Annotated in this window: 59 protein-coding genes and 4 tRNA genes (2 of these 63 only partly in view); 38 read left to right on the forward strand and 25 right to left on the reverse strand. The window is 65.3% G+C overall.

Annotation, left to right across the window (positions count from 1 at the left end; translation table 11 throughout):
• Positions 1 to 205: the 3' portion of a DUF4229 domain-containing protein gene (locus ACNEOT_RS07535; RefSeq protein ID WP_415973270.1), read on the forward strand. It extends 149 nt beyond the left edge of the window; 205 of the gene's 354 nt are visible here — the last part of the coding sequence; its start codon lies off the left edge, out of view; the stop codon is at positions 203 to 205.
• Complete coding sequence (locus ACNEOT_RS07540) at positions 202 to 1290, forward strand: PLP-dependent cysteine synthase family protein (RefSeq protein ID WP_415973271.1); 1089 nt, start codon at positions 202 to 204, stop codon at positions 1288 to 1290. Before ACNEOT_RS07535 ends, ACNEOT_RS07540 begins: the two co-directional genes overlap by 4 nt.
• Here ACNEOT_RS07540 and pepN read toward each other — a convergent pair.
• The 3 genes from pepN to ACNEOT_RS07555 all read right to left on the reverse strand — a co-directional run bounded on the left by pepN (position 1282) and on the right by ACNEOT_RS07555 (position 6089).
• A complete protein-coding gene (pepN, locus tag ACNEOT_RS07545) occupies positions 1282 to 3741 on the reverse strand; it encodes an aminopeptidase N (protein ID WP_415973272.1) in 2460 nt (819 codons plus the stop codon). The genes ACNEOT_RS07540 and pepN overlap by 9 nt on opposite strands.
• A gap of 25 nt (positions 3742 to 3766) precedes the next feature.
• Positions 3767 to 5083 carry a DUF222 domain-containing protein gene (locus tag ACNEOT_RS07550; RefSeq protein WP_415973273.1) on the reverse strand — a complete coding sequence of 439 codons (1317 nt, stop codon included), beginning with the start codon at positions 5081 to 5083 and terminating at the stop codon, positions 3767 to 3769.
• 97 nt (positions 5084 to 5180) lie between these two features.
• Positions 5181 to 6089 (reverse strand): NAD(P)/FAD-dependent oxidoreductase, encoded by a 909-nt coding sequence (locus tag ACNEOT_RS07555; RefSeq protein ID WP_415973274.1) that lies wholly within the window; start codon positions 6087 to 6089, stop codon positions 5181 to 5183.
• Between the two features lie 73 nt (positions 6090 to 6162).
• Between ACNEOT_RS07555 and ACNEOT_RS07560 the strand changes: the two genes are divergently transcribed.
• The 5 genes from ACNEOT_RS07560 to ACNEOT_RS07580 all read left to right on the forward strand — a co-directional run bounded on the left by ACNEOT_RS07560 (position 6163) and on the right by ACNEOT_RS07580 (position 8306).
• A complete protein-coding gene (locus ACNEOT_RS07560; RefSeq protein ID WP_415973275.1) occupies positions 6163 to 6678 on the forward strand; it encodes a MarR family winged helix-turn-helix transcriptional regulator in 516 nt (171 codons plus the stop codon).
• 74 nt (positions 6679 to 6752) lie between these two features.
• Positions 6753 to 7094, forward strand: a complete 342-nt coding sequence (locus ACNEOT_RS07565) for a nitroreductase/quinone reductase family protein (RefSeq protein ID WP_415973276.1) — start codon at positions 6753 to 6755, stop codon at positions 7092 to 7094.
• Positions 7095 to 7157: 63 nt separating this feature from the next.
• On the forward strand, positions 7158 to 7373 hold the full coding sequence (locus ACNEOT_RS07570; RefSeq protein ID WP_415973277.1) for a helix-turn-helix domain-containing protein: 216 nt from the start codon (positions 7158 to 7160) through the stop codon (positions 7371 to 7373).
• Positions 7374 to 7379: 6 nt separating this feature from the next.
• Positions 7380 to 7892: a Clp protease N-terminal domain-containing protein gene (locus ACNEOT_RS07575; protein WP_415973278.1), complete on the forward strand. Its 513-nt coding sequence runs from the start codon at positions 7380 to 7382 to the stop codon at positions 7890 to 7892.
• Positions 7893 to 7925: 33 nt separating this feature from the next.
• Entirely contained in the window at positions 7926 to 8306 is a 381-nt protein-coding gene (locus tag ACNEOT_RS07580) for a phage holin family protein (RefSeq protein ID WP_415973279.1), read from the forward strand.
• Here ACNEOT_RS07580 and ACNEOT_RS07585 read toward each other — a convergent pair.
• Both ACNEOT_RS07585 and ACNEOT_RS07590 read right to left on the reverse strand, forming a co-directional pair.
• Positions 8303 to 9172, reverse strand: a complete 870-nt coding sequence (locus tag ACNEOT_RS07585) for a 1,4-dihydroxy-2-naphthoate polyprenyltransferase (protein ID WP_415973280.1) — start codon at positions 9170 to 9172, stop codon at positions 8303 to 8305. The genes ACNEOT_RS07580 and ACNEOT_RS07585 overlap by 4 nt on opposite strands.
• Before the next feature lie 47 nt (positions 9173 to 9219).
• Entirely contained in the window at positions 9220 to 10473 is a 1254-nt protein-coding gene (locus ACNEOT_RS07590) for an Hsp70 family protein (protein ID WP_415973281.1), read from the reverse strand.
• A gap of 159 nt (positions 10474 to 10632) precedes the next feature.
• On the opposite strand from ACNEOT_RS07590, the gene ACNEOT_RS07595 reads away from it, so the two are divergent.
• Positions 10633 to 13887 (forward strand): BTAD domain-containing putative transcriptional regulator, encoded by a 3255-nt coding sequence (locus ACNEOT_RS07595; RefSeq protein WP_415973282.1) that lies wholly within the window; start codon positions 10633 to 10635, stop codon positions 13885 to 13887.
• On the opposite strand, the gene ACNEOT_RS07600 is transcribed toward ACNEOT_RS07595, so the two are convergent.
• The 3 genes from ACNEOT_RS07600 to ACNEOT_RS07610 all read right to left on the reverse strand — a co-directional run bounded on the left by ACNEOT_RS07600 (position 13884) and on the right by ACNEOT_RS07610 (position 16515).
• Entirely contained in the window at positions 13884 to 14717 is an 834-nt protein-coding gene (locus ACNEOT_RS07600) for an ABC transporter permease (protein ID WP_415973283.1), read from the reverse strand. The two genes, ACNEOT_RS07595 and ACNEOT_RS07600, sit on opposite strands and share 4 nt — an antisense overlap.
• Entirely contained in the window at positions 14714 to 15667 is a 954-nt protein-coding gene (locus tag ACNEOT_RS07605) for an ATP-binding cassette domain-containing protein (RefSeq protein ID WP_415973284.1), read from the reverse strand. Before ACNEOT_RS07605 ends, ACNEOT_RS07600 begins: the two co-directional genes overlap by 4 nt.
• 68 nt (positions 15668 to 15735) lie before the next feature.
• On the reverse strand, positions 15736 to 16515 hold the full coding sequence (locus tag ACNEOT_RS07610; protein ID WP_415973285.1) for a PIG-L family deacetylase: 780 nt from the start codon (positions 16513 to 16515) through the stop codon (positions 15736 to 15738).
• A gap of 62 nt (positions 16516 to 16577) precedes the next feature.
• On the opposite strand from ACNEOT_RS07610, the gene ACNEOT_RS07615 reads away from it, so the two are divergent.
• Positions 16578 to 18254: an alpha/beta hydrolase gene (locus ACNEOT_RS07615; protein WP_415973286.1), complete on the forward strand. Its 1677-nt coding sequence runs from the start codon at positions 16578 to 16580 to the stop codon at positions 18252 to 18254.
• Between the two features lie 163 nt (positions 18255 to 18417).
• Entirely contained in the window at positions 18418 to 18792 is a 375-nt protein-coding gene (locus ACNEOT_RS07620) for a DUF4440 domain-containing protein (protein ID WP_415973287.1), read from the forward strand.
• Positions 18793 to 18953: 161 nt separating this feature from the next.
• On the opposite strand, the gene menE is transcribed toward ACNEOT_RS07620, so the two are convergent.
• The 5 genes from menE to ACNEOT_RS07645 are packed head-to-tail and all read right to left on the reverse strand — an operon-like array spanning position 18954 to position 22273.
• Complete coding sequence (gene menE / locus ACNEOT_RS07625) at positions 18954 to 20090, reverse strand: o-succinylbenzoate--CoA ligase (RefSeq protein ID WP_415973288.1); 1137 nt, start codon at positions 20088 to 20090, stop codon at positions 18954 to 18956.
• Positions 20091 to 20100: 10 nt separating this feature from the next.
• The gene (locus ACNEOT_RS07630; RefSeq protein WP_415973289.1) at positions 20101 to 20415 is read right to left on the reverse strand and encodes a DUF3349 domain-containing protein; all 315 of its coding nucleotides are present in this window, start codon (positions 20413 to 20415) and stop codon (positions 20101 to 20103) included.
• A 4-nt stretch (positions 20416 to 20419) separates the two neighbouring features.
• Positions 20420 to 20782: a DUF3349 domain-containing protein gene (locus ACNEOT_RS07635; protein WP_415973290.1), complete on the reverse strand. Its 363-nt coding sequence runs from the start codon at positions 20780 to 20782 to the stop codon at positions 20420 to 20422.
• 23 nt (positions 20783 to 20805) lie between these two features.
• Positions 20806 to 21093: a hypothetical protein gene (locus ACNEOT_RS07640; protein ID WP_415973291.1), complete on the reverse strand. Its 288-nt coding sequence runs from the start codon at positions 21091 to 21093 to the stop codon at positions 20806 to 20808.
• 7 nt (positions 21094 to 21100) lie between these two features.
• Positions 21101 to 22273 (reverse strand): inorganic phosphate transporter, encoded by a 1173-nt coding sequence (locus tag ACNEOT_RS07645; protein WP_415973292.1) that lies wholly within the window; start codon positions 22271 to 22273, stop codon positions 21101 to 21103.
• A 187-nt stretch (positions 22274 to 22460) separates the two neighbouring features.
• Here ACNEOT_RS07645 and ACNEOT_RS07650 point away from each other — a divergent pair, with 187 nt between their 5' ends.
• Together ACNEOT_RS07650 and ACNEOT_RS07655 are read left to right on the forward strand one after the other, a co-directional pair.
• Positions 22461 to 23810 (forward strand): hypothetical protein, encoded by a 1350-nt coding sequence (locus ACNEOT_RS07650; RefSeq protein ID WP_415973293.1) that lies wholly within the window; start codon positions 22461 to 22463, stop codon positions 23808 to 23810.
• A 106-nt stretch (positions 23811 to 23916) separates the two neighbouring features.
• Positions 23917 to 25200 carry an EAL domain-containing protein gene (locus ACNEOT_RS07655; RefSeq protein WP_415973294.1) on the forward strand — a complete coding sequence of 428 codons (1284 nt, stop codon included), beginning with the start codon at positions 23917 to 23919 and terminating at the stop codon, positions 25198 to 25200.
• Here ACNEOT_RS07655 and ACNEOT_RS07660 read toward each other — a convergent pair.
• The 3 genes from ACNEOT_RS07660 to ACNEOT_RS07670 are packed head-to-tail and all read right to left on the reverse strand — an operon-like array spanning position 25197 to position 27626.
• Positions 25197 to 25577, reverse strand: coding sequence for a VOC family protein (locus ACNEOT_RS07660; protein WP_415973295.1), 381 nt, complete (start codon positions 25575 to 25577; stop codon positions 25197 to 25199). The two genes, ACNEOT_RS07655 and ACNEOT_RS07660, sit on opposite strands and share 4 nt — an antisense overlap.
• A 25-nt stretch (positions 25578 to 25602) precedes the next feature.
• Entirely contained in the window at positions 25603 to 26724 is a 1122-nt protein-coding gene (locus tag ACNEOT_RS07665) for a GGDEF domain-containing protein (protein ID WP_415973296.1), read from the reverse strand.
• 8 nt (positions 26725 to 26732) lie between these two features.
• Positions 26733 to 27626: a 1,4-dihydroxy-2-naphthoyl-CoA synthase gene (locus ACNEOT_RS07670; protein WP_415973297.1), complete on the reverse strand. Its 894-nt coding sequence runs from the start codon at positions 27624 to 27626 to the stop codon at positions 26733 to 26735.
• 69 nt (positions 27627 to 27695) lie between these two features.
• On the opposite strand from ACNEOT_RS07670, the gene ACNEOT_RS07675 reads away from it, so the two are divergent.
• Genes ACNEOT_RS07675 through ACNEOT_RS07685 form a run of 3 tightly spaced genes read left to right on the forward strand, consistent with a single transcriptional unit; the run spans position 27696 to position 29805 of the window.
• Entirely contained in the window at positions 27696 to 28340 is a 645-nt protein-coding gene (locus tag ACNEOT_RS07675; protein WP_415973298.1) for a PaaI family thioesterase, read from the forward strand.
• Positions 28340 to 29311, forward strand: coding sequence for an o-succinylbenzoate synthase (locus tag ACNEOT_RS07680; RefSeq protein WP_415973299.1), 972 nt, complete (start codon positions 28340 to 28342; stop codon positions 29309 to 29311). The genes ACNEOT_RS07675 and ACNEOT_RS07680 overlap by 1 nt, the downstream gene beginning before the upstream one ends.
• A gap of 50 nt (positions 29312 to 29361) precedes the next feature.
• On the forward strand, positions 29362 to 29805 hold the full coding sequence (locus ACNEOT_RS07685; RefSeq protein WP_222093810.1) for a DUF6918 family protein: 444 nt from the start codon (positions 29362 to 29364) through the stop codon (positions 29803 to 29805).
• A gap of 42 nt (positions 29806 to 29847) precedes the next feature.
• On the opposite strand, the gene ACNEOT_RS07690 is transcribed toward ACNEOT_RS07685, so the two are convergent.
• The 4 genes from ACNEOT_RS07690 to ACNEOT_RS07705 are packed head-to-tail and all read right to left on the reverse strand — an operon-like array spanning position 29848 to position 33754.
• The gene (locus ACNEOT_RS07690; protein WP_415973300.1) at positions 29848 to 31242 is read right to left on the reverse strand and encodes a DUF2252 domain-containing protein; all 1395 of its coding nucleotides are present in this window, start codon (positions 31240 to 31242) and stop codon (positions 29848 to 29850) included.
• A gap of 22 nt (positions 31243 to 31264) precedes the next feature.
• Entirely contained in the window at positions 31265 to 32098 is an 834-nt protein-coding gene (locus ACNEOT_RS07695; protein ID WP_415973301.1) for a siderophore-interacting protein, read from the reverse strand.
• 16 nt (positions 32099 to 32114) lie between these two features.
• On the reverse strand, positions 32115 to 33170 hold the full coding sequence (locus ACNEOT_RS07700; RefSeq protein WP_415973302.1) for an AbrB family transcriptional regulator: 1056 nt from the start codon (positions 33168 to 33170) through the stop codon (positions 32115 to 32117).
• A complete protein-coding gene (locus tag ACNEOT_RS07705) occupies positions 33167 to 33754 on the reverse strand; it encodes a flavin reductase family protein (RefSeq protein WP_415973303.1) in 588 nt (195 codons plus the stop codon). Before ACNEOT_RS07705 ends, ACNEOT_RS07700 begins: the two co-directional genes overlap by 4 nt.
• Positions 33755 to 33816: 62 nt before the next feature.
• Here ACNEOT_RS07705 and menD point away from each other — a divergent pair, with 62 nt between their 5' ends.
• Positions 33817 to 35427, forward strand: coding sequence for a 2-succinyl-5-enolpyruvyl-6-hydroxy-3-cyclohexene-1-carboxylic-acid synthase (gene menD, locus ACNEOT_RS07710; protein WP_415973304.1), 1611 nt, complete (start codon positions 33817 to 33819; stop codon positions 35425 to 35427).
• 13 nt (positions 35428 to 35440) lie between these two features.
• Here the strand turns inward: menD and ACNEOT_RS07715 are convergent, their stop codons facing one another.
• Positions 35441 to 35944, reverse strand: coding sequence for a DUF2505 domain-containing protein (locus ACNEOT_RS07715; protein ID WP_415973305.1), 504 nt, complete (start codon positions 35942 to 35944; stop codon positions 35441 to 35443).
• A gap of 55 nt (positions 35945 to 35999) precedes the next feature.
• Here ACNEOT_RS07715 and ACNEOT_RS07720 point away from each other — a divergent pair, with 55 nt between their 5' ends.
• From ACNEOT_RS07720 to ACNEOT_RS07735, 4 genes are all read left to right on the forward strand, one after another.
• Entirely contained in the window at positions 36000 to 36458 is a 459-nt protein-coding gene (locus tag ACNEOT_RS07720; protein WP_415973306.1) for a DUF3592 domain-containing protein, read from the forward strand.
• Positions 36451 to 36876, forward strand: coding sequence for a glutaredoxin domain-containing protein (locus ACNEOT_RS07725; protein ID WP_415973307.1), 426 nt, complete (start codon positions 36451 to 36453; stop codon positions 36874 to 36876). Before ACNEOT_RS07720 ends, ACNEOT_RS07725 begins: the two co-directional genes overlap by 8 nt.
• Positions 36877 to 36939: 63 nt before the next feature.
• Positions 36940 to 38079, forward strand: coding sequence for a glycosyltransferase family 4 protein (locus tag ACNEOT_RS07730; protein ID WP_415973308.1), 1140 nt, complete (start codon positions 36940 to 36942; stop codon positions 38077 to 38079).
• A 48-nt stretch (positions 38080 to 38127) separates the two neighbouring features.
• Positions 38128 to 38823, forward strand: coding sequence for a demethylmenaquinone methyltransferase (locus ACNEOT_RS07735; protein ID WP_415973309.1), 696 nt, complete (start codon positions 38128 to 38130; stop codon positions 38821 to 38823).
• Position 38824: 1 nt separating this feature from the next.
• Here ACNEOT_RS07735 and ACNEOT_RS07740 read toward each other — a convergent pair whose 3' ends face one another.
• Positions 38825 to 40072 carry a geranylgeranyl reductase family protein gene (locus ACNEOT_RS07740; RefSeq protein ID WP_415973310.1) on the reverse strand — a complete coding sequence of 416 codons (1248 nt, stop codon included), beginning with the start codon at positions 40070 to 40072 and terminating at the stop codon, positions 38825 to 38827.
• Positions 40073 to 40312: 240 nt separating this feature from the next.
• On the opposite strand from ACNEOT_RS07740, the gene ACNEOT_RS07745 reads away from it, so the two are divergent.
• Together ACNEOT_RS07745 and htpX are read left to right on the forward strand one after the other, a co-directional pair.
• A complete protein-coding gene (locus tag ACNEOT_RS07745) occupies positions 40313 to 41332 on the forward strand; it encodes a polyprenyl synthetase family protein (protein ID WP_415973311.1) in 1020 nt (339 codons plus the stop codon).
• 74 nt (positions 41333 to 41406) lie between these two features.
• The gene (htpX, locus tag ACNEOT_RS07750) at positions 41407 to 42276 is read left to right on the forward strand and encodes a zinc metalloprotease HtpX (RefSeq protein WP_415973312.1); all 870 of its coding nucleotides are present in this window, start codon (positions 41407 to 41409) and stop codon (positions 42274 to 42276) included.
• 71 nt (positions 42277 to 42347) lie between these two features.
• Here htpX and ACNEOT_RS07755 read toward each other — a convergent pair whose 3' ends face one another.
• Entirely contained in the window at positions 42348 to 42848 is a 501-nt protein-coding gene (locus ACNEOT_RS07755; RefSeq protein ID WP_415973313.1) for a YajQ family cyclic di-GMP-binding protein, read from the reverse strand.
• A gap of 176 nt (positions 42849 to 43024) precedes the next feature.
• Here ACNEOT_RS07755 and ACNEOT_RS07760 point away from each other — a divergent pair.
• The 11 genes from ACNEOT_RS07760 (at position 43025) to rplA (ending at position 47769) form a co-directional block, all read left to right on the forward strand.
• Positions 43025 to 43107 (forward strand) — tRNA-Tyr (locus ACNEOT_RS07760).
• Between the two features lie 182 nt (positions 43108 to 43289).
• Positions 43290 to 43362 (forward strand) — tRNA-Thr (locus tag ACNEOT_RS07765).
• 62 nt (positions 43363 to 43424) lie between these two features.
• A tRNA-Met gene (locus ACNEOT_RS07770) sits at positions 43425 to 43497 on the forward strand.
• An 81-nt stretch (positions 43498 to 43578) separates the two neighbouring features.
• A complete protein-coding gene (gene rpmG / locus ACNEOT_RS07775) occupies positions 43579 to 43746 on the forward strand; it encodes a 50S ribosomal protein L33 (protein ID WP_027498281.1) in 168 nt (55 codons plus the stop codon).
• 141 nt (positions 43747 to 43887) lie between these two features.
• Positions 43888 to 44400 (forward strand): (3R)-hydroxyacyl-ACP dehydratase subunit HadA, encoded by a 513-nt coding sequence (gene hadA, locus ACNEOT_RS07780; protein WP_415973696.1) that lies wholly within the window; start codon positions 43888 to 43890, stop codon positions 44398 to 44400.
• Entirely contained in the window at positions 44387 to 44812 is a 426-nt protein-coding gene (gene hadB, locus ACNEOT_RS07785) for a (3R)-hydroxyacyl-ACP dehydratase subunit HadB (protein WP_415973314.1), read from the forward strand. The genes hadA and hadB overlap by 14 nt, the downstream gene beginning before the upstream one ends.
• A gap of 188 nt (positions 44813 to 45000) precedes the next feature.
• A tRNA-Trp gene (locus ACNEOT_RS07790) sits at positions 45001 to 45073 on the forward strand.
• A gap of 30 nt (positions 45074 to 45103) precedes the next feature.
• Positions 45104 to 45571: a preprotein translocase subunit SecE gene (gene secE, locus ACNEOT_RS07795; protein ID WP_415973315.1), complete on the forward strand. Its 468-nt coding sequence runs from the start codon at positions 45104 to 45106 to the stop codon at positions 45569 to 45571.
• Between the two features lie 65 nt (positions 45572 to 45636).
• Entirely contained in the window at positions 45637 to 46461 is an 825-nt protein-coding gene (gene nusG / locus ACNEOT_RS07800; RefSeq protein WP_415973316.1) for a transcription termination/antitermination protein NusG, read from the forward strand.
• Positions 46462 to 46525: 64 nt separating this feature from the next.
• Complete coding sequence (gene rplK, locus ACNEOT_RS07805; protein WP_008713829.1) at positions 46526 to 46960, forward strand: 50S ribosomal protein L11; 435 nt, start codon at positions 46526 to 46528, stop codon at positions 46958 to 46960.
• Between the two features lie 89 nt (positions 46961 to 47049).
• On the forward strand, positions 47050 to 47769 hold the full coding sequence (gene rplA, locus ACNEOT_RS07810; protein ID WP_415973317.1) for a 50S ribosomal protein L1: 720 nt from the start codon (positions 47050 to 47052) through the stop codon (positions 47767 to 47769).
• Between the two features lie 68 nt (positions 47770 to 47837).
• Here rplA and ACNEOT_RS07815 read toward each other — a convergent pair whose 3' ends face one another.
• Entirely contained in the window at positions 47838 to 48749 is a 912-nt protein-coding gene (locus tag ACNEOT_RS07815) for an alpha/beta fold hydrolase (protein WP_415973318.1), read from the reverse strand.
• Between the two features lie 9 nt (positions 48750 to 48758).
• Positions 48759 to 50705 carry a CocE/NonD family hydrolase gene (locus tag ACNEOT_RS07820; RefSeq protein WP_415973319.1) on the reverse strand — a complete coding sequence of 649 codons (1947 nt, stop codon included), beginning with the start codon at positions 50703 to 50705 and terminating at the stop codon, positions 48759 to 48761.
• Positions 50706 to 50942: 237 nt separating this feature from the next.
• On the opposite strand from ACNEOT_RS07820, the gene ACNEOT_RS07825 reads away from it, so the two are divergent.
• The 5 genes in view from ACNEOT_RS07825 to ACNEOT_RS07845 are tightly spaced (at most 3 nt apart) and all read left to right on the forward strand, a layout consistent with a single transcriptional unit that may run on beyond the window.
• Positions 50943 to 52181: an SDR family oxidoreductase gene (locus tag ACNEOT_RS07825; protein ID WP_415973320.1), complete on the forward strand. Its 1239-nt coding sequence runs from the start codon at positions 50943 to 50945 to the stop codon at positions 52179 to 52181.
• 1 nt (position 52182) lies between these two features.
• Complete coding sequence (locus ACNEOT_RS07830) at positions 52183 to 52380, forward strand: hypothetical protein (protein ID WP_027498233.1); 198 nt, start codon at positions 52183 to 52185, stop codon at positions 52378 to 52380.
• A complete protein-coding gene (locus ACNEOT_RS07835; protein ID WP_415973321.1) occupies positions 52380 to 53135 on the forward strand; it encodes a phosphatidylserine decarboxylase in 756 nt (251 codons plus the stop codon). The genes ACNEOT_RS07830 and ACNEOT_RS07835 overlap by 1 nt, the downstream gene beginning before the upstream one ends.
• Entirely contained in the window at positions 53132 to 54286 is a 1155-nt protein-coding gene (locus ACNEOT_RS07840) for a hypothetical protein (protein ID WP_415973322.1), read from the forward strand. The genes ACNEOT_RS07835 and ACNEOT_RS07840 overlap by 4 nt, the downstream gene beginning before the upstream one ends.
• Before the next feature lie 3 nt (positions 54287 to 54289).
• Positions 54290 to 55301, forward strand: partial view of an MMPL family transporter gene (locus ACNEOT_RS07845; protein ID WP_415973323.1) — the beginning only. It continues 1235 nt past the right edge of the window; the window shows 1012 of its 2247 coding nt (coding positions 1-1012); it begins with the start codon at positions 54290 to 54292; its stop codon lies off the right edge, out of view.

The raw sequence follows: 55301 nt of genomic DNA on the forward strand, positions 1-55301 counted from the left end.
CGGAGTCGGTTTACTCTTCGGCGTGGAGGTGCCGGTGCTCGTGGCCGCGATCTTCGCGGTGCTGATCTCACTCCCGCTGTCGCTGCTCCTGTTCAAGAACATGCGCATCCGCGTCAACGAATCCATCGCCGCGGTGGACGAGGACAGGCGCACCGCGCGCGCGGACCTGCAGTCGAAGCTGCGCGGAGAAGACGGCTCGAAGTGACCAGGTCGGTGGACCACTCGGGATCGCGCCGGTGGGTCGACAACGCGGTCCGGCTGATCGAAGCAGATTCCCAGCGCAGTGCCGACACACACCTGCTTCGCTATCCCCTCCCAGCGGCCTGGGGCATCTCGCTGTACCTCAAGGACGAGTCCACGCACATCACCGGCAGCCTGAAGCACCGGCTGGCTCGGTCGCTGTTTCTGTACGCCATCTGCAACGGCTGGATCACCGAACGCACTACGGTGATCGAGGCGTCGTCGGGCTCCACCGCCGTCAGCGAGGCGTATTTCGCCGGACTGCTCGGGCTGAAGTTCGTCGCGGTGATGCCACGGAGCACCAGCCCGGCCAAGGTCGCCCTCATCGAGTCTCACGGCGGACGGTGTCATTTCGTCGACCACCCCGGTGAGATGTACACCGAAGCACATCGACTCGCCGCCGAACCCGACTGCCACTACATGGACCAGTTCACGCACGCCGAGCGAGCCACCGACTGGCGCGGAAACAACAACATCGCCGAGTCCATCTTCGATCAGCTACGGCTCGAGGAATGCCCCGTCCCCGACTGGGTGGTCGTGGGTGCCGGGACCGGAGGAACCAGCGCCACCATCGGTCGCTACATCCGATACCGCAGGCATGCAACGCAATTGGCAGTGGTCGACCCCGAGAATTCTGCCTTCATCGGCGGCTACGAGACCGGCGACGCTGCCTACGAGACAGGCCTGTCCTCCCGCATCGAAGGGATCGGCCGACCGCGCGTGGAACCGTCGTTCGTCGGCCAGGTGATCGATCGCATGATCGCAGTGCCCGACGCTGCCTCCGTCGCGGCCGCGCGATTCACCTCGGAAGCACTCGGAAAACGGGTGGGCGGATCCACGGGAACCAACATCTGGGGTGCCTTCGGGTTGATCGCGGAGATGATCGCCGCGGGCCGCGGTGGGAGCGTCGTGACATTGCTGTGCGACGGGGGCGACCGCTACGCGCACACCTACTTCGACGACACCTGGGTGGCGAACCAGGGCATGGACCTCGCCGCACCGACCGCAGCGCTCGACGGGTTCATCCGTACCGGAGTGCTCTCACCCTAGACGCGCCTGCACCCGCAGACTCCTCGCCAGGTGGTCTCGTTGCTCGATCACCAAGCGCCGCAGGGCCGCCGGTGCCCACTCGTGCTCGGCGAGCCAACTGTCTGCGGCCTCGGTCGAGGACTGCTGCGGAAACAGACGGACGACGATTCGTCGCGCGATCTCGATGCTGCGCGAGGTCCACAACGACGAGATGGACTCGAAGTACCGGTCGTCGTACGGCTGCGTCAGGTCCGGTCGGTGCCCGGCTCCGAAGCCGGTGATGAAAGCGTCGAGAACGTCGTTGGACGCGTCGTCGCGCTCGGTGATGGCGGCCCACGCCCTCGCCTTGACCTCGGCATCCGGTATCGCCGTCGACGCCGCGATGTGTGCGGTGCGTCCCGACGACGTGTTGTCCGCGGCCAGTTCGGCATCGAGTTCGGCCGTCGTCGCGTTTCCGGTGGCGGCCAGGGCCAACCAGAACGACCAACGTTGATCGGGATCGAGACGCAGACCCGGCACGGTGGCCGTGCCGTCGAGCAGAGCGCGGAGGTCGGCTGCACGGGATCCGTCGAGTTGGGACGCGGCCGCGGTGGCCCGCGCCCACACCAACTGGGTATCGCTCCCCGGCACGCTCGAATGCAGTTGCGTCCACGACGCCTCGAGCCACTGCCGAGCGGGTTCGACCCGCCGGTTTTCCGGGAGGTAGTGCTCGAGGGCGTAAGCAACGTTGGCCGTGACTGCCGAGAGCAGTCCGATCTTGGGCTCGTTGGGCGCGAATCTGGTTGCGAGGTCGATGTATTCGAGTGCGGACAGCTCGGCATCGCGGGTGAGGTTCCACAGCGCAGACCACACCAGGCCTCGGGCCAGGGGATCGACGATGCGATCGAGGTGAGCGAGCACAGTGGCGGTGGAGCGCTCGTCGAATCGGATCTTGGCGTACGTCAGGTCGTCGTCGTTGAGCAGAACCAGTGCGGCCTCGGGGAAGTCGACCGGCGTTCGTGCCTCGATGATGTCGAGTTCGTAGCGCCGGGTGCGCGTCAGGTTCCCTGCCTCGTCGAGATCGTAGAGGCCGACGGCAATGCGGTGAGGCCGCGGATCCGTCTGCTCGACGGCGTCGCCGGTGTAGCCGATCGTCGACACGCCGGTGGTTTGCAGCCATGCCTCGGCCCAGGTGTCGAGGTCGCGCCCGCTCGCGGTGGACATCTCACCGAGCAGGTCCGTCAGCGTCGTGTTCCCGAAGGCGTGGGTGCGGAAGTAGTTGCGGGAAGCAGCGAAGAAGGCGTCGGCACCGACGAACGCGCCGAGTTGCTTCAGGACGCTTGCGCCCTTGGCATAGGTGATGCCGTCGAAGTTCAGCTTCGCGGCCTCGAGGTCGGTGATGTCGGCGACGATCGGATGGGTGGTCGGCAGCTGGTCCTGCAGGTAGGCCCATGCTTTTCGACGGTTGGCGAAGCTGACCCAGGCATCGGTGAATCGAGTGACCTCGGCCGACGCGTATGCGCCCATGTAGTCGGCGAACGATTCCTTGAGCCACAGGTCGTCCCACCACTGCATCGTGACGAGGTCGCCGAACCACATGTGCGCCATCTCGTGCAGAATCGTGTTGGCGCGGGCCTCGTACTGGGCTTCGGTTGCGGCAGAACGGAATACATACGATTCGGTGAACGTGACGAGGCCGGGATTCTCCATCGCTCCGAGGTTGTATTCGGGCACGAAGATCTGATCGTACTTCCCGAACGGGTACGGGTAGTCGAACTTGTCGTGGAAGAAGTCCAGGCCCCGCTTCGTGATGTCGAAGATGTCCTCGGCGTCGAAGTACTCGGCGAGCGAAGCCCGGCAATAGGCTCCGAGGGGGACGGTGAGTTCGCCTCGAGTCCAGGACGATCGGACGCGGTGATACGGGCCCGCCGCAACGGCGGTGATGTAGGTCGATATCGGCAGAGTCGACGCGAACGTGGTGACCGTGTCGTCGGTGACTCCCTCGCGGTTGGACAGCACGGTCCACGTCGGTGGAGCCGCCACCGTCAGAGTGAACGGGGCCTTGAGGTCCGGTTGCTCGAAGTTCGCGAACACCCTCCGCGCATCGGCGGGCTCGTACTGCGTGTACAGGTAGACGTTGTCGTCCACAGGATCGACGAACCGGTGCAGCCCTTCACCCGATCGGCTGTATCGGCCTCGCGCGCGTATCCGCACGACGTTGTGCTCGGTGAGCCCGACCAGCTGAATGCGAGCGCCGTCGTAGTCGACCGGTGTGTCGGTGCTGTTGACGATGACCTCGTCGACTGCGGCACCGATGAAGTCCACCCACGTTGCAGCCGTGGTCGCATCGAATTCGATGGTCGTGACGGTCTCGAAGGTGTCGAGGCTCGTGTCCTGCGCACCCAGAAGATCCAGGTGAACGCGATACGTCACCCCGCGGATGTGGCGCGATCGCCTGCGGGTTTCGGTCCGGGTCAGATTCGCGGTGCTCACCGAACCAACCCTATGCGATCGATTTTCACAGGGTCGGTGCAGTGAAGTAGTGGCGTCCGAGTGGATCGACGGTATGCATCACCCCTTCCGGAAGTAGCTCGGTGCGCCACAGTTTGCGCGTCTTGAGATTGTGGTGAAGCCGGCACCGCGGGCCGATGTTGGTCGGAATCGTCCAACCCCCTCGCTCCGGGTTCTGTCGGTCGAATTCGACGATGTGGTCGAGGTCGCACCGGTCCGAAGGCACGTCGCAGCCAGGATGAACGCAGTACGGCTGGTCGGCGCGAACCCTCGCCGCGAGTGCCCTACTCGGCTTGTACGACAGTGCCCCCGGCGGCGGAAGCGTCAAGCCTCCGTGGCCGTCGGGGTGTAGGGCGTGCACGCCGAGGGGATTGCGCTCGACGATGGCACGCCAGCGCTCGATCAACGTCCCGCCACCCGGTCGCGACCGCGTAGGCGTCCCTTCGGGTGGTGCTGTGGCACGATCCTGCGGCGCGGATTCGGTACTGCCGGTTGCTGTCTCGCCGGTTGCTGTCTCGCCGGTTACGGCGGCACTGCCGGCCGAAGGGTCGGCCGAGCGCGATTGCGGTGTCACATCACCTGAGTCCGCGGCTTCACCGCGAGAGGTCGTGCAGGTCGCGCACCGGCACACCAGCGTCTCGCCGCGCATCAAGGCAGTGTGTGCTTCGCCCCGTCGTTGATCGGGAGATCGTGGGTCCTCGGGGTGCAGGCGCGCGACCTCGGCATCGAGTCGTGAAATCTGATCGTCGGCTTCGCCGTCGGTCATCACGGTGGTGAGGCTCGACAGTCCTCGTGCTCGTCGACGAAGCCGAACTCGCTTCTCCGTCCGCGCGGCCCGTGTACGCACTTCACGGTCCCAGTCCGGATCGGCTTCGATGAGCAGTCGATCGATTTCGCGACCCAGGGAACCCGGTGCCATTTCCCTGGCGGCTTTCAGCACCTCGGCTTCGATGTCGTCGACCGTGTCGGGACGGGCCAGAAGCAGATGATCGTGAATCGTCCTGACCCGTTCCATATCAAGCGAACCGTCGACGAACCGATCCTTCACCGAGGGCCGCAATCGGTGCCACATCTGCACCTTGTTGTTGACGGACGCGAAGGTGGACGACAGCGCTGCAGCCAGTTCGCAGATCGCCGAGCCGTAGAGATCCTTCTCGGTCACTCCTGTGTCCCACGGCGAGGCGCATGCCGTTCGGCCACGAACGTAGTCGTCCATGAACGCCAATTCCGATGCGGCGGCTGCGTTGATCGTCCGGCGCGCGCCGAGAACGTCGGCGAGTGCGCAGTGCTCGTCATCCATCCACGTCGACTTGCGTAGCCCCATGTCACCCCCCAGCGACGCTGGATCGAACTTGTATTCGACCCCATTGCCGAAAGTGTAGAACGGAGCACCGACAAGTTCATCGCCGCAGGTCAAAGGCTCAGCGCGCGCCGACGGCCTCGATCACGTCGAGTTCGAGTAGATAGTGGTTGATGTCGATCGCAGCTCTCGATCCTGCCGCCGCCGAGTTGATCAGCTGTGCAGGCGAATCCGAGACGTTGCCCGCTGCCCACAGCCCGTCCATGCTGGTGCGGCCGGTCGGGTCGGCCGCCACCCACCCGTTCTCCAGCCGCGTGCACCCGATTCGGACCAGGAGTTCATCGTTGGGGACGAATGTCGGTCCGACGAAGACGACCGATCGGGGAACGACGGTGCCGTCGACGAGTTCGACGCCGCTCACGACGCCTCCGTTCGCGACGAGTCGCGCGACCGGGACGTCGACGATCGCAACGGACCGGGCGTCGAGTCGAATCCGTTCGTTGTCCGTCAGTTCGATGCCGTTGGTGAAGAAGACGACGTCCCGTGACCATTGGCGAATCAACGAGGCCTGGTGGACCGTGAACGGTCGATTCGATCCGCCCACAACGGCAATGGGCTGATCCCGCACCTCGTGACCGTGGCAGTACGGGCAGTGCAGTACCCCTGAGCCCCAGTGCTCGCGAACGCCGGGGATGTCGGGTAACTCGTCCCGAAGCCCGGTGGCCACCAGGACCGATCGAGAATTCAGTACCGTCCCACTCTCGAGGTGGACGGTGAAACCGTCGTCGACGCGAGTCACGTTGCTCTGCAGTATTTCTGCGCCGTAATGGAGGGCCTCCCGGCGTCCACTGTCGAGCAGCTCGTGCGGGGATGCCCCGTCACGCGAGAGAAAGCCGTGAACGTGATCGGCAGGCGCGTTGCGCGGATTTCCGGCGTCGACCAGTACCACCTGCCGCCGTGCACGGGCCAAAAGTGTTGCGGCGCTGAGTCCTGCGGGACCACCGCCGATCACCACTGTGTCGTACGTCAAGACGCCTCCTCGGGTCTGCGATAGGCTGTGAAGGTAGCAGAATGTCAACTAGTTAACAATAATGGTGGTGACGATGACCGACGCATCGCTGCGGGAGCTGACCTGCGCACGATGGGCCGAGTTCAACCCCGATCTGGACACCTCGCCCATGCAGGTGGTTGCCCAGATCAAGCGCGTCGTAGCGCTGCTCGAGCTGGCCGTCGAGCCGATCTACGCCGACGCCGGCGTGACGGTGGCCGAGGTCGAACTGATGGTGCCGCTGCGCTATGCGGTCGAACCTGTGACGGCGGTACGCCTTGCCGAGATGCTCGGCATGACCCGCGCGGGAGTCAGCAAAGCGCTGGGAAAGCTCGAGCGCCGCGGTTTTCTCGAACGGATGCCGTCCGCCGTGGATCGGAGATCTGCGACGATCACGTTGACCGATACGGGGAAAGATGTTGTGGACGAGATCTTTCCCCGTGAGCTCGCGGCTCACGGTCGGATGTTCGACGCATTGGGCGCGCGACGCGAGAGCATCCTCGACGCCTTGGACGTACTGGCCGTGTCGATGGAAGGCGGCTTGTCGGCGACATCGGAATCGAAGGCCTGAACGGTCGCACTCGATTCGAGGCGAATCGCCGCTACGCTCGCGATGACGTGCAGGGCAACCTCGGAGGCAGTGCAGTGAACACATTCCAGAAGTCGGCGGCAGCGTTCAACAAGGTCTTCACGGTTGTCATGAAGGCCCCGGTGCTCGACAGAGTGCTCGGACGGTCCATGGGCATCCTGACCTACACCGGCCGCAAGTCCGGCAAGAAGTTCTCGTTGCCAGTGGCGTACAGGCGGACGGGCGATCACGTGAAAGTCGGAGTCGCGATGCCGGACAAGAAGAATTGGTGGAGAAACTTCGAGAACGACGGCGGTCGGGTCGATGTCGACCTCGGGGGCGTCCACCACTCCGGCCGTGCGGTGGCCACGCGCGACGACCGTGGGCGAGTGACCGTCGACATCACCTTGGACAGCTGAATGCTCGCAGGCGCGCTGTCAACCGTCATTGACACCCACCGGTTGTCAATCTAAATTGACATCATGACCGAAGCCACCGCACTTGCTGCCGCAGCCGCCAGTCCCGATCCGGGGGAGGGGCTGCGCGCAGTCGCTGCCCTTCGCCGCCTGCTCGAACGATTGGAAGAGGCGCAGGTGCGCAATGCGCGACGCCACGGCTGGGCCTGGCAGGCGATTGCCGACTCGCTGGGAGTCAGCAGGCAGGCAGTCCACAAGAAGCACGCCGGAAGCGGAAGGTAGACAACCATGTTCGAGAGATTCACCAAGTCGGCCAGAGCGGTGGTCGTCGGCGCGCAGGGCCACGCGCGGACGCTGCACTCGCAACGCATCGAGCCCACCCACTTGTTTCTGAGTGCCCTCGAGCATGCCGACGAACCACTGAGGCGGGGGTTGGCCGCGGCCGGATTCACCGTCGACGGGGTACTGGCGGACGCGCAAGCGAGTGACGCGCGTGCGCTGAAGTCTCTCGGGATCGACCTGGACACCGTCGTGTCGACCATCGACTCCACGCTCGGTCCGGGAGCGCTGAACGAGACGCGGGGTACGAGCCGATCCCATCTCCCCTTCACTTCGTCGGCCAAGGAGGTGTTGACGCTGTCCCTGAAAGAGGCCCTCGAACGACGAGACCGCGAGATAGGCGTCGAGCATGTGCTTCTCGGTCTCGTTCGCGGCGCCGATCCGGGGTTCACCGAACTCGTCCGCAGGCAGTGTTCGCTCGAGGAGTTGCGGTCGGCGATCCTGCCCGTTCGGACGCCGTAGCCCTCGGGCGCTCACGGACCCTACGATGGCGCCATGAACTTTCTGATTCGGCTCGTGATCAACGCCGTTGCCATCTGGGTCGCGAAGGAATTCGTGGATGGCATCACCGTCACCAGCTCGGGCCGCGGTGATGGGTGGGACATCGTGGTTCTGCTCGGCATCGCTGCCGTGTTGACGATCGTCAATGCGTTCATCAAGCCGATGGTGAAGTTGCTGTCGCTGCCGTTGCTGATTCTGACGCTCGGCTTGTTCACCCTCGTGATCAATGCGTTGATGCTGCTGCTGACGGGTTGGCTGTCGTCGCAGACCGGCTACGGCCTCGAGATCGTCGGGTTCGCCGCCGCGTTCTGGGGCGCGATCATCATCTCGATCGTGAACTTCCTGCTGGGCGCTTTCGTGCCCGACGAGCGCTAGGCGAACGCCAGCGCGACGCCGGTGCTCGCGCCCCAGACGAGCATGGCCAGTCCCGAATCACGCAGCGCCGGAATCAGTTCGAATCCGTGAGCGCCCTTGCGTACGGGGGAATTCGCGCGAGCGGCGAGGGGGAGCGCGAGCAGGCCAACCAAGGCCCACGGGGTGCGAGCGATCAGAACGACGGTCATCGCGAAGGGCACCACCAGCAGCGCAAGGTGCAGGTAGCGAGTGCGGGTATCGCCCAATCGCACTGCCAGCGTGAGCTTTCCGGATTCGGTATCGGTGGGGATGTCGCGCAGATTGTTGGCCACGAGTACTGCGCTCGAGAACGATCCGACGGCCACCGCTGCTAAAACTCCGGCCCAGTCGATCTGCTCGGCCTGCACGAACTGGGTGCCGAGGACCGCCACGAGACCGAAGAACACGAACACGGCGATCTCGCCGAAACCGCTGTAGCCGTAAGGCTTCGAGCCTCCCGTGTAGTACCAGGCACCGGCGATGCACACCAGTCCCACCGCGACCAGCCACCACGCGCTGGTTGCCGCCAGCACCAAACCGGCCACTGCGCCGACAGCGAAGCACCCGATGGCGGCATTTTTCACTGCGCCTGCGGAGGCCGCCTTCGAGCCGACCAGCCTCAGAGGTCCGACTCGATCGTCGTCGGTACCGCGGATTCCGTCGGAGTAGTCGTTGGCGAAATTGACGCCGACGATCAGGGCCAACGAGACGATCAACGCCAGCAGGGCCTTCCACCACACACCGGCGTCGAGCGACACGGCCGCACCGGTGCCGACGAGCACGGGAGCGATCGCATTCGGGAGTGTGCGCGGTCGCGCACCTTCGATCCATTGCGCAGTGGTGGCCATGAGCGACGATCTTTCCGTATCTGTTCGACGGGTGAGAACGCGGCCGGTCAGAACGGCAGACGCGGCAATACCGGCAACGGTATGACGGGCATCTGGACGCCTGGGATCTGTGGCAGAGGCACCGTGGGCGGCGGCGGTGGAGCCGGCGGGTAGTAGCGCGGCTCGTACTGCACGTACGGCACCGAACCGCCGGCGGCAGCCGGTGCAGGCGCGGTGGTCGTCGGCGGGGGAGGCGGGACGTCGGGGAGTGGGGACGACGTCGTCTTGCTGGTGGCCGCCGCCGGCGTCGTGGTCTGCGGAACTGCCTCGCCGACGCTGGCAGGGGTGCTCAGCGGTTGGCTCTCGTTGCCGGACCCGAGCGCGGTGAACACGCCGATCGCGGCGATGACGCCGGCGATCGGCAGCGCGATCATGCCCAGTCGTGCCAATGCCGGTCGGTGCGAGACTGCGGGTGGCACCTGGGTCGCGTCGACGTGGGTGGCGTGTACCGCGGCCCCACCGGCGACAACCAGCTCGGGCCTGTCCGGAACGATGACCGGCAGCTGCAGGAACCGTTCGAGGGTGGCTCTGACCAGAGGGACGTTGGACGTGCCGCCGATGGCGACGACGGCGTCGGGATAGAACTCGGCCTCGCGTCCCAGTTGCCGTACCGTCTCGGCGGCTTGCTCGGTGGACCGCGCGATGGACAACTCGAAGATGTGCCGCTCGAGGAGGATGTGCTCGCCGTCGGGTGTGCTGGTGGTCAGGTGCGCAGACAGCGCTTCCTTGATTCCGCGACAGAATGCCGTCAACGCACTGTCCTCGTCGTGCGTTTGTGGAGCTCGCACGATGCCCAGGCCGAGAATGTGCTCGCGGACCACAGCGTCGAACGCGGTGCCGCTGATGGCGGTGGTTCGCGTCGAACCGTAGGAGCGGCCGGATTCGACGTCCACGATGTCGACGTTCACGCCGGTTTCTCCCGCGTCGAACAGTGCGATCGTTCGGTGGTGGGCGGGCAGCCCGGGGCGCAGGTACTCCAGTGCCGCGCCGGTTTCGTCGATGAGGTGGACGTCGGAGACGTACTCCTCGGCGAGTGCGCCGGTGATCTCGGTACGTTCCGCGGGGGTGCGATAGGCGACGCCGAGAGATTGGGGTGCGTCCGGACTGTCGACGATGCCGCGGACGACGCGTGCGAGGTCCCGCGCCGTCGGCGAGAGCTGCCAGTCGTCGAACGGGGTGCCGTCGGTCCATGCGCCGTCCTCGGTGGTCCGCGCCGTGCGAATGCCGCACGTGCCCGCGGACACACCCACTGACGAACGCATCTCTGCTCCGGCCTCTCCGATTCGGTGACGGTGTTTGGGTCCATCGAACGCGCCCTCATGACAGGCGACGTGAACACTGTACCGTCTCACGGTTTGGTTAGAGCCCCGAAACATTCCGAAAGTCGAGTCGATGGTTTCGTCTCTGCGGCCTACGATCTGATGGCAGTGCCCATCGACAGCGCGGTTTCGCAAACGAACCACCTCACGACCGACCTTCCGGTGGTGGGGATACTCGGCGTCGTCGCGACGGCGGTCGACGGCAGTCTCGTCCCGGTAGCGGGTGTGCGCGCACAGTCCCTGCTGGTGGCGTTGGCGCTGGCACCGGGCCGTGCGCGGTCGGCGCAGGCGCTCATCGACGAGGTGTGGCCCGGTGAGCCGCCCCGATCGCCCAAGAACGCTCTGCAGACGCAGGTGTCTCGGCTGCGGTCGGTGTTACCGACGGGCGTTCTCGTCAGTGGGCCCGGTGGTTATCGGTTGGTTCTCGGCAGCGACGACACCGATCTCGGGATTGCGCGGGTCCTCGCCCGCGCTGCGGAGGGTCTCCTCGCGTCGGCACAATTTCAGGACGCGCTCGATACGGTGCTCGAGGCCCTGAGCCTGTGGCGCGGGGAGCCGGTCGAGTCCGTTCGAGTGCATTCGGAACAGCTCGAGTTCGCGCTGAGGTCCATGCAGATCACGGCGCTGCTCGGGCTGCGTCGTTTCGGTGACGCCCTGCCGCTCGCCGAGGCCGGGGTGGCCGCCGACCTCGCCGACGAGCGCGCTGCGGCCGATCTCATGCGTGCGTTGCACGGAGCGGGCAGATCGAACGACGCGCTGACGGTGTTCGCGGCCTTGCGAACCGAACTCGCCGAGCGATTGGGGACGGACCCCTCGACCGCTGCGACCGCATTGAACGCCGAGATTCTGAGGCACTCCGCACCGAACACGATGCAGTCGATCGGTCTGCGCGCCGCACCCAACGCGCTCATCGGTAGAGACGTCGACGTCGAGGCGATCGAGGGGCTGCTGCGCAGCTCTCGCGTCACCACGGTCCTCGGCCCCGGCGGCGCGGGCAAGACGCGTATCGCCCACGAGCTCGGCCGCCGCGCTGCGGACCGCGTATCGGTGGCCTTCGTCGAATTGGCGTCGCTGCGCAGCGGAGAGGACGTCGCGTCGGCCATCGGAGCCACTCTCGGACTCACCGAGGCGGACTTCAAGGTCGGTGGACTTCAGGTCACCCGTGTCCATTCCATACAGGAACGATTGGTCGACGTCTTCTCGACCCGGCGGGGACTGCTGATACTCGACAATTGCGAGCACGTGATCGACGAGGTCGCGGTGGTGGTCGACGCCCTGGTGGCCGCGACGGACTCGGTGACGGTTCTGGCGACCTCGCGATCTCCGATGGGGATCACGGCCGAGTCGGTCTTTCCGTTGCCGTCGCTGGGAGTGGCGGGCACCGATTCGCCTGCAACCGAACTGTTCTGCATCAGGGCGCGTGCGGTTCGGCCGTCGGCGCGCCTCGAACCCGACGCGGTGGCTCGTCTGTGCCGCGCGTTGGACGGTATGCCGTTGGCGATCGAACTCGCTGCGGCGCGCGTGAAGTCGATGAGCGTCGAGGACATCGACGCCGGACTCGACCGACGTTTCGCGCTGCTGCGATCGGCGGATCGAACTCGACCGGAACGACACCGGACGTTACATGCCGTCATCGACTGGAGCTGGAACCTTCTCGACGCCACCGAGCAGGCGGCTCTGCGTCGACTGTGCCGGTTTCCGGCGGGATTCGATCTCGATGCCGCGCGGCAGGTGGCCGAATGGGCTGTGGTGGAGGATATTTCGGCTGCGCTCGATGGTCTGGTGAACCAGTCGATGCTCACCGTCGTCGACTCGCCGACCGGTATTCGGTACCACATGCTCGAGACGGTTCGCGAATACGGTGAACGCCGACTCGATGCGAGCGGCGAAGTTGCCGATGTCGCTGCACGGGTGCGTTCCTGGGCCGCGACCGTGGCGACTACGGTCTCCGCGGGCTATTCTGCTGGGCGTCCGGCAGAGATGGTGCTGGTGTTGGAAACCGAACACGACAACTTGCTGTCGGTGATGAGACATTCTTTTGCACATCGAGATTCGCAAAGCGTGTGCACTCTGTTCTCGGTGCTCGGCTACTTCTGGGCCATGCGCGGTGCGCATTCGGAGGTGCTCAATTGGGCAGGCCGGGTGCAGGAGAGTATGCGCCGCGGGCTTGCCGACACACCCGACGACAACGCCGTGATGTGCCTGCTGGTGTTGGCGGCGCACTTCGCCCACGGCGCAGATCTGCGGCAGTTGGCCAGAATTCGGTTGGATCTGCGGCGTCTGTTGCGGAGCAGGACGCAGCTGTCGCCGGGCCTGCAGTTCAATTCCGAGGTTGTGGTTCATCACGGGGGCGGACGGGGCCTGTCTCGAAAGCTCGCTCGTGCCACCAGATCCGAACACGAGGACGTTCGGTGCAACGCGTACGTGGTTCGTTCGATGCTCGCGCAGAATTCGGGTCGACTGTTCGAGTCGATCAGGGACGGCGAGAAGGCACTCGCCCTCGCGCGGCGTCGGGGCGACCTGTGGGCGGTTGGCTCGACCTCTCAGACACTGGCCAGCTCGTACGGACTGTCGGGCGACTACGCGCGGGCCGCGGAGTTCTACCGAACCGCCGCCGACGTCATGTGGGAGGTTCACGCATTCGAGGAGAGCATGCAGACCCGCACGTTCTTGGCGATGGCGTTGATCGGCGCGGGCCGGGTCGACGAGGGCCGCTCGTTGGTGGAAAAACTGTCGGCGGCGACGATGCAGGAGTGGAGCCTGGTCGGGAGCGAGGGGCGTTCGAGTGCCGATGATGCCGGCGCTCGGTGGGATCGCGCTCAGCAGCAGTCGAATTCGGCGTCGTTGACAGCCGCGCGGGCTGCAGCGGATCTCGCGGACGGTGCCGTCGAGCAGGGTCTCGAGGGTTTCCGTGCCGCGCTGGCGATGGGGGGATGGCCGTCGGAGGATCCCAGTGATCCGTTCATGACCATTCTCGTGTGTGCGGCCGTCGGTGCGCATGTTCTGCACGGTCGCGCCGAGGACGTGCGCGAGGCGGTGGGAGCTGTGTCGCGTAAGCCGTGGAATGTGTTGATACCGGGTGGGTTCTACGACATCCCGATGCTCGGTGCGGTTGCCTGTGCGGTGGGTTCTTTCGAGATTCATCGCGGGGATCGGGCCGTGGGGTTGCTGCTGTTGGCGGCGTCGAAGCGGGCGGTGGGTCGGCAGGACTTTCCGTCGATGCGGATCGATCGTCATGTGGATGCGGCCCGAGCGATCGGCGGTGACGTCGAGGTCGATGCCGTTTTCGCTCGGGCCGCTGAATTGACCAGAAGTGCAGCGCTGCAAGAGATTCTGAGATTGCTTGCGCTTGTCTAGGCTTTGCGCATGTACATCCTGACGGTCAGGGGGGCGAAGATCGTAACGATGACGACGGCGCCGATGAGTGAGTACACCACGTGAATTCCGAAGTGCCCGTTGTTGGCGAGTTCGCGCACCGCGGTCACCAGGTGTGAGACGGGGTTGATGTCGGCGAAGGACTGCAGCCAGTTCGGCATGGTGCTGGTGTCGACGAAGGCGTTGGACAGGAACGTCAACGGAAACAGGACCATCATCGAGATACCCTGGACCGACGAGGCCTTGTTCATCAGGGTGCCCAGCAGTGCGAAGATCCAGCTGATCGCCCAGGCACAGAACATCACCAGCAGCACGGCTCCCACCAGGCCGAGCGCTCCTCCTGCCGGGTGATAGCCCATCGCGAAACCGGTGAGGAAGCAGACCACCGCGGCGATCAGATAGCGAATGACGTCGGCCATCAATGCGCCTGCGAGCGGCGCGATTCGGGCGATCGGGAGCGATCGGAACCGGTCGAAGACGCCCTTGTCCATGTCCTCGCGCAGCTGTGTGCCGGTGACGACGGAACCGGTGATGACCGTTTGCACCAGGATTCCCGGAATGATCAAGGGCAGGTACGACGTGACATCGCCGGCGACCGCGCCGCCGAAGATGTAGCTGAACATCAGGGTGAAGATGACCGGCAGCAGCACCACGTCGGTGAGCTGCTCGGGATTGTGTCGTAGCTTGAGCAGACCTCGGTATCCCATGGTGACGGACTGGGCGGCGGTGCGGCCCAGCCCGATGTGTCGGACGACCGGTCGCTCGGCGGGGTCGATGTAGGGGGAGACGTGCGGGGTCAGTGTGGTGGTCATGCTGCGTCCTCGTCTGCGCTCTTGCCGGTGAGAGTCAGGAAGACCTCGTCCAGGCTGGGTTTGGTGACGGTGATTTCGGCGACGTCGATTCCGAAGTCGCGCAAGCGAATCAAGATGTCCGGGGTGATCGACGTATCGGTCATCGGTGCGGTCAGTCGAGCTGCCTCTGGGCTGACTGCCACCTCGACGCCCAGCTGCTCCGCAACCGACACTCGCGCGTCGTCGATCCGGTGTCGGTCGGTCAGAGTCAGGGACAGAGTGGACGTGCCCACCGAGGACTTGAGCCCGTCGGCGGTGTTCTCGGCGATGACGCGGCCGTGATCGATGACGGCGATCCGATCGCACAGCTGGTCGGCCTCGTCCAGGTACTGCGTGGTGAGCAGGACGGTCGAGCCCCCGGCGACGAGACGTCGGATGGTGTCCCACATCTGAACTCGGGTGCGGGGATCGAGACCGGTGGTCGGCTCGTCGAGGAACAGCAGCGGTGGTGCCGAGATCAGGCTCGCCGCCAGATCGAGGCGTCGACGCATGCCGCCGGAGAACAGTTTCAACGGTCGCGACGCTGCATCCGTCAATCCGAATTCCTCGAGGAGTTCGACGGCTTTGGCTTTGCTGTCGCGTCGACTCAGGCCGAGGAGCCGGGAGAAGACGACGAGATTCTCGGTTGCGGTGAGATCCTCGTCCACCGATGCGTACTGGCCGGTGACGCCGACCAGTGACCGGACCGCGGTGGCGTCGGCGACGACGTCTCGGCCGAAAACTCGGGCCGAGCCGCCGTCGGGTCGAAGGAGGGTGGCGAGCATGCGGACCGTCGTGGTCTTGCCTGCCCCGTTGGGGCCGAGGACGCCGTAGACCGCCCCGGTGGGAACGGTCAGGCTGACGCCGTCGACCGCGCGGTGTTTACCGAATAACTTGACGAGGTTCTCTGCCTCGATTGCTGGTGTGGTCATGGGGCCAACGATCGCCCCGGGCGCTTGCACGACGCGTACGTTGCGCTTGCGTCGGCTTGCGCGCGCGCTCAGAGCGGGAGCGAGGTCTCCGTGAGGCCGACGCCGCCCGTGCCGCGCAGCTTCCTGAACCATTCGGTTCCGAACGCGGTGGCGAGGTCTTCCAGGGACATCTGCAGAAACGGTCCGAAGTCGCCGACCTGGGTCTCGTGCGCTTCCATCGCGGCCCGTTTGGCGGCCATCACTGCGGCCACGTCGACCACCGTGGTGATCTCGGTTTCCGGCAGACCGAACGTTTCCATGTCCGGCGGTGTCGCCTCCTCGCCCCAGTGCGGGTTGGCCTCCATCAACTTGCGCATGTGATCGCGATTGGTGGTGGTCTCGTACACGAACCGAGTCTCGGCGATCTCGGTCGCCCGCTTGCCGACGACGTGAACCTGGATGTGGTCCGGATGCCCGTAGCCACCGTTCGGGTCGTAGATGGTCACCACATCTGCGTGCTCCTCGACCAGGACGTCGGCCAGACGCTGCGCAGCGGTCTCGACATCGACATTGCAGAACGCGTCGGGGTTGCCGTTCTCGGCAGTACCGGCCATGCCCGAATCCGCATAGTGGAGCCGGACGATGCGAGACACCCCGAGAACGGCGGCGGAACGGTCCAGCTCGAGGTGCCTGCGCTCGGCCAACGTCTCGCCGTCGGTGAGGATTCCGTCGGGGTACTCGCCCAGGGCCCCGTCGGTCGCAGTGACCAGGACGACGCGATGGCCGGCGTCGGCGGCGAGGCGCATCACGCCACCGGTGCCGAACACCTCGTCGTCGGGATGTGCATGGAAGCAAACCAGGACACTCATGAGATGAATGCTTGCACGTCGAAGCGGGTGCAGCCCAGTCGGCAGGGAAATACCATCGGTAAGTGACCACACGGCAGTCGGCCCGGTTCGGTTCCCTCTGGCAGGACTCGCGAGCGGATCGGTACTGCCGCGCGTTGCATCCCGTCGGCCTGCTGTTCGCGCTGGTGTTCTTCGCGTTGTCGATGACTCCGTCGCTCTTGCCCCGTGTCTGGTATCTGCAAGCCGTCGCCACCGGAATCAGTATCGCGATCGGGTATGGGGTCGGATGCCTCGTCGCGTGGGTGGTACGAGTCTGCGGAGTATCTCCCGATTGGGCGGAGCAGTGGCGTCGACGCGGGTGGTGGGCGTTGGCAGTGGTTGCAGCGGTGACTGTTCCGCTGTTTCTGATCCTGGGTTCGTGGTGGCAGCAGATCGTTCGTACGCTCGTCGGCGTCGACGATCCAGATCGGTCCCTGTATGCCGCGGTGCTGTTGGTCTCGCTGGTGGTGGCCGTCGCAGTGCTCGGGCTCGGTCGTCTGCTGCGGCAGGCAACGCGAGCGTTGACGCGGTGGGGCAAGCAGTACGTGCCGCGGCCCGTCGCGAGGATCGTCAGCGTCGTGGTCGTCGCGCTGCTGGTCGTGTTCGCCGTGAACGGCGCTCTGGTTCGCGGCATCGTGGCGGTCGCGGAGAAATCGGCCTCGACCGCAGATCGCGGCAATCACGAGGGAGTGGAGAAGCCCGCCGTGGCCGAACTGTCGGGCTCGGACGCCTCGAACGAGGAGTGGGATTCCCTGGGGCAGGAGGGTCGACGGTTCGTCGTGTCCGGGGCGACTCCGGCCGAAATCACCGAATTCACCGGAAGGCCTGCGGTGCAACCTGTTCGCGCGTACGCCGGGGTCGAGTCCGCGGATACCGTCGAGGGTGTCGCCGATCGGGTGGTGGCCGAACTGGAACGCACGGGCGCATTCTCCCGTGCTGTGCTGGCGGTGGCGACCACCACCGGACGTGGTTGGGTGAACGAATCGGTCGCTCGGCCCTTGGAATATCTGTACGACGGTAACTCGGCGATCGCGTCGATGCAGTATTCGTTCCTGCCGAGCCCGATAGCATTTTTGGCCGACCGTCAGACTCCGCAGGACGCCGGACGAGCGCTCTTCGAGGCGGTGTACGCGGTGTGGAGCGAACTCCCGGAGGATTCGCGACCGAAGCTGGTGTTGTTCGGTGAGAGTCTCGGAGCGTACGGCGGACAGGATGCGTTCAGCGGAGCGCAGGACATGATCGCGCGTATCGACGGTGCGCTGTGGGTCGGCAACCCGAACTTCACACCTCAGTGGGCGCGCATCACTGCCGGACGCGATGCCGGTTCTCGCGAGATCCTGCCCGTCGTAGATGGGGGTGAGCACGTTCGCTTCGCGAGTTCGTCCGGAGACCTCGATATCGGCGGGCCGTGGGAGCAGCCGCGAATCGTGTACTGGCAGCACGCATCCGACCCGATCGTGTGGTGGTCACCGGACCTGATCCTGAGCCGGCCCGACTGGCTGCGGGAAACACGCGGAGCCGACGTCGACCCTGGAGTGCAGTGGTTCCCGTTCGTGACGTTCTGGCAGTTGACCTTCGATCAGGTCTTCTCCACCGACGTCGACGACGGGCACGGCCACAGCTACGGAGCCGATGCGGTGCGCATGTGGGCAGAAATCCTCGACCCGCCGGAATGGACGGACGCGGACATCGAGCGGTTGTACGAGAAAATGGCGGGCTGAGGTGTCGGGTAATCGGTTGCTCGGTTGACCACCTCCGCCGCACCGCCTCCGCCGCAAACGCGCGCGCGTTTGCCGAACGCGCGCAGTTTCGCGACCTGTTCATCGACTATTCCGCGCGCACCTGACAAACGCGCGCGCATTCGTGCGTGAGACAGTGCATCCCATGCCGCCTACCTGTGCCGGTCGACCAGGCTCCGACGACGACCTGTCGACAGTTCTCGAGCTCGAACGAGAGCTACAGACTCCGGAATGTCGACGCGATCGCGAGAGGCTCGCCCGTCTGCTCGCCGACGACTTCATCGAAATCGGAGCCTCGGCCACGGTGTGGGACAAGTCGTCGATACTCGACATGCTGGGCAACGAGGAACCCGTGGAAATCGAGGTGATCGAACCGATCGGACGGGCAGTCGACGTCAATTGTGTTCTAGTGCAATGGATTTCGAGAACGCCGGAGATGCGCGCTCGCCGAACCTCCCTGTGGCGGCGCACGAACACCGGATGGGAACTGGTGCACCATCAAGGCACGCCGCTCGCGTGACCACTCCGGCGCAAAGGCGCGCGCGTTTGCTGAACGCGCGCACTTTCGCTACCTGTTCGCTGACTATCCTGCGCGCACCTGACAAACGCGCGCGCGTTTGCGGTCAACCGGGGCCCGGCGGTCAACCGGGGCCCGGCGGTCGAATGGGAGTCCGCAGTAACTCAGCGCTTCCCCAGTAAAGTCCGCAGACCCGCCCGGTCGAGTTTGCCCGGACCCCGAGTCGGCAGTGAGTCGACGAGGAACAACTCCCGCGGAGCCGCGGTGACGTCCAGGGTCTCGGAGATGTGAGAACGCACCTGCGCCAATGTCACCGGTGTAGAGGCGACCACCGCGACCACCACTTTCTGGCCCAGACGCTCGTCCGGCAATCCGACCACCGCGCATTCTCGTATTGCGGGATGCGTTGCCAGTGCCGCTTCGACGACCTGCGGCACGACGGTCAGCCCGCCGGTCGAGATGGCCTCGTCCAATCGCCCCGAAATGCTCAGAATCCCGTCGACGATGGTTCCGGCATCGTCGGTGCGGAACCATCCCGGTTCGGCGAACGCCGGATGGTCGGGCAGACCGCGGTATCCCGAGGCCAGGGTTCTTCCGCCCAGCACGACTCGTCCGTCGTCGATGCGAACGACTGTGCTGTGCAACGGAACTCCGTCGTACACGCAACCACCGGCCGTTTCACTCATGCCGTAGGTTCGCACCAGTCGGATTCCCGCGTCACGTGCTCTCTCTCGCAACGGAATCGGCGTCGCCGCCCCACCGAGCAGCACCGCGTCCAGCGAAGCGAGGGCGGCCACGGCCTCGGGGATCTCGAAGGCCTTCACCAATTGTCCGGGGACCAAGGAGGTGTAACGCAACGGACCCGACATACGCCCGACGGCTTCGATCAACGCCGCCGGGTCGAAACCTCTCGACACGTCCATGACGATCGGCGAGGTTCCCGCGAGCACACTGCGCAACAGCACCTGCATTCCGGCGATGTGGTGCGCAGGCAGCGCCAGCAACCATGATCCGGGTCCGCCGAGTCGATCTTCGGTGGCCGTCGCCGAGGCCACCAGTGCCGACGCGGAGAGCATGGCACCCTTGGGGATTCCCGTCGTCCCGGAGGTCGCGACCACGAGGGCGACGCCGTCGTCGATGTCGGTTCCCGGCTTCAACGCCTCGTGCAGACGCGCGGTGGCGCGCGGATCGTCGGCGGGTACGGGAAGCATGGCCGGGCCGTCGCCGGCCAGAATGCGACTCAGCCGCGGCAGAATGTCTGCCGCGGCCGGTCCTGATGGAACTGGAACGCTCTCGAGCACAACTGCGAGGTTAGTCCTCGCGGTGGATGGTGAACGGGTCGGCCAAGGGCCACCCACCGGCGGCGAGGTTCGCTCGAACTCGGTTGATGTCTTCCTCGCGGGGCATCTCGTTGGTGACCTTGGTGATGGTGACGGAAATACCTGCTTTGTCGGCAGGCAACTGGCCGTCGGCGATGAGGGCGTCCATCACCGCTTGCACTTCGTCCTCGGACAGTCGCCGAGTCAGAAGTGCAAGCAGCGGAACGTAATCCGATTCGGGTACCCCTTCGGGATAACCGCCGCGGAGCCACCCGACGATCGAGTGCAGAAATGCCGGTACTGCCATGGACTTACAGCGCCGCCGGATCTGCCAAGGGCCAACCGCCGGCTGCCAGACGCGCCGAGACGCGAGCGATGTCCTCGGTCGTCGGCTCGGCGTCGATCTGATCGGGAGTGGAGCCTGCGGAATGACCCATGTGTCTGCGGATGTACGTCGCGATCTCGTCGGGTGAAATCGCTCCGTCGTCGAGTGCGCCGTTGGCGGGCGAGACGAGGTCGAGCACGATCTCCTGCACCTGGGTGTCGGTGAGTGCGGCGCGGCGCAAGAGGGCAACGAGCGGGAAGCGGTCCTTGGGCGGAACGCCCTCGGGGTATCCGGCCCGGAGCCATTCGAGCACCGAGGCCGGAAATGCGGTCTTGGTGGAGTCGGTCATGAGAGCTACGCCCTTTCCGGGTGTCAGAAGACGGAGATGCCGAATGTGCTGTCGAGGAAGTTCTTCATGATGAAGAGGATTCCGGCCACGATGGCCACGATCACCACGGCGAAGCAGACGATCGCTGCGGCGGTGGCCACGGCGGGTCGTGCGACGCGCGTGGTGCCGGTCGCGGCAGCGTCGTCCGAGGGCTCACCGACCGAGAGTGCCTTGAGTCCGAACGCGAAGATCGCGGGCAGGCCTGCGCCGAGGAGCAGTCCCACGAGCACGACCTGCCAGAGCGAATCGAGCGTGTGCTTGAGAGTTTCCATGAGTGCTTCAGACCTTCGCGGGAGAGTCGGAGTCGGTGGCGGCCGGAACGAGGCCCCCGTCCCACTCGTCGTTGACGTTGTTGGGATCGATCGGCTGACGACGCGACCGCAGGTACATGAATGCAGCCAGGGCGACGAGGATGGCGAACACCACCAGGACTCCGGGGAGTCCGCCGATCGTGTCGGCCAACAGCCAGCACACCGCGCCCACGATTCCGGCGAGGGGGAGGGTGATGACCCAGGCGACGGCCATGCGTCCGGCGACGTTCCAACGCACTGCTGCGCCGGGCTTGCCGAGTCCCGATCCGAGGATGGAGCCGGTGGCGACCTGCGTGGTCGACAGTGGGAGGCCGAGGTGGCTGGACGTCAGAATGATTGCAGCCGAGGAGGATTCGGCAGCCATTCCCTGGGGGGAGGCGATCTCGACCAAGCCCTTGCCCAGGGTTCGGATGACGCGCCATCCGCCGAGGTAGGTGCCGAGGGCGATGGCGAGAGCACAGGTCACCTTGACCCACAGGGGCATCTCCGAGTCGGGGGAGACGGTTCCGTAGGCGACCAGCGCCAGAAAGATGACACCCATCGTCTTCTGGGCGTCGTTGGTGCCGTGCGCGAGCGAGACGAGCGAGGCGGAGCCGATCTGGCCCCAGCGGAATCCGCGCTCCTTGGACTTCTCGGGGACGGCGTTGGTGATGCGGTAGATGATCCAGGTGCCGACGGTGGCGACGAGACCGGCAACGATCGGGGCGAGGACGGCGGGCAACACGATCTTGCTCCAGACTCCGTCCCACACGACACCGCTGGTGCCCAGGCCTGCCATCGTGGCACCGATGAGGCCACCGAACAGTGCGTGTGACGAGCTGGACGGGATGCCGAGCAGCCAGGTTGCGAGGTTCCAGAGGATGCCGCCGACGAGGCCGGCGAAGATGATGGTCAGAAGGGCTTGGCCGCCGGTGTCACCGAGGTTCACGATGCCCTTGGCGACGGTGGCCGCAACTTCGACGGACAGGAAGGCGCCGACCAGATTGAGGACGGCGGACAGGGTGACCGCAACCTTGGGCTTGAGTGCCCCCGTTGCGATCGACGTCGCCATGGCGTTGGCGGTGTCATGGAAACCGTTGGTGAAGTCGAAGGCCAGTGCCGTCACGACTACCACGAGAAGTACGAGAAATTCAGCGCTCACGGTGCAAAGTGTGGGACATGATCGTTGTTTCATGGAAATTTCTTGCGAAGTGTTCTTCTGGGGCTTTCCTAGGACGTTCTGCGTTCATCTCCAGTGAAACTTTTTGCGAAAATTGTCCAGATTCTCTGTGGCGTACGGCACGGCGGACATCTACCCGGAACCATTCGTTGTGGAACAGTGGAACACCGTGAACGGATCGGGCATGGACGACGCGGTGTGGGCAGCTCTGTCCTACTTCGATTCCGTCGATCCCGCGCTCGCCGCCGACGCCCGACTGGGGTGGGACGGTCTGGTCGACGTGTCTCCGCCTGCGGGCCCGACCCAGCACTCCGTGCAGACCTTCCTGTGGGTGTATCTGCGTCACGCTGCCGAGGGGCCCGATCGCGCCGTCGACATAGCCCGTGCACTCGGTGACCTACTGGACCGGCTCGGACGTGTCGGATACGCGGAGATCGCCCGAAGCTCCGTCACCGAGGAACTCGTGCGCATCCCCGACGATGCCGCGTGGTTGCAGCGCTATCGCGCCGCCACCGAACAGTCGGGCATCGGTGCCGTCGATTCCGAGCTCGTCACCTGGCAGGACGCTCCGACCGGCGTCGAGCGGACCATCGTCGAAAAGATCGGCGAGACACTGGAAGTGGCGACCATCGCCGGCGAGTTCGAGCCCGCCAAGCCCGGTGGGCGACCACTCGGCGTCAATGCCGAAGCCGTGCGTCGACGAGGCATCACCGACGCGGTCCTGACGTCCGATCGAGGCAAGGACAACTCCGAGGCAGTCCTGCTCGAACAGCTTCTCGACCACCGCATCGAATTGTGGAGCAATTACAGCGCACCGCGTGCCGAGCTCTATCTGGGACTGCGCGAGGCACTGCACGACGCCGCCGAGCCGGTGTACGGCTGCGTGCGCAGAGTCGAGAGCTTCATCGGGTGCATCGGGGACGGCGTCATGCTGACCGACGCCGGGTACCTGCCCGACGACGTGGTGGCGGGAATCGCCAGAACCGTGTTCCCCGTCGCAGAGAGGCCTGCGTTCATCGGCCGCGAACTCGACACCGAGAAAGTACGTACTCTCCGACGTCTCCTGATGAGGGTGCGTCTGCTGCGTCGATCCGCAGGGCGTCTGGTACCGACCGCCAGGACTCGACAGCTCAGTTCCGACGGGCTCTGGCGTGTGCTCACCGCGGGCATCGTCGGTACCGAGTACCACCCGGACACCATCGCTGCGGAGGTGGTTCTTGCCCGCATGATCGTCGGCCACGATGTAGCCGACTCGGAAGCGACGGCGCAGGACCTGACGCGCCTACTGCGCGCCGAAGGGTGGACCCACACCGGTGAGGAACCGGCCCCCGAGCATGCCGAGCCGCTGGCCGAGACCCTGGTGGCCGAGCTGAGCGCTCTCGGAGCGCTCGAGAGGTCGGAACCGGACCTGTCGGCACGACCGCAGACGCCCGGCTCCGTCGCGACCGAGGAAGGAAAGCGGTTCGCCGCCGCGGTGCTGCGGCATCGGCTTCTGCACACGCGCTATCCGTCGACATGAGGAGTTCGAGATGGGGCCATCGGTCGAAACTGCCGATCTGTCACGGTTAAGCTCACCTTGATTCGGTTCCAGCACGGGGCCGACCGTTCGTTGCGAGGAGATGCCGGTGGACGGTGAGGTCGCGGACCCCGCGCGCTCCCAGTCTCGCCGCCAGAGCGACTCCGCTCGTCGATATCTCGACGTCGAGGCGACGACTCCCGCCCTGCGCTCCACGGTCGAATTCGCCGCCCGTAGCGTCGGATTCGCCATCGCCCAACTCAACGTGCTCGACGAGGACACCCAGTACACACTGGTCAACATCGGTGGACCGCCGGTGTCCACCGTCCTACGGGCCGACACCCTGTGCGACGACGTGGTGCGCACCGGCGAACCGTCGGTGGTTGTGCACGGCCGCGTCCACGCCACTACCCGCCAGCGCGCCATCCTCGACGACAACGGCATCGCGTCGTATGCGTCGGTTCCGCTGCGCGGCCGCGAGGGCCTGGTCATCGGAACCCTCTGCCTGCTCGATCGCACGACGCGCTCGCTCTCGGGCGAGCAGATGCAGGAGCTCGAACAGTTCGCGTCGGTCCTCGAGGAGCAACTCGATTTGCACCGTCGCGTCGGCTCCGGCGTCATCAGGCTCGGTAGTGACAACGACATCGCCGATTCCATCGCCGACGGTCACATCGTGCCCTGGTTCCAATCGATCGTGGATCTGCGGACCGAGGAGATCGTCGGCTTCGAGGCGCTGGCCCGCTGGCACCACCCCACCCGCGGGATGGTGGTGCCTGCCGATTTCGTCCCGTTCGCCGAGGCCAGCGAACTTATCATCGACGTCGACCTCAGTGTGCTCACCCAGGCCGCCGCCGAAATGAAGAAGTGGCACATCCACCGTCCGGACCTGCGGCTGACCGTCAACATCTCCGGACGCCACCTCGCGCACCCCGACGGCGTCAGCCAGTTGCAGCGCGCCATCGCGTCCTCCGGGGTCTCTCCGTCCTCGATCTCTCTCGAGCTCACCGAAACCACCGCCGTGACGCCAGGGCCGCTGCTGCGCAGGCACATCGACGACGTGCATCGGCTCGGCTTCCGGGTGTTGCTGGACGATTTCGGTTCGGGCTGGTCCTCACTCGAACGACTGGTGACGCTGCAGCCCGACGGCATCAAGATCGACGGGCATCTGACGCGGTTCGTCGACACCGTCGCCGGACGGGCGATGATCAAATCGTTGGCCGGAGTGGCCAAGGACCTCGACCTGACGATGATCGTCGAGGGCATCGAGAGCCGCGAACAAGCCGACATCGTCCTCGAACTCGGCTGCACGCTCGCCCAGGGATATCTGTGGTCGCGGCCGCAATCGGCAACAGCAGTTCTGCGCACGATCGTCGAAGGCTCGAAGAACAGCTAACGATCGTCCCGTCGTAGCGGGTGATCCTGCGGAACCTGCACCAGCACGATGGGAATCGAGTCGGGATCCTCGATCCACATCTCGATCAGGCCCCATGGCTCCGTGCGCGGCTCACGCACGATCTCGACACCGGCGGCCGTCAGTTCTTCTCTCGCGGCGTCCATGTCGCGTACCTGCAACCACAGCGCACCGGAGAACGAACCCGGTCCGTCACCGCGATGGTGCGCGGCGATCTCCAGCAAACCCTGGCCCGCGAAGAACACCGTGCCGCCGGGGTATTCCCGGCACACCGCGAGCGAAAGACCGTCACGGTAGAACGCGAGAGTCCGCTGATAATCGACCGGGCGGAGAATTGTCCGAGAAGCGAGGATGTCCACCCCGCATGAATACCACGGTCATTCGTCACAGCAGGGTGGTGACAACCCGATTGCCGCCCGCGGCCTTCGCCTCGTACATCATCGAGTCCGCTATCCGTGTTGCGCGCGTGACGATGTCGATGTTCTGGTCCCACAGCGCCGAATCGGCGTACAGAATCGCGGCCCCCACACTGACCGTCACTGCAACGGTGTCCTCGGCGTCACGCAATGCACGCCGTACGCCGTGGACCAAGGCGTCGATGCGCAACCGTGACGTCGCCACCACAGCCAGGTACTCCTCGCCACCGGTGCGCGCGATCACCCCGTACTTGCCCAGGTGCGCACGGAGACGCTCGGCCACGCGCACGATCACGGCGTCACCCTCCTCGTGCCCGTACTCGTCGTTGACGGACTTGAAACGGTCGATGTCTATCACCACCACCGCCGAGCACTGATCCTCACCGCGGCCCAGAGGCCAGACATCGTCGAATGCGGCGTCGAGTCCACGACGGTTGAGCAGGCCGGTCAGCGGGTCGAGCAGCGAGCTGCGGGCGTCGTCGGTCAACGTCGTGACCAACAGATGCGAGGTCAGTGGAACTCCGGCGATCGCGAGTAACACCACGTTCGTCCGAAAGACCAGCGATGCGACGTCCACCCCACCCGCAGCGTAGGACGGGACAGCCGAGGCGATCGTGCACGCCACCGCGAAAGTCAGGTGAGCCACCAGCCACCGAGGGCTGAGGAAGAACGTGCAGAACGTACCGATCACCGCGAACAAGGCGCATGCGGCAATCGCGTCCGCGAGGGGGTTGATCAGCAGCGAGGATGCCGTACCCAGGTCCGCGAACACAGCGAAGGTCACCACCCCGAGGCGTCCCGGAAACGGTCTTCTGATCCACGCGGCCGCGACCACCACGACCATGACGACCAGGCATGCTTTCCAACCGATGGCAACGGCGCTGCGGGAGGTGCCGGCCGAGAACAGCGAGACGACGGCCAGCACGCCGTAGTTCAGTGTCAGGACGGCCATGACCCATCGAATGAGTTTTCCCGTGGGGCGGGAGTTCTGAAAATCCGCCATCCAGCGGTAGTCGTACGGTTGGGTGAACCAGGCTCGCAGCGCGCCCACGGAGTCGCCGTGGCTGCGGCGATACGAAGTCGAATTCACCAGCGATGTCAGAAGTATCGGGGGAACGGCGACCAGTCGGGCTCGCGCTTCTCCAAGAACGCGTCGCGGCCCTCGACGGCCTCGTCGGTCATGTATGCCAGGCGGGTCGCTTCACCGGCGAAAAGTTGCTGGCCCACCAGTCCGTCGTCCTGCAGATTGAAGGCGTACTTCAGCATTCGTTGTGCCTGAGGCGATTTCGCGTTGATCTTGGCGGCCCACTCGATTGCCGTGTTCTCCAGTTCCGCGTGATCGACCACCTTGTTCACTGCGCCCATGCGGTGCATCTCCTCGGCCCTGTACGTCTCGCCGAGGAAGAATATCTCGCGAGCGAACTTCTGCCCGACCATCTTCGCCAAATACGCACTGCCGTAACCACCGTCGAAGCTGCCGACGTCCGCGTCGGTCTGCTTGAACCGAGCGTGCTCTCGGCTCGCGAGCGTCAGGTCGCACACCACGTGGAGGCTGTGGCCGCCGCCCGCAGCCCAGCCGTTGACCAGGCAGATGACCACCTTGGGCATGAATCGAATGAGCCGCTGAACCTCGAGGATGTGCAGACGGCCCGCGCGAGCCTTGTCGACCGTCTCGGCCGTTTCGCCTTCCGCGTACTGATAGCCGCTCCGTCCACGGATGCGCTGATCGCCACCCGAGCAGAACGCCCAGCCGCCGTCCTTGCTGCTCGGTCCGTTGCCGGTGAGCAACACCGTTCCGACGTCCGAGCTCACGCGTGCATGTTCGAGGGCGCGGTACAGCTCATCGACGGTGTGCGGCCGAAAAGCGTTGCGAATCTCGGGACGATCGAACGCAATCCGCACGGTCGCGTCGGACACGTGGCGGTGATAGGTGATGTCGGTCAGATCTTCGAAACCGGGAACGGGACGCCACAGTGCGGGAGTGAAGGTCACGCGGGCCAGCTTAACGGTGGCCGGGGTCTGAGTCCGTGCCGACCGGTCGGTGCAGCTAGCGTGCATCTCATGACCGACCCGATGCAGCTCGACCGCGATTCCGACCCGGACTACGACCACCATGGCGGCTTCCCGCGTTTCGTGCCGGCGAAGGTGGGGCCGGAGTACGGGCAGTTGCTCGAGGCGCTGCGTACCGTCCAGGATCTTGCGGTGTCCACCTCGTTGCCCGCCGAGGTCACCGAGGCCGCGGTGAGCAAGACACGAGAATTGATCGAGTTGCTCGAGCCCCATGTGGTCGCGGAGGGGCAGCAGGCCGCGGGGCGGGTGCCGACACTGCCCGGCCGGGGTTCACTGTTGTTGCCGCCGTGGATCATCGAGAAGTTCGACGCCGAGGGCGTCCGCAGTCGGGGCATGTTCCGCCGCTTCCACCTCGGTGGCAACGCGGCCGCGCACGGTGGCACCCTGCCGCTGCTGTTCGACGACCTGTTCGGCCTGATCCAGCATGCCTACGGCCGACCCATCAGCCGTACCGCCTACTTGCACATCGACTACCGCAAGGTGACGCCACTGAACACCGAACTGATGGTCGAGGGTGCCGTCGACCGCGTCGAGGGACGAAAGACCTTCATCGACGCCAGATTGACAGATCTGGACGGCAACGTTCTCGCGGAGTGCGAAGCGCTGATGGTCCAACTGCTCCCCGGGCAGCAGTGATGGTGCCCTCTCCGGACGACATTCTCGACGGCGCACACGTGCTCTCGATGCCGATGCGGACGAAATTCCGCGGCATCATCACCCGTGAGGTGATGTTGATCCGCGGACCGGCCGGGTGGGGTGAATTCTCACCGTTCCCCGAATACGACGACGCCGAGTCGGCCCCGTGGTTGGCGTCGGCGATCGAGGCCGCGTGGGACGGCCCGCCGAGCCCGCTACGTCGAAGAATTCCGGTGAACGCGACCGTTCCGGCAGTGGCGGCCTCGGACGTGGCAACCGTGTTGAGCCGGTCTCCCGGTGCCGAGACGGCGAAGGTGAAAGTGGCCGAGAAAGGTCAGACCCTTGCCGACGACATCGCCCGAGTGCGCGCGGTCCGCGAACTGGTGCCGCGGGTGCGGGTCGACGCCAACGGCGGCTGGAGCGTCGACGATGCGGTGACGGCCCTGGAGGCCCTGACCGCCGACGGCCCGCTCGAATACGTCGAACAGCCGTGCGCGTCGGTGCCGGAGTTGGTCGAAGTTCGGCGTCGAGTACCGGGAGTGCGGGTCGCTGCCGACGAGAGCATTCGGCGGGCCGAGGACCCGATGAAGGTCGTGCGGGCCGGCGGGGCGGACATCGCTGTACTGAAGGTCGCTCCGCTCGGCGGCATGCGTGCACTGCTGGAGCTGGCCGGCGAACTGGGGGAGTACGGCGTGCCGGTGGTGGTGTCGAGCGCCTTGGATTCTGCGGTGGGCATCTCGGCCGGGCTGGCCGCTGCCGCGTCGCTGCCGCGCCTCGAGTTCGCCTGCGGTCTGGGAACGGGCAGCCTGTTCGTCCGCGACGTTGCACCGGCCTCGGAAGTGGTCGACGGAACGTACCCGGTCGGCAGCGTCGAACCGGATGCGCAGGCGCTGATCGAACTGGATGCCGATGCAGAGCGCACCCAGTGGTGGATCGAACGAGTTCGGCGGTGCCACGCGCTGCTGCGGTAGTGTTGCGCCCGGTCCGCGTGGGGCCGCTGACATCTGGGAGGAAGTTCGAAGTGGTTGCTGCACTGAAAGATTCGCTGCTCGACGAGTCGAAGGCCGACGCGCTGCGCGTCGATGTTCTGGCACTGATCGACGCCGAGGTTGCGGACAAGAAGGGCGCGAGTGGTCTTGCGGTCAAGGGCGGATACGGCGCAGTGAAGAAGGTCGGGCCGTCGTACATCGACAGCGCGGTCTCGGCCCTGTGGCCCGATTTCGTCGACAAGCTCGACCCGTTCTGGCAGTCCTACAACGCTGCCCCGCAGGGCACGTTCGGTGAGTACCTCGCTGCCAACGGCGACGCGGCGTCCGACGCGCTGCTCTCGGTGACCGATGCACGCATCGAGGAAACCGACAAGTCCGTCGTCAAGAAGTTCTACGGCAGCCTGCGTGGCTCGGCGAAGAAGAACGTCACCGAGGCGCTGCCGCGCGTGGGTGATCTGGTCGCCAAGCACGCCTAGTGCGCTCCGCGCAGTGGCGTGGTTAGGTGCCCCCTGCAGCACCTAACCACGCCACTGCCGCAGGCACTCCCAATCGGCCTCGGTCTGATCCGCGTACAGCCGCGCGAAACGGCACAGCGCCACCTCGAGGGCGTCGGAATCGCCGGTGTAGCCCGAGATCATCGACGCGCCACTGGTGCGCGCGTGTCCCTTGGCCAGTAGGCGCCCCACCACCCGTGCGTAGTCGACCAGTGCGGGTGCGTCGATCGACGCCAGATCGATGGTCCCCTTCATGTTGCGGAACTGCCGCACGTAGTACTGCCGTCCGGCGATGGTCGTCCAGCCCAGCAGTGGATCGCTGACGGTCTGCAGATCCTGCTGATATTCGACGACGCGTTGCCCCTGATGATCGTGCCAGGCAGATTCGCCGTGTACGTAGGGCGCGAGCACCGACCGTCTGGCCTGCTTGAGCTGCAGGAACACCACGTCGTCCTCGCTGGTTCCCTCGAGCAGAGCCACGTACGCGCGAAGCCCGACGCTTCCGACGCCGACGACACGATGGGCCACATCGATCAGCGTGTATCCCCCGAGCACTCGACGCCAGTGCGGGGTGAGCGTGTGCAGGTACTCGTCCAATCCGACGGCGAGAAGTTCCTCGTCCTCGGCCGAGATGCGTGTGGTGATCGGCGGCTCCTCGACGATTCTGCGCTTGCCCTCGTGCTTTTCGGTGAAGCGCGGCAAGACGCGGTCGCTGGTGCGTCGACGCGCCTTCTTGGTCGCGCGTTTGATTTCCTTGCGCAGCGACCCCTCGGTGGCGTCGCGCAGTTTCTCGGCCGTCAGACGTTGGAACGAACGCGACAGCAGCGGCTCGTCGGCCAGCCTGGCCACCTCGATGCGGTACGCGGACACACATGCGGTGACGGCGTCGCGGCACTGATCCTCGCTGCGGCCGTTCTGCCGCCCGGCCACCCAGATGCTGGCGGCGAGGCGTCGTAGATCCCACTCCCAGGCCCCCGGGTGTGCCTCGTCGAAATCGTTGAGGTCGATGACGAGATCGCGCTCGGGAGAGGCATAGAACCCGAAGTTGCCCAGGTGGGCGTCGCCGCTGATCACCGGGTTGATGCCGGTCGACGGCAGCATCGCGACGTCCCTGGCCATGACGATGGCCGTGCCGCGCAGAAATCCGTACGGGGACTCGGCCATCCGCTCGAGGCGCGTCGGAATCAGCCATTCGATGCGGCCTTCGTGGGAGTGCTCGATCTGCTTGACCGGGTCCGGGCGATCCGGCGGCGGCGTCCAGTCGCCGAGCGAGGCGAGCGGAACCTTGTCGCGCAGTCGTCGACCCAGTTCGTAGCGCTCGGCACGGGGGAGAGGCCGAGCCCGCAGCGAGGCGTACGACGCGCTGTCGACCTCTACCGAGTCGGTGACGACGGTGTGACCTTTTCCGGAGCCGGGCATGTGAGATGACACTAATCCAGTGCTACGGGGCGGCCTTACCGAACTTCCAGTATCCGGTGAAGCAGATCTGCGACTTGGGCACGGAACGCTCGTTCACCAGGTAACGACGCAGCCCCGTGGCCAGCCCTTGTTCGCCTGCGACGTAGACGAATGGTTCGCCCTCCGGCAGTTCGGCTTTCTGCACCGCGGCCAGTGCTGCGTCGCCCGGCTTGGCCTGCAGGTTGGGGCGCACGATCCAGGTCAGTTCGACGCCGGGCGGCACGTCCTGCTTCTGAATGTCGGCTTCGGTGGGGACCTCGATGAAGGCTCTGACTCGACTGTCCTCCGGTGCCGACCGCAGAATGCCGAGAACGGCCGGGGCCGCACTCTCGTCGCCGACGAGCAGCTGCCACGAGGCTTCCGTGTTCGGGTTGTAGATGCGTCCTTCGTCGAAAATCGCCACGTGGTCCCCGGGCGCGGCTCGAACGGCCCACGACGACGCCGGCCCTGCGTGGCCGCCGTGTTCGGCACCGTGCACCACGAAGTCCACGTCCATCTCCGTGCCCTCGCCGTGCAGGCCCGAGCCCGCGGGGCGGAAGTCGCGGACGGTGTAGTTGCGCACCACCGGCTTGGTGTCTTTCGAGAACGTCAGATACTGCGCGTACCAGAGCATCGAGGTGGCGGTGGGTACGCGTGGCTCGCTCTGGCCGGGTTGGGGCAGGAAGAGTCGGAACCAGTGGTCGTAGCCCATGTATCGGAAGCTCGACAGCGACTCGCCCCCCAACGTGATCCTGACGAAACCGGGGCTGATCCGTTCTGCTGAGAGAACCTGCAGGCGGTAGAACGCCGCGTGCTCGGGTTTGAGATATTTGCTCATGCAGCGAAGGGTAGCCTTACTTGGACCGGAAGTGTTGTACCACCTTTGCACCCACCGGCACCGCGAACAGCATCATGAAGACCCGGATGACCTGGGCGGCCACGACGAATGTCACATTCGCACCGGTCGATGCCGCTATGGCCAAGACGGCGTAGACCCCGCCCGGAGTGGTGGCGAGGTAGCCCTCGTATCCGCTCGTCCCGGTCTCCGACGCCAACCACAATCCGAGCATCGCGCAGCACACCGTGACGGCGATGATGAGCAGCAGTGCAGACGGCAGCACGCGGGAGATGGATTTCAAGCTCGCGACGGTGAATCTGAGGCCGGCCTGCCACCCGATCACGATGTACGCCGCCCACAGCAACAGCGTCGGCACGGACGCGTCGAACGTCACCCCGAGTACATCGGCGAGCGTGGCCAAGATCAGCGGGCCGAGCAGGGCGGGGGCGGGCAGCCGGATCAGGCGCCCCAGCACCACGCCGACGACACCGCAGATCAGGACGAATGCGAGGTCGATGTAGAGCGCCTCGTGCACGTCGGCGCTGACCGAGGACTGTCCGGGTCGGGCGTCGAATACGAGCGTCGCCACCAGCGGCAGGGTGGTGGTCACGAGCACCACCCGCAGATACTGCACCACCGCCACGACGCGTTCGTCGCCGCCGAGTTCCTGGGTTATCGCCACCAGGCCCGATGCGCCGCCTGCGACGAGAGCCAGCGAGCCCGTCAGCGAATCGATGTCCTTGCGCAGCCCGAGCAGCGCACCGGCGGCGATGGACAACACCAGCGTCCCGACGCATGCCAGCAGCACCGGCAGCCAGGCATCGCCGAGCGAGCCGATGGTGTCGCGCTGCACCAACGTCCCGATCTCGACACCCAATATCGCCTGCGCGGCCATGCCGAGCCGGCGTGGCAGCGGAGCGCGCTCGGTGCCCGTGGTCGGAGCCCAGCCGGCGAGCGCGAAGATCATCGCTACCAAGAGTGCAACGAACAGCGCTGCGGACGGAACGCCCAGATCGTCCGCGCCGACCGTCAGTGCGACGGTGACGACGATCAGCAGCAACCAGCGAATCAAGAAGGCCGCTCGATCTCACGAACCTCGGGCGGCAGTCCCCACTCGGAACGGCCGAGGCGGCTCAGCGGGGCGATGGCCTCGAACTCGGGCAGCCCGTCCTCGGCCAGGAACTCCGGACGCACCGACAGGGCGAGAACGGTGCCCATGACGACGAAGCAGTTACCCACTTCCACGACGCGGTGCAGTGTGGCTTCGATGGCGATCGGAGCAGCCGCCACGCGAGGCGGCCGCACGACGGCGCTGGGCTCGCTCTCGATCCCGAGGGCCTCGAACTCGCTGACGTCGTGGTCGAATCCGGCCGAGCTGCTGTTGACCTGATCGACCAACGGCGCCGTCGCCAGATTCACGACGAACTCGCCGGTGGCCTCGATGTTGCGGAGGCTGTCCTTGCGGGTCACCGAGGTGAACTGCACCACCGGTGGTTCCGTCGACGAGACGGTGAAGAAGCTGTAGGGCGCGAGGTTCGCCACACCGTCGGCCGAGACAGTGGAGATCCACGCGATGGGCCGCGGTACCACCGAGGCGGTCAGGAGCTTGTAGAAGCGACCGGGAGCGACCTCGTCGGGTCGGAAGACTGTACGCACACCTTCATACTGTCAAAGCCCGGTTGCGGCGGCCGACCGATGCGTCTGACACTCTGGAATCTGTGAACCCGTCCACCGCTCAGGCCACCGCTGTCGTCGACGAACTGGCGCGCAGCGGGATCGAAGACGTCGTGCTGTGCCCCGGCTCGCGCAATGCCCCGCTTGCGTTCGCGTTGCAGGAGGCCGACGTGGCCGGGCGGCTGCGCCTGCACATGCGCATCGACGAGCGGACCGCCGGATTTCTGGCGATCGGCCTGAGTCTGGGCAGTGGTCAGCCCGTCCCGGTGGTGATGACGTCGGGAACTGCGGTGGCCAATTTGGGCCCCGCCGTGCTGGAGGCGAACTACGCCCGCATTCCGCTGATCGTCATCAGCGCCAATCGCCCGTACGAGATGCTCGGGACGGGTGCGAATCAGACCATCGAACAGCTCGGTCTGTTCGGATCTCAGGTCCGCGCTACGATCAGCCTCGGGCTCGCCGAAGAAGGGCCCAAGCAGAACAGTCAGTGGCGCAGCGCGGTCTCGCGCGTCATCGCTGCTGCACGCGGTGCCCGATCCGGCAACGCCGGGCCGGTGCACTTCGACATTCCGTTGCGTGAGCCCCTTGTTCCTGCGATCGGCGATCCGGGGTCACGTCCGGAGGGTCGGCCGGGCGGACGGCCGTGGACCTCGACCACCCAGGCGACACTCGATGTCCCGGTGGACTTGGATCTGACGGTCGACACCGTGGTCGTCTCCGGCCACGGGGGTGCGGTGCGCCCCGAGCTGGCGGGTCTACCGACCGTGGCCGAGCCGACCGCACCGTTGCACGGAATTCCGTTGCATCCCTTGGCTCTTGCGCAACTCAAACCCCGTCAAGCCGTCATCACCGGACGCCCGACACTGCACCGTCAGGTCTCGGCGTTACTGGCCGACCCTGCGGTCGACGTCATCGCACTCACCACCGGACCGCGCTGGCCGGACGTCTCGGGAAACGTACTGGCCACCGGAACCAGAGCGGTCACCACCGGTACGCCCGACGAGGCCTGGATCGCACGGTGCGCATCACTGTCGCAGCGCGCCGAACAGGCAGTGCGCGAACAACTTCGAGAGCACCCCAAGCCGACGGGTCTGCATGTGGCCGAGGCCGTGATGTCCGCCCTTAGGCCCGGAGATCAACTGGTGCTCGGCGCGTCCAACCCCGTGCGCGACGCGGCCCTCGTGTCGACTCCGATCCCCGGCGTGAAAGTCCTCTCCAACCGCGGCGTGGCCGGCATCGATGGCACCGTCTCGACGGCCATCGGTGCCGCGATGGCCGGAAAGCGCCGCACCATAGCGCTTCTCGGCGACCTGACCTTCTTGCACGACGCGGCGGGCATGCTCATCGGCACCGGAGAACCGCGTCCCGACGACCTGACGATCGTCGTCGCCAATGACGACGGTGGAGGCATTTTCGAGCTCCTCGAACAGGGCGACCCGCAGTATGCGGGCGTGTTCGAGCGAGTGTTCGGTACGCCGCACGGAATGGATCTCGGAGCGCTGTGCGGGGCCTATCGCGTCGAACATCGGTTGGTCGACTTGGCCGATCTGGCAACCGAACTCACCGGGCACGCAACGGGAATCAGAGTGCTGGAAGTGACCACAGAGCGATCGGGACTGCGTGATCTGCACGCGGCAATCCGGGCGCGGCTGTAGTCGTGGTGGGGCGCTAGTTCTGTTGCGCAGCAACCCATTCGAGGGTCTGTTCGGTTTCCTGATCGATCATGTCCTTGATCATCTTGTTGATCAGGTCTTCGATCTTGCCGCCGACGAGGGGGATCTTCACCGTCGATTCGCCTTTGACGATCAGCTTCGCGCCGGTGCCGTCGGGTCGAAGCGACAGTGTGCCCTTCACCTTCGCGGGCAGACCGGTGGTGCCGCCGATCAGCGTTCCCTCGGCGCGGTCGCCCTCGAGTGGCCCCCAGTGGTCGGTACGCGAGACGATCAGCTTGCCCTTGATGACCTTCGTGACGAAACCGGGGAGCTCGGACGTGCCGACTTCTTCGGAGATGTCGACGGTCAGACCGCCGTCGGCGTGCTTGGTCAGCTCGTACCCGTCCGTCTTCTTCGCCTTGGCGAAGCGGGCCTCCCACTGATCCTCACTGGTGAGCGCTGCATGCACTTGCGCGGGGGGATTGGAGGATTCGACGGTGAACTCGAAGCTGCGCGACATGAGTGCAGACGCTACCCGAGCCGAGTCACATCGGACGCGAAGTAATCTGATCGCTGTGACCGATAACGACAGGGGCAGCCGAACGTTGCACAGAACCCGGCTTGTCTTGTTCGTGTTCGCCACTGCGGTCTCGGTTCTGGCCGTGCTTCTGGTGGTCGCGGCGTGGCGAAACGACGTCACCATCGACTCGGACAAGGGCATCGCGACGGCCGAGGTGCTCTCGGCGGGCAAACTGCGTTCGGCGGTCAGTTTCATCACCCCCGACGGCGTGACCCACAACCCCAGGCTCGGCGTGCTGTACCCCACCAATCTCGTCGTGGGTCAGCGCATCGAGGTCGAGTACTACAAGGCGGACTCCGACGGAGACGAAGACGACAACGACCTGCTGGTCCGTGTCGCCGGCCGAGATGCCACGGTGGCCGTCGTTCCCGCGGGATCGGTCATCGTCGTCACCTGGCTGATTGCCGGACCGGCCCTGTACTGGTTGCGTCGCAAGGAGGCTGTGAATGCGTAACGCCAGGCAATGGGTGATCGCTGCACTCGGCGCGGTGGCCGGGTTCGCGTTGGTGAACTTCGGCAACATCGCGTCATCGGTCGTCGTGATGGTGCTCGTCGTGGTGTTTCTTCTCGTTCTGACGACGCCGGTGCTCTATCCGCGTTCGGTCTCCGACGACGCGTCGCGCGTTCTCGCCGCAGAACGGTCCGTTCCCCTCGTCTACTGGCGTCCCGGATGCATCTTCTGCCTGCGGCTGCGGGTGGCCCTACTGATGCGCGGGAAGAAGGCAGTGTGGACGAACATTCGCGAGGATGCTGCTGCGGCTGCGCGAATCCGGTCGGTCAACGACGGCAACGAAACGGTTCCGACGGTGTTCGTGGGCTCCGAACACCGCACCAACCCGAGTCCGTCGTGGGTCATCGAGCAATTCGTGTGACGTTGGCCCACACGTAACGTTGTCCATACCTGGTCGACTGCGGGGCCGCCCACACTGAGGATCGTGCGAGTAGCCATCGTTGCGGAATCGTTCTTACCCAACATGAACGGCGTCACCCACTCGGTGATCCGTGTCCTCGAACACCTCGAGAAGACGGGGCACGACGCCATCGTCATCGCCCCCGACAATCCGTCCGGCCCGAAAGCAGCGACGTGGCACGACGGCGTGCCCGTGCATCGCGTGCCGTCGCTCATGGTCCCCAAGGTGAGTTCGCTGCCCGTGGGTGTGCCGGGCCTCGGCATGGTCTCGGCGATGCGGGCCTTCGCTCCCGACGTCGTGCATCTTGCGTCGCCGTTCCTGCTCGGAGCGGGCGGTTTGGCCGCGGCCAACCGATTGGATGTGCCCGCGGTCGCCGTCTATCAGACCGACGTCGCGGGTTTCGCCGCCAGTTACGGTCTCGGCCTCACCTCGAAGGCCGCGTGGCGCTGGACCAGGAGACTGCATCGCGGTGCAGCCCGCACTCTGGCACCGTCCACCTCGGCCGTCGACGCGTTGGAACTACACGGCATCCCGCGCGTGCACCGGTGGGCCAGGGGAGTGGACGCCGTGCGGTTTGCGCCCTCGGCCAAGTCCCAGACGCTCAGAAGTCAGTGGGGAGCGGGCGAGAAGCTGATCGTCGGTTTCGTCGGCAGGCTGGCCCCGGAGAAGCATGTCGAGCGGCTCGCGGTGCTGGCCGCCGACCCGTCGATCCAGCTGGTGATCGTCGGCGGCGGACCGGACACCGCCGCACTGCAGGCACTGATGCCGGGCGCGATCTTCACCGGACAACTCGGCGGCGGTGAACTCGCTCGGGCCTACGCCAGCTTCGACATCTTCGTCCACCCCGGCGAACACGAAACCTTCTGCCAGGCGGTCCAAGAAGCTCTGGCCAGTGGTGTCCCCGTCATCGGGCCCGACGCCGGTGGACCACGCGACCTGGTCTCGCACTGCCGCAACGGTTACCTGCTACCGGTCGACAAATTCAGCGAACTGCTGCCGAGTGCGGTCGGAGCACTCGCCGAGCCCACCACCCGCGCACGCTTCGGCGACGCCGCCCGCAAATCGGTCCTGCACCGCACCTGGCCTGCCATCTGCGACGAGCTGATCTCGCACTACTACGACGTGCAAGGCATCACAGCGCCGCGGGTGCAGAAGATTGCGTAGCGTCTTCTGGTCGCTCCGCAGGCTCCGCTCCTGAGTAGTCTGGATCCCGTGGCCCAGACATCACGCGCAACCCTGGAAAAAGAGCCCCACGAGGTGGCGTCGATGTTCGATGGCGTCGCCCGTCGCTACGACATCACCAATACGGTTCTGTCGTTCGGGCAGGACCGGAACTGGCGCAAACTGACCCGACGCGCCCTCGATCTGAAGCCCGGCGAGCGGGTACTCGATCTCGCCGCAGGCACCGGCGTCTCGACCGTCGAACTCGGCCGAAGCGGAGCCTGGTGCGTGGCCACCGACTTCTCCAAGGGAATGCTGCAGGCCGGTCTTCGGCGCGGAGTTCCGATGGTCGCGGGCGACGCGATGGCACTGCCCTACGCCGACGCGAGTTTCGACGCAGCCACCATTTCCTTCGGCCTTCGCAACGTGTCCGACTTCGACGCCGGCCTGCGCGAGATCGCCCGCGTCACCAAGCCCGGCGGCAGGCTCGTCGTCTCGGAATTCTCCACCCCGGTGTTCGGCCCGTTTCGCACCGTGTACATGGAGTACCTGATGAAGGCGCTGCCGAAAGTCGCTCGCGCCGTGAGCAGTAACCCCGACGCGTACGTCTACCTCGCCGAGTCCATCCGAGCCTGGCCGACGCAGGAACAACTTGCGCAGCGCATCGCCGACGCCGGCTGGACCGACGTGCAGTGGCGCAACCTCACTGGCGGAATCGTCGCTCTGCACAAGGCGATTCGCCCCTGACTCACGAAAAGGGCGGCCGGGAATCGATTTTGAGGGACCCGGTTCCCGACGCCCGCCAGCTGCGGGCGACGAGGTCGCTGTCCGCGTCGGTGATGAGGTTGCCCATGCAGCGGACGGCGACTTTCATCAGTGCCCGCGAGCGCATACCCACCGGTCCCGCTGCCGGTAGGAACCTCGGCACGGTCAGCAGCCCGGCGAGGCGTCGAGCAATGGAGAAGGCCTGGCCGTAGTGCTCGCGGAGCAGGCCGGGCCAGGCGTCGGTGAGGTCGGGGTGATCGAGCAGGTCGACCACCATGCGGCCGCCTTCGAGTCCGTAGTCGATGCCCTCGCCGTTGAGTGGGTTCACGCAGGCGGCGGCGTCGCCGATGATGGCCCAGTTGGGGCCGGCGATTCCCGAGACCGCGCCGCCCATCGGTAGAAGCGCAGACGCCACCGACCGCAGTTCGCCTGTCAACGCCCATTCAGGACGCCGCTGCTCGGTGTAGAGGTCGAGTAACGGACGCAGGGCTCCGGGTGCCGGCCGCCTGGCCGTGGCCAGTGTGCCCACTCCGATATTGATGTTCCCGTCGTTCAGCGGAAAGACCCAGCCGTAACCGGGCTGGAGTATGCCTGCGGCGTCACGCAATTCGAGGTGCGAGCTGATCCACTCGTCATCGCTGCGGCCAGAGGTGATGTACGCGCGAGCAGCGACGCCGAACGCGGTGTCTCGATGCCATTGCCGCCCCAGTTGCTTGCCCAGGGTGGAGCGAACACCGTCGGCGACGATCAGTGTGCGACAGAGTATCTCGTGTGTCCCGGTGGCGGTCTGCAACGTCACCGAGCGGACGGAATTGCCGTCACGGGTGACGGCAACAGCCTTGGCTCCCTCGGCCATCACGGCCCCGGATTCGACGGCGGCGACGCGGATCCTGTTGTCCAATTCGGTTCGGGGAACTGCACTTCCGACGGTCGGCAGCGACTTGCTCGGCCACTCGAGCTGCAGCTCCTGCCCGAATCCGCTCAGTCGCAGTCCTCGATTGCGCGCTTTGCCACGCACCCACTCGCCGAGGCCCAACTGATCGAGTTCGGCGACGGCACGTGGCGTCAACCCGTCGCCACACGTCTTGTCTCGGGGAAAGACTGCCGCGTCGGCCAGCACGACGTCGCGGCCGGAGCGCGCGGCCCACGCCGCAGCGGACGATCCTGCGGGGCCCGCGCCCACGACCAGAACGTCGGTCGACGCGGGTGGGGCGGGCTGAGAAGAAGTCACGCGTTCCAGTATCCCGACGCGGGGCGCAGCGGCGCTTCGAGGGCCTCCGGTCGCCGCGCTCGGCCCCTTCCGGCCACGACCCCGGACGTCACGTCCGGCAACCTCGGTGAGGGAAGCGTCACCTGTGGTCGGTGACACCGTCCCACCGGTGTGCACGCTAGGTTCACTACGGTAGAAGGCGAGTAGCGGCGCGCAAGCCGCTGCCACCGGCACGTCGACGACAGGACAGGGACCAACATCGTGAGTACAGACGACGCTGCCGTAGCAACGGTCGTTGCCGGAGTCGACCTGGGTGACCCCGAGCTCGCGCGATCCGTCGCCGACGGCCTCGCACGCGTCGAAGAACTGATGATCAGTGAGCTCTCCGACGGTGAAGAGTTCCTGACCGAGGCCGCGCTGCACCTCGCCAAGGCCGGCGGAAAGCGGTTCCGGCCCCTGTTCACGGTGCTCACCGGCCAACTGGGACCGTCACCGACCGATCCGGCGATCGTCACCGCCGCCACGGTCGTCGAACTGGTTCATCTGGCGACGCTCTATCACGACGACGTCATGGACGAGGCGTCCATGCGTCGCGGTGCCGAGAGCGCGAACTCACGCTGGGGCAACAGTGTGGCGATCCTCGCGGGGGACTACCTGTTCGCACACGCGTCTCGTCTGGTGTCCACTCTCGGGCCGGACGCCGTCCGGATCATCGCCGAGACGTTCGCCGAGCTCGTCACCGGGCAGATGCGCGAAACCATCGGGGCCAAGAGCACCGACGATCCCGTGGCGCACTATCTCAAGGTCGTATGGGAGAAGACCGGTTCGCTGATCGCCTCCTGTGGACGCTTCGGCGGAACGTTCAGCGGCGGCGACGCCGAGCACGTGGGACGCCTCGAGCGCCTCGGCGACGCCGTCGGCACCGCCTTCCAGATCTCCGACGACATCATCGACATCTCGTCGGCCACCGAGCAGTCCGGCAAGACTCCCGGCACCGACCTGCGTGAGGGCGTGCACACCCTGCCGGTGCTCTTCGCGCTGCGCGAGGAGGGTGCAGACGGCGATCGACTGCGTCAGATCCTCGCCGGGCCCGTCACCGACGACGCGCTGGTCACCGAGGCCCTCGAGCTACTCCAGCGTTCACCCGGAATGGTCTCGGCGAAGAAGACGCTCGGCGAATACGCCGCTCGGGCACACGCAGAACTCGCACTGTTGCCGCAGGGGCCGGCCAACGACGCACTCGGCCGACTGGTGAATTACACCGTCGAACGGGTGGGCTGACGACCAGGGGAACCGCAGATCGGGGTGTGTTCGTTGATCGGGTAGGAGAACCCGGTACGAGGAGGCACCCAGAGATGAACGGTTACGCGAACGGAGTGAAGACGTTCGGCCTGCTGGTCGGGATGTCGGCGCTCATCGTCTTCATCGGTTCGTTGTTCGGCAACTCGATGATTCTGATCGGGTCGATCGTGCTGGCCGTCGGCGTCAACGGATACGCCTATTTCAACAGCGCGAAGATGGCGTTGCGTTCGATGCACGCGGCGGCGGTCAGCGAGCTGGAACAGCCGGCGATGTACCGGATCGTGCGGGAGTTGGCGACCGCGGCTCATCAGCCGATGCCTGCGCTGTACGTCAGTCCGACCAACAACCCCAACGCGTTCGCCACCGGACGCAACCCGCGTAACGCGGCGGTGTGCTGCACCGAGGGCATCCTGCGCATCCTCGACGAGCGCGAACTACGCGCGGTGCTCGGTCACGAACTCTCGCACGTCTACAACCGGGACATCCTGATCTCGTCGGTGGCCGGGGCGATGGCCGCCGTCATCTCGGGCCTGGCCAACCTGGCCTTCTTCGCGAACGTCTTCGGTGGACGCGGCAACGGGGGAGCGAACCCGCTCGCGTTGCTGCTGGTGTCGATGCTGGGGCCCATTGCCGCCACCCTGGTCCGGCTTGCCGTCTCTCGTTCGCGTGAGTATCAGGCGGACCAGTCGGGAGCCGAGCTGACCGGCGATCCGCTGGCGCTCGCGTCGGCGCTCCGCAAACTGGAGCGGGGAGTGCAGCTGGCACCGCTGCCGCCCGAGCCGCGATTGGCAGCCGAATCGCATCTGATGATCGCCAATCCGTTCCGCATCGGCGACAAGGCGGGTCAGCTCTTCGCTACCCACCCGCCGATGGCCGACCGCATCGAGCGACTCGAGCAGATGGCGGGCCATCGGCCGTATTGAGCGGCTGCGCCGCATGTGAGCGAAACCTCGACCCCTGCTACGAAGTTCCGCTCACGTGCAGCGGAGCTGCTCTATCGGTAGTTGACGAACTGTAGCGCGATGCCGAAGTCCTCGTTCCTGAGCAACTGCTGGATGGCCTGCAGATCGTCGCGCTTCTTGCTGCTGACGCGAAGTTCGTCACCCTGGATCTGAGCCTTGACGCCCTTGGGGCCGTCGTCTCGGATCTTCTTCGAGATCTTCTTGGCGTTCTCGGTGGTGATGCCCTGTACGAGCTTGCCGGTGACCTTGTAGACCTTGCCGGAGGCAGCCGGCTCGTTGGCCTCGAAAGCCTTCAGCGAGACGTCACGTCGAATCAGCTTTTCCTTGAACACGTCCAGCGCAGCCTTGACCTTCTCCTCGGATTCCGAGGTGATGACGATGGTCTCGGCCTCGCCGCTGCCGGACCATTCGATGCTGGTGTCGGATCCACGGAAGTCGAAGCGGGTTGCCAGCTCCTTCGCGGCCTGTCCGACAGCGTTGTCCACTTCCTGTCGGTCGACTTTGCTCACTACGTCGAAGGACGAATCAGCCACTTCTCACACTCTCCAGTCGAATCGAAAATTTTGATCGGGCGATGGTGTCGGTGCACATCCCGCAGGGACTTTATCGGCCCGCTACCGACCGTATCCACCCGGTTTGCGTTCCGGGGGGACGTTCGTTGTATTCTTCTCACCGCGCCGAAGAGCAGTACGGGCTTCGATCGCATCACGGCAGATTGCCCGAGCGGCCAATGGGAGCGGACTGTAAATCCGTCGGCTTATGCCTACGTAGGTTCGAATCCTACATCTGCCACACCTGGAACCCCGGCGAGGTTTTCTCTCGCTGGGGTTTCCATGTGAAGAGGTACATGGACGGCCCGCTGACCACGCAATTTGGTACTGGGCGCTCGGAATGTGTAACCTCTTGAAGGCTTCAGCGCACGGCAACATGCGTGCTGGAGTGGAGCCTGCGGAACGACTGTTCCGCAGCCACTCGCCCCCTTAGCTCAGTCGGTAGAGCGTTTCCATGGTAAGGAAAAGGTCAACGGTTCGATTCCGTTAGGGGGCTCGCTGGATTGGATGGCTCGACGTCGCGTTCCACTCGTGGGATGGTGGGCGGTGAGCACCTGAGGCGGTGTAGCTCAGTTGGTAGAGCAAACGACTCATAATCGTTGCGTCGCCGGTTCAAGTCCGGTCACCGCTACACAGTAGGCAAGCACAACCCGTAGCACCCATGAACAGTCCTGATTGACCCTGATCAGATTTACCCGAAAGTAGGCGTCCAGTGGCCTCCTCCACCGATGTGCGGCCCAAGATCACCTTGGCCTGCGAGGTTTGCAAGCACCGCAACTACATCACCAAGAAGAACCGTCGGAACGATCCCGACCGCATCGAGCTGAAGAAGTTCTGCTCCAACTGCGGCACGCATCGGGCTCACCGCGAATCTCGCTAGTCCGCTCGGCTCGCTGGTTCGCAGTTCCGATCACCAGTCGGCGCCCGGCGTTAGGACACGTTTCCTCCCCTAACGGCTCTTGCGTCCAGGGTAGAAAAGGTTGTCTTCACCGTGTCACAGGCTCCACAAGATATCCCGGCCATGGATGTGTCCGCTCACGCGGCCTCCATGGTCGGTTTTCATTATCGCGTCGACGACTTCTATGAGGTCGGCCGCGAGAAGGTTCGCGAGTATGCGCGCGCAGTCCAGGATTTCCATCCCGCGCACCACGACGAGGACGCAGCGAAGGGCCTCGGCTACGACGGTCTTCTCGCTCCCTTGACCTTCATTTCGTTGGTCGGCATCATCGCGCAGACGCGGATGTTCAAAGAGGTCATCACCGGGTACGACCCGAGTCAGATCCTGCAGACCGATCAGCGACTGGAATTCCATCGTCCGATCCAGGTCGGCGATCGGCTGATCTGCGACGTGCACCTCGAGTCGTTCCGGCAGATGAGCGGCAGCGACATCATGACCACCAAGAACATCGTCACCGATCAGAACGGCGACGTCGTCCAGACCACGTGGACGACCATCGTGGCCCGTACCGGTGGCGAGGTCGACGAGAACATCGCGCACGCGGTCAAGGAAGTGATCATGCATGGCGCTTCGTAACTTCGACGACGTGTCCGTCGGCGACGAGCTCCCCGAGCGCATCGTGGCACTGACCCGCGGCGACCTGGTGAACTACGCGGGCGTGTCCGGCGACCCCAACCCCATCCACTGGAGCGACGAGGTAGTCGAGCTGGCCGGACTGGACAACGTGATCGCGCACGGCATGCTGACGATGGGCCTCGGAGCCGGTTTCGTCACGTCCTGGCTCGGCGACCCGGGTTCGGTCACCGAATACAACGTGCGCTTCACCAGTTCGGTGTACGTCCCGGCGGACGCCGCGGCATCGGTGGAGTTCACCGGCAAGATCAAGTCGATGGACGCCGAGAAGCGCACTGCGATCGTCGCCATCATCGCGAAGTTCGAGGGCAAGAAGATTTTCGGGCGAGCCACCGCAACGGTGCGCTTGGCCTGAGCATGGTCGATCCGGTCGAGGTTGTTCACGGTCGGGACGACGGGATTTATCTGTTCCGAAGGGTGTGCAGTACACTGAGATTTCTGGGGTAATTCGGCGCTCTGCGCTGCCCGCGTCCTCTTCCTGAGGTCACGTGGGCCGTGGCACGTGCCGAATGGACACCAGAGCGGCCGAGAAGTTTCGGCCGAAGGGGCGTAGCTCAATTGGTAGAGCAACGGTCTCCAAAACCGTAGGTTGCAGGTTCAAGTCCTGTCGCCCCTGCCCAAGGTGTCAGCAACTGAGAGGAACGACGTGAGCGAGGAGCGCGGTAAGCGCGACGGTCGATCGGAGGAGTTCGAGAACTCTTCGGATGCAGACAACGTCGTACCAGGCTCCGAGGGCCGTCTCTCCGATGCTGATACCGACGCCGGTGATACCTCCGCGGCCGCCGTGGTGCCCACCGGCAAGCGATCGACCGGTAGGTCTCGCAGCGGCGCTGCAGGTGTGTCGATGTCGAAGGCCCCTGCCGCGTCCACGAAGACCGCGCCCGGCAAAGCCCGTTCGGGCAAGGTCAAGACAGACAAGCGACCGAACGTGTTCCTGCGCTTGCTGCAGTTCTTCCGCGAGGTAGTCGCCGAGCTCCGCAAGGTCATCTGGCCGAACAAGAAGCAGATGGTCACCTACACCACCGTCGTGCTCGTCTTCCTGGCGTTCATGGTCGCGTTCATCAGTGGCCTAGATCTGCTGTTCATCAAGGGCGTGGGCTGGCTGTTCGGCTGACCGATCGCAGCTGCGTGACTTTTCGACGATCGAACCGAGCAGGAAACTAGAGAAAGGGTGCTGACGTGAGCACGCCGCACAACGACGCCACCGAAGTGGCCGCATTCGACGCCGATGTCGAGGCGACCAAGCAGGGCCTCGAAGCGGAGCAGGCCGCTCAGGACCGCGAGACCGACGAAGCCATCAAGGCCGACGTCGCTGCTGCCGCCGGCGAGGAGGCACCAGCCGACGCCGACGTCACAGCCGATGCAGATGTCACCGCCGAGCCCGAGGACCCTGTCGCCGAGATGAAGGCGGCTCTGCGCCGCGCTCCCGGTGACTGGTACGTCATCCACTCGTACGCCGGTTACGAGAACAAGGTCAAGGCCAACCTCGAGACCCGCGTGCAGAACCTCGACGTCGGCGACTACATCTTCCAGGTGGAAGTTCCCACCGAAGAGGTCACCGAGATCAAGAACGGCCAGCGCAAGCAGGTCAACCGCAAGGTTCTGCCCGGTTACATCCTCGTCCGCATGGAACTCAACGACGAGTCCTGGGGAGCAGTGCGTAACACCCCCGGCGTCACCGGTTTCGTCGGCGCGACCTCGCGTCCGTCACCGTTGACCATCAACGAGGTCGTCAAGTTCCTCATGCCGCAGGAAGGTGCCAAGAAGGACGCGAAAGCGGCCGCAGGCGCAGCCGACCAGGGCGGCGACACCACGTCGAAGCCGACCATCGAGGTCGACTTCGAGGTCGGCGAGTCGGTCACCGTCATGGACGGTCCGTTCGCCACCCTCCCCGCCAGCATCAGCGAGGTCAACGCAGAGCAGCAGAAGCTCAAGGTGCTGGTATCGATCTTCGGCCGCGAAACCCCGGTCGAGCTCGGCTTCACGCAGGTCTCCAAGATCTGACAAGCCGCGCGCACAGACTTGCAGTAGCAACCGCAAGAAACCCGAGCGAATACAAGGAAAAGAAATGCCCCCGAAGAAGAAGAAGCTAGCCGGGATCATCAAGCTTCAGATCCAGGCCGGAGCCGCCAACCCGGCACCGCCCGTCGGCCCCGCGCTGGGCCAGCACGGCGTCAACATCATGGAGTTCTGCAAGGCGTACAACGCCGCGACCGAGTCGCAGCGCGGCAACGTCGTGCCCGTCGAGATCTCGGTCTACGAAGACCGCACGTTCGACTTCAAGCTCAAGACTCCTCCCGCTGCCAAGCTGCTGCTCAAGGCTGCAGGCGTGGCAAAGGGCTCCGGCGAGCCGCACAAGACCAAGGTCGCCAAGGTGACCATGGATCAGGTGCGCGAGATCGCCAAGACCAAGCAGGAAGACCTCAACGCCAACGACATCGATCAGGCCGCGAAGATCATCGCCGGCACTGCTCGCTCGATGGGCATCACCGTCGAAGGCTGATTTCCAGCCCTCAGCAGTACCCGAAGTACACGTGGGAGAGCCGGCCAGGCTCGTCAACCACACTGAACTCGAACGAAGGACAGTAAGACATGGCAAAGCGCAGCAAGGCCTACCTCGAGCAGGCCGCAAAGATCGACCAGGACAACCTCTACTCGCCTCTCGAAGCCGCGAAGCTGGCCAAGGAGACCGCGTCGAGCAAGTTCGACCCCACCGTCGAGGTCGCAGTGCGACTCGGCGTCGACCCCCGCAAGGCCGACCAGATGGTGCGCGGCACCGTCAACCTTCCCCACGGCACCGGCAAGACCGCTCGGGTTATTGTTTTCGCCGCTGGTGAGAAGGCTGCAGAGGCCGAGGCAGCAGGAGCCGACGTCGTCGGTGCAGAAGATCTGATCGAGCGCATCCAGGGCGGATTCCTGGACTTCGACGCCGCGATCGCCACCCCCGATCAGATGGCCAAGGTCGGCCGCATCGCCCGCGTCCTCGGACCGCGTGGCCTGATGCCGAACCCGAAGACGGGCACGGTCACCAACGATGTGACCAAGGCCGTCAACGACATCAAGGGCGGCAAGATCAACTTCCGCGTCGACAAGCAGTCCAACCTGCACTTCGTCATCGGCAAGGCCTCGTTCGACGAGACCAAGCTGGTGGAGAACTACGGCGCAGCGCTCGACGAGATCCTGCGCGCGAAGCCGTCGTCGGCAAAGGGCCGTTACGTCAAGAAGGTCACCGTCTCGACCACCACCGGACCCGGCGTCCAGGTCGATCCGAACCGTACGCGCAACCTCCTCGAGGACGACGCGAACGCGTAATCAGTTCAGTACACCCGCGAAGGCCGGCACCGATACATCGGTGCCGGCCTTCGTCGTTGAACGGTGTTCTATGCGGCCCGGGCGCGAGCGAAGTTCGCGAGGATGATGCCGCTGATGCGGTCGAGCAATGCGGCGGGCAGGTCGTGAGCCATGCCGTCGATCAGCGTCAGCTCGGCGTCGGGGACAGCGCGGGCGATGGCCTTGCCGCACGCGGGCCGTACCAGTTTGTCGGCCGTGCCGTGGATGACGGTGGTGGGCGCGGTGATCTTCTTCGCGTAGGGCCGCAGACTTCCGGTGCCGGTGATGGCAGCCATCTGCCGGATGACGCCGGAGGGGTTGTAGTTCCGCTCGTACATCACCTGTGCGATTTCGAGCTGTTCCTCGAGTGGGGTGCGGTATCCGGGGGAGCCGATGGTGGCGAGAGTTTTCGCCGAGTGCGCGATGATCTCGTCCTTGGTCGCGTCCTTACCCACTCCGCCGATCAGCGGCAGCAGCGCGCGTGGATCGGGCGGCGGCAGGAACGGCTCGTTGGTGCTCGAGAAGAGGATGCCGACCGAGTCGGTTCGTTCCGGGTAGCTACCGGCGAAGACCTGAGTGATCATGCCGCCCATCGAGGCACCGACGACGTGCACCGAGTCGATGTCGAGATGGTCGAGGACACCGACGGCGTCGGCCGCCATGTCGACGATCGTGTACGGAACGTCCGAGGACATACCGAACTCGTGGCGGATCAGCCGAAGGATCTGTGAGCCGCGCACTTTCTGCCCGGTCATCTTGGTCGACAATCCGATATCGCGATTGTCGATGCGGATCACTCGGTAGCCGGCATCGACGAGGCGGGTGCAGAAATCCATGGGCCACAACGTCAATTGCGCGGACAGGCCCATGATGAGCAGCACCGCGGGATCGTCGACCGATCCCATGTCCTCGTACGCGATCTCGACGGAGTTCGTCGGCGCGACACCTGTTTCGATTCTCATGCCTCGTTCCTACCAGCCCGGCTCACCGAGTACCGGAACCACCAGATAACTGGGGTGCTGCGGGTCGAGGGCGATGTCCTGTCTGCGCAGTCGGGTACGCACCAGATCCGGCAGAATCGGGATGAACCGCGGTGCGTCGCTGGCGAATACGCTGACGCGAAGGCGGTGTCCCGATGCGATGACGGCCTCGGTGGTGAGGATGTCGATGTCGAGCGTGATGGGTTCGCCGACCGGTACCGGAAGCAGGGCTGCCTCGGTGAGCGGGTGGTACGGCCGGGTGTAATCGCCGTTCGGTGCGAACAGCGAACGCTCGTCGTCGACGGCCCGTCGCGAAGCCAGCAGTGCCCCGTTGCTCAGCACGGTCGATCGTCCACTCGGGTCGACGTCGCAGATCATGATGGCCCACAGCGCTTCCGGCGCATGGCACACCACGCGCAGATGCAGATTCGTCGGGCCGGACAACACGGTGTCCGATCGTGCCGGCCCGGTGGTGAAGGTGATCGCGGCACCCTCGGCGAAACGATTGTCGTAGGTGAAGCCGCCACCGAGTACTGCCGTCACGCCAGCGAGAACCTGTGTGGTGTCGCGAGATACGACGGCTCGCAGCGAAGGCCGCACCGTCAGAACGTCGGTCGAGGCTGTGGGTTCGGCGTCGAGACTGCCGTCGGCGACGGCATGGGGCGCGGTTTCCGACGCCGCGGCCGAGAGGTACAGCCGTCGGGGCTGCGCCTGGGGGGCCGGAAAGCGCCCGTGCGCAGTCCAATTGCCGCCCTGCTGACGCAGAGTCACCGGGCCGAAGTTCTCGATGCCGTTGTCCACGTCGCGGAGCCACTTGTCGAACCACGCTCTCTCCAGGACGTCGAGGCGTGGCGGAAATCCCGGCTCTCCGAACCCGATTCCGGGGTTGGCGTGGTAGCCGTCGCCGACCAGTAGCTGCTTGAACCCGCGTTCGAGGGCAAGCCGATTGTAGATGTCGGGTGCGGAGCCGCCGAAGATGTCGTGCCAGCAGCCGTACAGAAATGTCGGCGCGGCGATGTTCTCGATGACGGCATCGATGGTGTCGTAGTACTCGTTGTCGTAGATTCGCGGATCACTGCCTGTGACAAAGCCTTTGGCGAGATCGAACAGGTTCGTGGCCGGGGATCGAGCGCGGTCGCGGAGCCAGGCGAACGTGTCGATCCCGCCGACCGCGGGTGCCCATTTGAGGCCGTTGACGGCGGCGAGCCACAGCGGAATGAACGCCGAGGTGGCACCTCCGGTGGCGAAAATTTCGCGCACGATGTCCACCGAGCCCTCGACTGCGAAGATCGCGTCGAGTCCCTCCGGTTGTTTGGCGGCGGCCTGCAGCGCATTGATTGCGGAGTACGAGATTCCGGCCATCCCGATTCTGCCGTTGCACCACGGCCGGCGTCGGGCCCACTCGATCACCTCGAGTGAGTCGAGTTGTTCGCGTGTGCCCAACACGTCCCAGGTGCCGGAGGAGCTGCCGGTCCCGCGGACGTCGACGATCATCTGCACGTACCCGCTGCGCACGAGGTGGCGGTTGACCGAGAGCAGATCGGCCGCGCCGCCCGCGACCACTCGGGTGATCTCGGTGATGCCGTCGAATCTGGTTCCGGTCAGATCGAATGCGGACGACAGCGCTCGGATGGCGCGGCCGAGCACCGGGGTCTCGAGGACGGTGTCGATGCCCTTGATCAGCAGCTTGTTGTACGGCGTGAGGTTCAGGACGGTGGGAAACGTGCCCTCCACCGCCCGTCCCGACGCGTCCGCGGGGCGAAAGACGTATGCGCGCAGTGCTGTTCCGTCGCTCATCGGGATGCGTACGTTCGCCGAGACGGACACTCGCGGAAAGCGCGGTTGCTCACGGACGATCGCGGCCCAGGCGGCTGCTGCGTCGCCGCCGCTGGGATCGCGGACGGGTTGCAGGAGGGGGTGTGGCTGTACTGCTGTCATGGAAAGCGATTAGACCGCCGAAAGGCCTCGCTTGTCCTGCGGAACGGAAATCACCCCTGATCGGACGGAATCTGTCGGTCGATCGGACGACATGGATTGGGAACACTCTCAACGTCGGTTGAGCGCCCCTTGTGGGGGTTACCAGACTTTCGCCGTCCCCGGGTTCTGGGCCCCCGTCATTGCTAACGTCTGCCCGTCCCAGTGATGTGGGACACCGACCGTTGCAGGGGAGCGCGAATGCACGTAGAAGCACTGTTCGGAGACGGATCGTTGCGTCCGATCTGGCCGCACGCAGATGCACTGATCACCAACGAATGCCCGGGGCTTCGGTTCAGCGGAAAGTACGCCGACGTCGTCGCCTTGAGCAACGGCGATCCGACGGCGCTGCGTCCGTTCATCGACGAGGAAACCCGTCGCCGGGTAGCGGGAATGGCACCACCACGCACCGACACCGCGCTGGTGTTCGGGGCCAACGGCTTCCTCGGTGCTCACCTGATCGGCCGGCTCACCCGCGATTCCGCGGTCGAGGTCGTGTACGCCATGGTTCGTCCCACCGAGGAGGAATCGGCGCTCGAGCGCCTGCAGCGTACGTTCGACCTGTACGAGATCGAGGTGGATGCAGACAAGATCCGCATCGTCGAGGGCACTCCCACGAAGTTCAGGTTCGGTCTCGAGAAGGCCGCCTACTACGACCTGGCTGCCGGAGTGGGGCAGATCTTCAACTGCGCCAGCTCCACCGACTACACCGAGAGCTACGCAGAGCTGCGCGACGACTGGTTCGTCAGTGTGCTGCGCATCCTCGAATTCAGCATCACCTCCACCCGTAAGCACCTGACCTACGTGGGCAGTATCGGGGCGCACCTCTATCAGAAGCCCGAGGACTTCCGCCGCCCCGATTCGTGGTGGTACTCCGGGTACGCGCAGATGAAGTGGGTCAACGCAACGCTGCTCGGGTGGCTGTCGATGACGGATACCTACTCCGTCACCCTGTGCGAGGCTCCGTACATCCTCGGCAGCACCGAACTCGGGCGTGACCCGGGACGGGTCTACAGCTTCTGGCGCATCATCGAACTGGCCATCGCTGCCGGTGCCATCTGGGACGGACCCGGCATGAATTACGTTCCGGTGGACGTGATGTGCGACGTCATGGCGAGCAATGCACTGCGCACTCATCCGTTGACGCGGATGCTGCCGAGCAACCCCACCGGTTACGGCCACGATCTCTACGCCGAACTCCTCGGACTCGACCTGGTGAGTTGGGAAGAATTCAAGGAGCGTGTCAGCGCGCGCATCTCGCCTCGATTCGCCCAGACGATGCTGGCCGACAACATCGATCAGCTGATGCGTCTGGTGCACAAGCCCGAGGCGATCCTGCCCGTCGAACACGACACCTCTTGGTGCGATCATCGCCGGCTCTTCGAGCTCTACTTCGACAAGGCACAGCTCAAGACGCTCACGCCCGCCGCTGTCAACTGACGTGGCGGACGGATTCGAGCCCACCTCGGTGCGTCTGCGGGACGTACCGATCGGCCGCGAGGTCACCAACGGCGTTCTCTCGCTCGGTTTCTACGTGGTGTGCGGGCTGATCGGGCTGCTGCCCGGCCCTGTGCGGAACTGGGCGGCCGACGCCTTCGTGACCTGGTCCGAGAGCGTCGACGAACAGCGGCACAGCTGATGCCCTGGGTTCGATGGGTACTGGGCCTCGGCGCGGTACTGGCAGCGCCGTTCGCGCTGTTCCTGTACTGGCGAACCCGGTTCTTCTTTCGCGATCCGCATCGCGAACCTCCGGCCGATCCTAGGGCGGTGCTCGCGCCTGCAGACGGGTTCGTCACGTACGTCAAACGGGTCGAGGCGGGCAGCACCGCGTTCGCCGTCAAGAAGGGCCGCACGATCGTTCTCGACGAGATCGCGGGCGTCGCATCGTCCGACAGCGGATATCTCATCGGGATCTACATGTCCGAATACTCGGTGCACCGCAATCGAATTCCGGTCTCGGGCACCGTCGGTATGCGTCGCCACCGGTCCGCGGCACCGTTCAACAAGTCGATGGCCAGGGTCGGCGCGAATCTGTTGACCCGGCGCACTCCCTACGACGAAGGGTGCGACTACCTGCTCACCAACGAGCGGCTCACCATTTCCATCGAGCACGACTCCGGTGCAGTGGTGACGGTGACGCAGATAGCAGATCTCTGGGTCGACCGCATCGTCGCGCACGTCGCGGTCGGTGACACCGTCGAACGCGGCGAGCAGTACGGGATGATCCGGTTCGGTTCGCAGTGCGATGTTTTCGTGCCCGACGCACTCGTCGACGAGATCACCGTCCGGCCAGGAAATTACGTGTTCGCCGGGGAATCGACGGTGGCCCGTTCGCCGATCCCCGTGGACAGATCCCCGTCGACGGCAGTCGACGACAGCGAAGAGGAACGATGATCACGATCGAAGAGGTCGACGGCAAGGCCGGCTGGCGCGAGTTCGAGGCCGTCTCGGACTTGGTCTACCAGGGCGATCCGTACCGCTTGCCCGACGAGTCCATGGACCTGCGTCGAGTACTCATCGCGCCGCCGCCCGCGGTCGCCGCCACCCGCATCACGAAGGCATTCCTTGCGCGCGAGAACGGAATTGCCGTCGGTCGCGTCGTGGCCATCCACGATCTGTCGTTCACCGAGTACACGGGGGAGTCGATCGGATTCTTCGGCTTCTACGAGGCCGTCGACGACCACGATGTCGCGCAGGCGTTGCTCGACGCTGCGGCGCAGTGGCTTTCGGCGCGCGAGCTCGCCACGATATCCGGGCCGTTCGGTCCGTCGATGTTCTACAGCGCGGGCATCGTCGTCGACGAGACTCCTGCGCTGCCCTTGGTGGGGATGCCGCACAATCCGCTCTACTACGCGGCCCACTTCGAGAAGTGGGGCCTGATGGCGGTCAAGGACTTCTACAGTTACCTCTTCGACGACCCGTGCATCATCTACAACGACCCCAAATACGCGCGGCACATGCAGATCTTCGAGAAGATCAAGGCACGGTCGGAGGTGACGTTCCGGTCGATGAAGTACCGGACGCTGCGCCGCGACGCACGCATCGTGCGGGACCTCTACAACAAGACCTTCGTGAACTTCTGGGGCTACTCACCGCTGTCCTACACGGAGCTGTTCGAGTTGCTGAAGATGATGCTCCCGGTCCTCGACCGCCGGCTGACCCTGCTGGCCGAACTCGACGGCAAGCCCGTCGGCTTCCTGATGGGAATCCCGGACGTCAACCAGGCCGCCGCGAAGGCATCGCACCTGAAGTGGCGCTTGGCGCGAGACCTGGTGACGCTGTGGCACGTCAAGCGTCCGGGGCGCACGGAGATCATCGACGGTGTGCGGGTGGACATGCTGTTCGTCGATCCCGATTGCCCTGATCGGGCGGTGTCCTCGCTGCTCATCATGGAGATGTCGGTGCGCATGCGAGATCTCGGGTTCACTCGCGTCGAGGCGGCTCCCGTGCTCGACGACAGTCCGTGGATGAAGGGCTCGGTGCTGTCGCGGACGAAAATGGCCCCGCATCGCACCTACCGAATCTTCAGTCGGGAGTTGACCTAGAAGATGACCGACACGATCTCGCGACTCGACCCGCAGGTGACCCCCGGAAACATCGGCGATCGGTGGGGCCGACTCGTCGCGCGACGTCGCTGGGTGGTGTTGGCGATCTGGGCACTGTTGGCGGTGGGATCGGCGATTCTGTATCCGGCACTGCAGAATTCTCTTGTCGGAGCCAACTTCTCGGTGCCAGGCACCGAATCGAGCCGGGCCGACGACCTCATCGAGCGTCATTTCGAGTCGTTCGGTTCCGAGCAACTCGTCGTCACGTTCACCTCCGAGTCGGTGAACTCATCGGACCCGGCGTTCCGTGAGCGCGTGGGTGAGGTCGTCGGTGAGCTGCGGCAGTCCCCGGATGTGCTCAGGGTCGTCGACCCCTACGAGACCGCAGGCTTCGTCCCGACGATCTCCGAGGACGGGACGTCCGCGCTCGCGTTCGTCGGAATCGGCGGAGAGGCCAGCGATCGGATCGCGGTGGCCGAACGCGTGCAGGAGATGATCGCCGAAGCCTCGGGCGACGGCGTCGAGGTGGCGGTGACGGGGTACTCCCCGATGACGGTCGATCTCACCCGAGTCGAATCCGAGGACGCCGTGCGGGCCGAGAGTATCGGTCTGCCCATCGCTTTCGTGTTCCTCGTTCTGGCTCTGGGGTCCGTGGTCGCCGGCATCGTGCCGCTGGTCTCCACCGGAATCGGAGTACTGGCGGCGTTCGGAATGTTCGCGCTGCTGTCCAACGTCATGACGTTCGACGTGCTCGTCACCACCGTGGCGGCAATGTTCGGTCTGGGTCTGGGAATCGACTACGCGCTCTTCATCGTCAGTCGATTCCGGGAGGAGATCGGGCGGGCCGGACCTCCCGACGATCCGAACCGGACCGAGCGCGCGGTGGGGGCGGCCATGGGTACGGCAGGGCACACCATCGTCATCTCCGGTCTGGTCGTGTTGATCGCGCTCGGAGCCCTCGCCATCGTCGATGTCCCTGCCGTGCGCAGCATCTCGTTGGTCGTCGCCCTGACCA

It is taken from the genome of Rhodococcus sp. 077-4 (assembly GCF_047782425.1).
In the GTDB taxonomy this organism is placed as follows: Bacteria; Actinomycetota; Actinomycetes; order Mycobacteriales; family Mycobacteriaceae; genus Rhodococcoides.

What these genes read in the sequence shown, in the direction of transcription:
- ACNEOT_RS07550 (WP_415973273.1), bottom strand. Translation starts at nt 5,083, where the DNA reads ATGGGGCTACGCAAGTCGACGTGGATGGATGACGAGCACTGCGCACTC.
- ACNEOT_RS07560 (WP_415973275.1), top strand. Translation starts at nt 6,163, where the DNA reads ATGACCGACGCATCGCTGCGGGAGCTGACCTGCGCACGATGGGCCGAG.
- ACNEOT_RS07570 (WP_415973277.1), top strand. Translation starts at nt 7,158, where the DNA reads ATGACCGAAGCCACCGCACTTGCTGCCGCAGCCGCCAGTCCCGATCCG.
- ACNEOT_RS07575 (WP_415973278.1), top strand. Translation starts at nt 7,380, where the DNA reads ATGTTCGAGAGATTCACCAAGTCGGCCAGAGCGGTGGTCGTCGGCGCG.
- ACNEOT_RS07580 (WP_415973279.1), top strand. Translation starts at nt 7,926, where the DNA reads ATGAACTTTCTGATTCGGCTCGTGATCAACGCCGTTGCCATCTGGGTC.
- ACNEOT_RS07585 (WP_415973280.1), bottom strand. Translation starts at nt 9,172, where the DNA reads ATGGCCACCACTGCGCAATGGATCGAAGGTGCGCGACCGCGCACACTC.
- ACNEOT_RS07590 (WP_415973281.1), bottom strand. Translation starts at nt 10,473, where the DNA reads ATGCGTTCGTCAGTGGGTGTGTCCGCGGGCACGTGCGGCATTCGCACG.
- ACNEOT_RS07595 (WP_415973282.1), top strand. Translation starts at nt 10,633, where the DNA reads ATGGCAGTGCCCATCGACAGCGCGGTTTCGCAAACGAACCACCTCACG.
- ACNEOT_RS07600 (WP_415973283.1), bottom strand. Translation starts at nt 14,717, where the DNA reads ATGACCACCACACTGACCCCGCACGTCTCCCCCTACATCGACCCCGCC.
- ACNEOT_RS07605 (WP_415973284.1), bottom strand. Translation starts at nt 15,667, where the DNA reads ATGACCACACCAGCAATCGAGGCAGAGAACCTCGTCAAGTTATTCGGT.
- ACNEOT_RS07610 (WP_415973285.1), bottom strand. Translation starts at nt 16,515, where the DNA reads ATGAGTGTCCTGGTTTGCTTCCATGCACATCCCGACGACGAGGTGTTC.
- ACNEOT_RS07620 (WP_415973287.1), top strand. Translation starts at nt 18,418, where the DNA reads ATGCCGCCTACCTGTGCCGGTCGACCAGGCTCCGACGACGACCTGTCG.
- ACNEOT_RS07630 (WP_415973289.1), bottom strand. Translation starts at nt 20,415, where the DNA reads ATGGCAGTACCGGCATTTCTGCACTCGATCGTCGGGTGGCTCCGCGGC.
- ACNEOT_RS07635 (WP_415973290.1), bottom strand. Translation starts at nt 20,782, where the DNA reads ATGACCGACTCCACCAAGACCGCATTTCCGGCCTCGGTGCTCGAATGG.
- ACNEOT_RS07640 (WP_415973291.1), bottom strand. Translation starts at nt 21,093, where the DNA reads ATGGAAACTCTCAAGCACACGCTCGATTCGCTCTGGCAGGTCGTGCTC.
- ACNEOT_RS07675 (WP_415973298.1), top strand. Translation starts at nt 27,696, where the DNA reads ATGACCGACCCGATGCAGCTCGACCGCGATTCCGACCCGGACTACGAC.
- ACNEOT_RS07680 (WP_415973299.1), top strand. Translation starts at nt 28,340, where the DNA reads ATGGTGCCCTCTCCGGACGACATTCTCGACGGCGCACACGTGCTCTCG.
- ACNEOT_RS07690 (WP_415973300.1), bottom strand. Translation starts at nt 31,242, where the DNA reads ATGCCCGGCTCCGGAAAAGGTCACACCGTCGTCACCGACTCGGTAGAG.
- ACNEOT_RS07695 (WP_415973301.1), bottom strand. Translation starts at nt 32,098, where the DNA reads ATGAGCAAATATCTCAAACCCGAGCACGCGGCGTTCTACCGCCTGCAG.
- ACNEOT_RS07715 (WP_415973305.1), bottom strand. Translation starts at nt 35,944, where the DNA reads ATGTCGCGCAGCTTCGAGTTCACCGTCGAATCCTCCAATCCCCCCGCG.
- ACNEOT_RS07725 (WP_415973307.1), top strand. Translation starts at nt 36,451, where the DNA reads ATGCGTAACGCCAGGCAATGGGTGATCGCTGCACTCGGCGCGGTGGCC.
- htpX (WP_415973312.1), top strand. Translation starts at nt 41,407, where the DNA reads ATGAACGGTTACGCGAACGGAGTGAAGACGTTCGGCCTGCTGGTCGGG.
- hadA (WP_415973696.1), top strand. Translation starts at nt 43,888, where the DNA reads ATGGATGTGTCCGCTCACGCGGCCTCCATGGTCGGTTTTCATTATCGC.
- hadB (WP_415973314.1), top strand. Translation starts at nt 44,387, where the DNA reads ATGGCGCTTCGTAACTTCGACGACGTGTCCGTCGGCGACGAGCTCCCC.
- rplK (WP_008713829.1), top strand. Translation starts at nt 46,526, where the DNA reads ATGCCCCCGAAGAAGAAGAAGCTAGCCGGGATCATCAAGCTTCAGATC.
- rplA (WP_415973317.1), top strand. Translation starts at nt 47,050, where the DNA reads ATGGCAAAGCGCAGCAAGGCCTACCTCGAGCAGGCCGCAAAGATCGAC.
- ACNEOT_RS07815 (WP_415973318.1), bottom strand. Translation starts at nt 48,749, where the DNA reads ATGAGAATCGAAACAGGTGTCGCGCCGACGAACTCCGTCGAGATCGCG.
- ACNEOT_RS07820 (WP_415973319.1), bottom strand. Translation starts at nt 50,705, where the DNA reads ATGACAGCAGTACAGCCACACCCCCTCCTGCAACCCGTCCGCGATCCC.
- ACNEOT_RS07825 (WP_415973320.1), top strand. Translation starts at nt 50,943, where the DNA reads ATGCACGTAGAAGCACTGTTCGGAGACGGATCGTTGCGTCCGATCTGG.
- ACNEOT_RS07835 (WP_415973321.1), top strand. Translation starts at nt 52,380, where the DNA reads ATGCCCTGGGTTCGATGGGTACTGGGCCTCGGCGCGGTACTGGCAGCG.
- ACNEOT_RS07840 (WP_415973322.1), top strand. Translation starts at nt 53,132, where the DNA reads ATGATCACGATCGAAGAGGTCGACGGCAAGGCCGGCTGGCGCGAGTTC.